This window comes from Cryobacterium mannosilyticum (assembly GCF_004402705.1).
Lineage (GTDB): Bacteria > Actinomycetota > Actinomycetes > Actinomycetales > Microbacteriaceae > Cryobacterium > Cryobacterium mannosilyticum.
The window spans coordinates 1-56,901 of the sequence record NZ_SOFM01000046.1; the positions used below are offsets into that span (position 1 = coordinate 1).

The window sequence follows — 56,901 nt, forward strand, 5'->3', positions numbered from 1 at the left end:
ACAGCGCCCGATCGCCCGCGCCGACACCAGCCCATCGACATCCGACATGGGACTGAGCGCTGGCCTCGATCGCCAGCCTCCAATAATCAACACGCTCTGTAACCTGCGCCCGCTTCTCAGCCATGCGCCGCGAGCGCTCAAACCTGCGCCGCGAGCGCTCAAACATGCGCCGCGAGCGCTCAAACATGCGCCGCGAGCGCTCAAACACGCGCCGAGATGCGCCGAGATGCGCCCAGTTCGCCCATTGTCGCCCCGGGACCCCGAGGCTACACTGGCCCGTAACCGCAGGGGATCAGACGACGTGAGCGCGTCCGTGCCTCGCGGGCACAGCGGAATCCCGGTGTGCACAACGCCGGGGAGGACGCCATGAATCGCGATGACCTCGTCGGCATCTGGATCCACTCCCACGAAGAAAGCCGCGACGGGGCTCAGGTCTATCGACCTGTGGCTTACCCTTTCCCGCCATCCCGCGGACGGACATCCTTCACTCTGCGCGCCGACGGCAGCGCCCTCACCGGCCAACCTGGTCCGGATGATCGGGGCACCATCGCCGACGGCAGCTGGCGACTTGATGGCACCGTCCTCGCCCTGCGTGGTCCCGAAGGGACTGCACGATATGAGGTGCTGGCTGCAGACGGGCAACATCTGGAGCTGCGACCGGCCTGACTCCTTGAAGTGAAGGAGGCCAGAAATGGCTGTCAAAGAAAAAGACCCAGGAATCACCGAAGAAGATCTGCCCGCGCGACGCTCGTGTGGCACCAGCGAGGTCAATGAGCGTCTGATGCGCACGGTCGACGGTTACGCCGAGGCTCGCGCGGAAATCGAGAATCGCACGTCCCGCGTGCTCGATGCGGGGGTGGCGCTCCGAACGGGGTGCACCCAGATCCCCGTCGTCGTGCATGTCGTTTACCGCAACGCCGCGGAAAACGTGTCGGCCGCGCAGATCGACAGTCAGATCGCCGTGCTCAACGCGGACTTCCGGGCGACGAATGCCGACAAGTCCTCCACGCCCCCGGTTTTCCAACCGCTGATCGGCGACGCGAGGGTGACGTTCAAGCTCGCGACCACCGATCCGTCGGGCAACCCGACCGACGGCATCACCCGCACCTCCACCACGACGACTCCCTTCAGCTCCGGGACCGACAATGTGAAGTCGGCCGCCACGGGCGGGGCGGACCCGTGGCCGTCGGACAAGTACCTCAACCTGTGGGTCTGCGGCAATCTGCGCAGCGGCTCGGGCCAGGCGCTGTTGGGCTATGCGCAGTTCCCCGGCGGTCCGGCCGCCACCGACGGGGTGGTCCTCGTGCACACCGGCTTCGGCAGCACGGGAACCGCCGCGTCGCCGTATGACCTGGGGCGGTCGGCCACCCACGAGATCGGCCACTGGCTCAACCTGCGGCACATCTGGGGTGACGACGGCACCGGATGCTCCGGCAGCGACTTCGTTGCCGACACCCCCAACCAGGCCGGGCCGAACTACGGGGCGCCGGCGTTCCCGCATCCGTCCTGCTCCAACGGCCCCAACGGCGACCTGTTCATGAACTACATGGACTACACCGACGACCGGGCGATGTTCATGTTCACTCAGGGGCAGGCCGACCGGATGCAGGCGGCTCTCGACGGTCCCCGATCGAGCATCGGGGTCAGCGGGCCGTGCATCGGCAAGCCGGTCAAGGAGTTCGTGAAGGACCTGCCGAAGGACCACCCGAAGGACATCATCAAGGAGAACCCGAAGGACTTCGCCAAGGATCTCCCGAAGGACTTCGTGAAGGACAAGCCCAAGGACCTCGTGAAGGACAACCCGAAGGACCTGATCAAGGACGGCCCGAAGGACTTCGTGAAGGACAAGCCCAAGGACCTCGTGAAGGACAACCCGAAGGAGTTCTCGAAGGACATCGTGAAGGACAAGCCGAAGGAGGGTGTCAAGGACCGGCCGAAGGAGTTCGCCAAGGACTTCGTGAAGGACCGTCCGAAAGACCTGATCAAGGACCGGCCGAAGGACCTCGTCAAAGACCGGCCGAAGGACCTGGGCAAGGACTTCATCGACGACATCCCCAAGCAGCTCCGCGACCCCGTCAAGGAGCTCGGCGGCGAAATCGGGCCGATCGATCCGGGTCCGCTGGGCAACCCGCCGTTCACCGGTCCGCTCACCGGTCCGTTCGGCGGCGGTGCGACGCCGTTCGTGATCGGCACCGGCCGCGACAACGTGCCGGACGAATCCCAGGTCGAGCAGGGTGACGCCATGAGCTCGCTGATGGGTGTCCTGCAGCAGCTCGGCGCCATCCTCGCCGACTACTCGAGTGCCGCAGAGGCCGGTGAGCTCACCGCCGCCGATGTGGCGCGCTGGCAGCAGCTCGCCGGTGTCTATGCCCAGATCATTGCACTCCTGGGCTGAGCACGACCGCTCCGTGGTCGCCGCCGGGGCACAGGCAGACTGTGCCCCGGCGGCGGGCAGGCGCGCGTCGTGATTCTCATCGTCAGCTTTCCCGACAATAAGCATGTCACCCGGGTGCTCGAGCACATCACCCGGCCGACCACCGTGTGCGACATCGCGGACTTCCCCGTGCGCACCCTCCTCAACGTCGAGTTCAGCGACGTGGTCGACGGCGCCGACCGTCTCTCGTTCACGCCGCCAGGCATGGCGGAGATCAACCTGGCCGAGATCGGCGCGGTCTGGTTCCGGCGCATCCGCCCGATCGGGCTCGACCCGGCGTTGACGGATGCGACGAGCCGGCTCTTCGCCTGGTCGGAGAGCACCGAGGCGCTCACCGGCCTGTGGCACGCGATGGAGTGCTTCTGGATGAACCCGCCCGCCGCCGACGAGGCCGGCCAGCGCAAGATCCGCCAGCTGCAGGTGGCCCGGCAGGTGGGCCTGTCCGTGCCGGAGACCCTGATCACGAACGATCCCGTGCGGGCGGCGGCCTTCATCGATCAGCGCGCGGAGGGCACGGTGATCCGCAAGGCCTTCCGCAACATCGCGGAGGCCCCGCGGTCGACGGCGGTGGTCACCGCGGAGGACCGGGCGCACATCGACGATGTGCGCTACGCGCCGGTCACCTTCCAGCAGTTCGTGCCCGCCGACCTCGACCTGCGGGTGATCGTCATCGAGCAGGAGATCTTCGCCGCCTCGATTCGCTCCGAGCCGGAGTACCGCACCGACTACCGGCTGGGCATCGGCTCCGCGGAGTTCAACCCATACCAACTGCCGCACGACGTCGCCTCGGCGCTGCTCGCCCTGCACGCCCGGCTCGGTCTCGCCTACGGCGCCTCGGATTTCCGGGTCACCCCGGACGGCGAGCACGTCTTCCTCGAGGTGAACCCGGGCGGCGAATACCTCTTCGCGAGCGACCGCACCGGCCAGCCGGTGCCGCAGGCCATCGCGGCGAGCCTCGAGCGTCACGATCGGGACCACGCCGGCTGACCCGCACCCCAACGCCCAGCCCCCGCCCAGCTCGAGCCCCCGGTGGTCGAGCCCCCGGTGGTCGAGCCCCCGGTGGTCGAGCTTGTCGAGACCAGGCCCCCCGGGCGCTCGACCAAGTCGGCGGTCGAGCTTGTCGAGACCAGGCCCCTCGGCGCTCGACCAAGTCGGTGGTCGAGCTTGTCGAGACCCCCGAGACCCCCGAGACCCCCGCGACCCCGGTGGTCGAGCTTGTCGAGACCCCCGAGACCCCCGAGACCGGCACTATCGCATCATCCCGCCCGGTTCTACCATGTACTCCGTGGATGCAAAGAAGCAGACCCCATGACCATGCTGGCGACGATCAGCAGCGGCCGCGTCGACGTCGATGAGCGCGCGGTGGCCGACCTCGCCGCGCACCTGCGCGGCGAGCTGATCCGACCCCGCGACGCGGCCTACGACCAGGCGCGCCGGGTGTGGAACGGCTCGATCAGCCGATTCTCCGGCCTGATCGCCCGGTGCGCCTCCCGCGACGATGTGAGTGCCGCGGTTCGCTTCGCCCGAGGCAATGACGTGCTGGTGGCGGTGCGCGGCGGCGGGCACAGCTTTCCCGGATACTCCGTCTGCGACGACGGACTGGTCATCGACCTGTCGCCGATGAACGGCATCCGGGTTGATCCCGACGCCCGCACGGCGAGCGTGCAGGCCGGGGCGCTGCTCGGCGATCTGGACCGCGCCACCCAGCAGCACGCCCTCGCGGTGCCCTCGGGGATCGTCACCCACACCGGCGTCGCCGGGCTGACCCTCGGCGGCGGCCTCGGCTGGCTGATGCGCAAGCACGGGCTGACCATCGACCAGCTGCTGTCGGTGGGCATGGTCACCGCCGACGGCGGGTTCGTGCGGGCGAGCGCCAGTGAGAACCCCGAGCTGTTCTGGGGAGTGCGCGGGGGTGGCGGCAACTTCGGGATCGTCACCGAGTTCGAGTTCCGGCTGAACCGGGTCGGCCCGATCCTTATGGCCGGGCCGGTCTTCTGGCCCGGGACCGAGTCGGTGAAGGTGCTGCGTTTCTACCGCGAGTGGATTGCCGAGGCGCCCGACGATCTGATGACCATGGTGGTGCACCGCCGCGCCCCTGATGTCGACTGGATGCCGTCCGACCTGCGCGGACAGCCCGTCGTCGCCGTCGTCAGCTGCTTCGCGGGGCCGGTGGAGGACGGCGAAGAAGTGATGAAGCCGCTGAAGGCGTTCGGCCACCCGGTGTTGGATCTGTGCCGGCCGAAGCCGTTCCTGGAACACCAGGCCATGTTCGACCCCAGCTATCCGCCCGGCCGGTGGTACTACATGCGGTCCTGCGATGTCGCCGAGCTCACCGACGAGGTCATCAACATCACGGCCGATCACGCGGCCAGGATCACGTCGCCGCTGACCGCATTCCCGATCTGGCAGGGCGGGGGAGCTGCGGCCCGCGTGCCCGAAGACGACACCGCGTTCCACGGGCGCGCCGCCGGCCACACGTTCAACATCAACGCCGCCACCGAGGGCCCCGACGGGTTCGACCGGGAACGCGACTGGGTGCGCAATTTCTGGTCGGACCTCGAGCCCTTCCACACCAGCGTCTACGTGAACTTTCTGATGGACGAGGGCGAAGAGCGGGTTCGGCAGGCGTACGGCGAGGCGAAGTACACCCGGCTCCGTGCCCTCAAACGCGCCTGGGATCCGGAGAACTTCTTCCGGCTGAACCAGAACATCGCGCCTCTGCCCGCTTAAGGGTGACCGCCGTGGGCGTGGCCACCACGGCGACCACGGCACGGATGCCTTGGGTTGCGTTAGCGACGGCGCCCGGCTCGTACTGGAGCCGCGTCGAGACCAGTGCCCCACGTCCGGTCGAGCCCCTCGGCCGTCGAGCCCGTCGGCCGTCGTGCCCGTCGGTGGTCGAGCCGATCGGTGGTCGAGCTTGTCGAGACCAGACCCCTGAGGCGACGAGGTCTGACCGGGCGGGCAACCCGATATGTCTGCGCTGTCCTCAGCGTGACCTCGGCCGCCCATTTGCCCTGAACTGGGGACAGATAACCAGGCCACAGGTGACTTTGCACCCCGGAGCCCCCATAGGCTGGCAACACGGCAACAGTTGGGGGACTGAAGAATGAGCCCGGATGGACTTGGTACGCTGCTGGCGGCATACGGCGGAATTCTTGTGATGACGGTCTTTCTTCCGTTTGTTGCTTCGTTTCTCCTAGACGGCGTGGTGCAGGTGCTTCGGAGCAATGGTCTGAAACTCTTCCTCGCCGCTCTCGCAATGACAGTGCTCGTCGCGCTCGGCGGATACCTTCTCTGGCAGTACGGGAGTACCAACCCGCCCCTGCCTTCGACGACGCTGGTGAGCATGGGAACTCTCGCACAGATGCTGCTGACGTTCTCGACCCTGCTGGCGGCAGTCGCTTTCGTCATCCGCACGACGAAGCTCCTCTGGAAGACACGGCGGGCGGCGGCATGAAGACGCTGGCAGGGCATCTGGTGCGTCGAGTCTCTGCCCAGCTCACGTGACCACCTCCGGAACGACCCACTACGGCGTGCTGGGCGTAGCGGCATCCGTCAGCGCGCACGAGCTCAAGCGTGCCTATCGACGGATGCAGCGCACCAGCCATCCGGACACCGGCGGTTCCGCAGAGCAGTTCCGCATTGTGCAGGACGCGTGGGCCGCGCTGGGCACCCCCGACAGGCGCGCGGCCTACGACCGTACGCTGAGCGCCGGTTCGGCTCACCACAGTGCGGCTGAGCCGCGGGTCGGACCGACGAGTCAGACGTCCCGCACACCGACTCGGCCATCGACAGCCGAGGAACGACCACGAGTGCGGCGTGCGGACAGCCATGGGCATCCCGGGGGAAGTTTCCGCTTGAAATACCGTGATCTGATGATCGCCTGGCTGGTCAACCCCACCCCTCCGTCGCCGCCTGTGCCTTGGGTCCCGGCGCGCAAGGCGCGCGGCAGGTTCTTCCGCCGGGGGCTGCGATTGGGCGCGCAGATGACGACATCGTTCGCTGCGGTCGGAGCGGGCCTCGTCCTTTTTCTTGCCTGGAGACAGGGACTTCTCGCGGAGGGCATCGCCGCAATCTGGATGCCGCTGCTCCTGGTAGCCGGATTCGGTGGCTTCGCCGGGGCGATTTGTTCCGTACCCGTTTCGCTACTACGGATGCGTCGGGATTCCTACCGCCGGGAACTCATCCGATATGCGAAGGAGAAGGCCGCGACGTTTGCCGCGGCCCAGGCAGATTTCCGCCGTGCGCAGAGGGCCTTCGAGATTGATCTCCGTGCCCGGCCGTCCAACACCGCACCACTCTTGGCGGCGCCATACTCGGAGGACGCCGTGCGAGTGGCGCCCCCGAGCATCCGTGTGTGGTTGGACCGGGCTCTGGCGCAGGAAGACACCGCCCGCGCGCTGGCTTTCGTCGGACCGCGCTTCTCGATCTGGCACGACGTGGAACTTGGAGCGGGGCACACACGGTTCGACCAATTGGTGGTCGGTCCGCAGGGCCTGATCGTGATCGAATCCATGACCGAGGCGGGGCCGGTGACCGTGGAGCACGATTCTCTGCGGCACGGCGGCCGCGCGGTTCCCGATGTACTCGACTCACTCCGGCCGCGCCTGGCGGCTGTGGACAAGACGTTGGGGATCGGTGGTGCCTCGGCGATGCTCCTCGTCTATGCGGATTCAGCACTTCTTCACTCCCGGCTCCAACAGCTGGGTGGTTGCGCGATGCCGACGTTCGTCGTCGGGGCCAGCCATCTGGCTGCGGCATTGGTAGGACTGCCCGGTGTGGACGAGGGTGCAACATGGCAGCTTGATCGATTGCGGGCGACCGTCGCGGAGCGCGTGCGTTTCGCCTAGGAGCCAGCGGAGCGAGCAGGGCCAGTGCAATGTTACGAGGATAGAAGGCGCAGTCATCGGCCCGCCGCCGCTAGCTAAGCTGGGCATACGGATCGACGGCCACGCAACGGGGAGACACACTTTGAAAAAGAGAATCAATGTGGTCGGTGCCGTCCTCACCCGGGGGAAGACGATTCTTGCGGCGCAGCGCAGTTCGAGCATGTCTCTGCCGGGCATGTGGGAGTTTCCAGGAGGCAAGATCGAGCCGAACGAGTCACCGGAACAGGCGTTGCTCCGAGAACTCGAAGAAGAGTTGCTCTGCTCCGCCGAGATCGGCGAACATGTCGCGACCACCGAGCACGAGTATGACTTCGGCATTGTCATTCTTACGACCTACTACTGCTCGCTAGTCGGCAAGGAACCTCGCCTGACAGAGCACGCGGAGCTTCGCTGGGTGGACGCCGCTGAACTTGACCAGCTGGATTGGGCTCCCGCCGATATTCCGGCAGTCGAACGGGTTATGAAAGACTTCCTCGTTTGAGTGACACCCGCGGTCAGCTCACACTCGACAACACTTTCGGTTTCCTGAATTCACACGTCATCGCTGATCAGGTCTTCCACCCCACTCTGATTTCAAATTCCGATGGCCAGACGATGCTCAAGGCGATCCTCGATGAGCTCAAGCGATCGCGCAATTTCGTATTTTCGGTAGCTTTCATCACACCGAATGCCATCGCGTTACTTAAGCAGGCGCTCCTCGACTACCGAGGAACCGGCACGATCATCACGTCTACCTACCTCGGATTCAACTCGCCGGCCGCGTTCCGTGAGCTCCTCAACCTCACGGGTGTGGATGTCTTCGTGCATCCAGACTCCACTGCTGGGTTCCATGCGAAAGGATACATTTTCGAGCAGGAGGAGAGCACAACGGCGATTGTCGGCAGCTCCAACCTGACCGCAAAAGCGCTGTTGAAGAACCACGAATGGAATCTGCGCTTTTCCGCGCTCCCCGATGGGGACATTGTTCACCAGCTGAAGTGCGCGTCCCAGGCACACATCGAAGCGTCGACGGCCCTGACAGGGAGATGGATCGACGACTATGAGCTGACTTGGACTTTGCAACCTCGGCCGCCCCTTCAAGGATTCGCTTCGGTTGAGTCGCTGGGTGATCTGCCGCCGAGGGGAATGATTCTCCCGAACTCTATGCAGGTCGAAGCACTGGCCGAGATACAGACCCTGCGCGACGGAGGCGAGAATCGCGCAGTTGTCGTGTCGGCGACAGGAACAGGAAAGACGATCCTTTCCGCCCTCGACGTTCGGGCATACGCGCCGAAGCGGATGCTCTTCGTCGTGCACCGCGAGCAGATTCTGGACCGCGCAATCGACGAGTTCAAGCTGGTGCTCAATGCTCCGGACAGCGACTTTGGCAAGTTCGTCGGGTCGAAGAGGGAGCTCGATCGACGCTACGTGTTCGCATCGATTCAATCGCTTTCTCGGCCGGAGAATCTTCGCGAGATCAGCCCAGATACTTTTGACTACGTTTTGATTGATGAAGTCCACCGGGCGGGTGCCGCGAGCTACCGCAAGCTGATCGATCACCTTGAGCCGGATTTCTTGCTCGGGATGACCGCGACCCCCGAGCGCACTGACGACTTCAACGTGTTCGAGCTTTTTGACTACAACGTGCCGTATGAAATCCGTCTGCAGAAGGCCCTTGAGGCAGACATGTTGGCGCCATTCCACTACTACGGCGTCACCGACTACGTGAAAAATGGAGAAGTCATTGATCAGGTCGCGGATCTGAGCCGGCTGGTCGCGACCGAGCGCGTAGACCACCTCATTGCTCAGATTGAAAAGTATGGCCACGCAGGTGCTCCGGTCAAAGGACTGATCTTCTGCAGCAAGAATGACGAAGCCGCAGAGCTATCTAAAATTCTCAACCAGCGTGCCGTCCACGGACGACTTCTTCGTACACGTTCCTTGAGCGGCGGCAATTCGGTCGAGGAACGCGAGCGGGCTGTACAGATGCTGGAAAGCGGCGAACTCGACTACATCGCGACCGTCGATATATTCAACGAAGGTATCGATATCCCCTCGGTCAATCAGGTCGTAATGCTTCGGCAGACGTTGTCGAGCATCGTGTTTACACAGCAGTTGGGTCGAGGGCTGCGAAAAGCTGCAGGCAAAGACCACCTCGTCGTGATCGACTTCATCGGTAACTACGCCAATAACTACTTGATCCCTATTGCGCTGTTCGGTGACAGCACCCTGAACAAAGATTCGATCCGCAAGAAGATCATCGATGCGCAGGAAGCTGGATCAATAGCGGGACTCTCGAGTGTGAACTTTGACGCGGTTTCGAGGCAGAAGATTTTTGCCTCCCTTGCGACAACAACTCTCGACAGCATGTCCAACCTCAAAAAATCCTTTGTTGATCTTAAGAACCGTTTGGGTCGATCGCCGGAGCTCATCGACTTCGCCCGCTTTGACACCGTCGACCCAACTGTCATTGCGACAAAACAGAAAAATTACTGGACATTTCTGAACAAGGTCGGAGCACTCGACGTCCAGGCGGGAGCGTTCGAGGGCGCGGTCCTGACGTTCCTCTCCGGAGAACTGCTCAACGGCAAGCGGCCGCATGAGCTACTCCTACTCGACGCGCTTCTCTCGCAATTGGGTGGCGTGACGGTTGAGCGATACCGGAATCTGCTCGCGGAGAGCGGGCTGGTCAGTGATGCGCCGACGCTCAATTCCGTCCAGGCCGTATTGGACCTCACCTTCTTCACCGAAGCAGAAGCAGCCAAGTACGGCGCGGAGCCGATCGTCTTGCTTCGAGACGGGGCCTACAACCTCGCCGAAAAGATCACAGCGGCATTGGCCGCAGACCCGATATTTAGAAAGCACGCCCGAGATGTAGTCGATACCGGGTTGTATCTTGCGCGCCACCGCTACAACTGGAGCGGGCAGCTTGAGGTCGGGCGACGATACTCTCGCAAGGATGTTTGCCGGCTGCTCAACTGGCAGTCGAATCAGCAGAGCACCATCTATGGCTACAAAGTAGACACCTTCTCAAACAGCTGCCCCATTTTCGTTACGTACCACAAGGGGTCAGAGGTCTCCGAGAGCACGAAGTACGAGGACGAGTTTCTTAACCCGTCAACCCTGACTTGGTACACCCGGAGCAGACGAACACTCGCGAGCGGGGAGGTGAAAGCAATCGTTGAGAATCGTCTCCCGTTGCATGTGTTCGCCAAGAAGGACGATGCAGAAGGCACTGACTTCTACTATCTCGGCACAGCAAGATCGCAGGACGCTCGCCAGACGAAAATGTCCGGAGAAAACGCGCATGACGTTGTCTCCATGACGCTTGGTCTGGCGAGTCCAATCGAGTCGAGTCTCTACGAGTACTTTGCGGCAAAGGCTCCCGTGATCTAGCGGTTCCGCCGGCGTTGCTTGCTCAGAATGTGTCTCCGATGTGCGGACCTTGCCCAGGGACGAACGCCCAGCGCGGATTGCCTTGGTGGGGAAACATTCCACCGCCGCCCGCGTTACTCCCTCACATGAAGACCATTGTGTACAGCCAGACCGGTGACCCGTCCGTGCTCCAGCTCGTCGATCGGCCGGTGACCGAACCTGGGGCCGGCGAGGTGCGGGTGCGGATCGTGGTCAGCGGGGTGAACCCCACCGATTGGAAGTCGCGCCGCGGCTCGGCACCGGGCCAGGCCTTGGCGTTCGACGACGTCGTGCCCGGCCAGGACGGCGCCGGCATCGTGGAGGCGCTCGGCACTGGCGTGACGCACGTCGCGGTGGGCGACCGGGTGTGGCTGGCGCTGGCCGCGTACCAGCGGGCGAGCAGTGGCTCGGCCCAGGAGCACGCCGTGCTGCCCGTGGAGCGCGTGTTCGCGTTGCCGGCGAATGCGAGCTTCGACCAGGGCGCGAGCCTCGGCGTGCCGGCGATCACGGCGTACCGCGCACTGACGGTGGCCGAAGACGGGCCGGACCGGTTGCATCCGGGTGCCCTGGCCGGGAGGGTCGTGCTCGTGGCCGGCGGTGCGGGTGCGGTCGGGCACGCGGCGATCCAGCTGGCCCGGTGGGCGGGGGCATCCGTCATCACGACCGTGAGCGGACCGGCGAAGGCGGCGCTCGCCACGGCCGCCGGCGCGCAGCACGTGCTCACCTACACCGACCCGGACATCGTCGACCAGATCCGGGCGATCGCGCCGGAGGGCGTCGACCAGATCGTCGAGGTCGCCCCCGCCCAGAACGCGCCGCTCGACCTGGCCGTCATCCGCAACCGCGGGTCAATCGCGGTCTACGCCAACAACGGCGGCGACGAGATGACGCTCGACGTGCGCCAGCACTTCAGCCTCAACGTGCGCTACCAGTTCGTGCTGCTTTACACCGTGGGCGCCGACGTCATCAGGGCGGCGGCCGAGGACATCAACGTCGCGCTCGCCGACGGCGCCCTGGCCGTGGGGGAGGAGGCCGGGCTGGCCCTGCACCGCTTCGACCTCGCGCACACCGCGGATGCCCACGCCCTGGTCGAGAGCGGCGCGGTCGGGAAGGTGCTGATCGACGTGTCGGCGGCCCGGTAGGAACGTGCGCGCCGGCCATCGCGCAGGATGGACGGCGTGTCTCACCGAGTGCGTGAACCTACCGACTCCCTGACCAGAGAGGCGGCGAGGGTGGCGTGCGCAGCCTCGATGACCGCGTCGAGGTGGATGCCGCGGCGGCGCATAACCTGGGGGCCGCCGCCCGACTCGCCGAACTCCTCGATGGACACGACGCGTCCGTCGAGACCCACCCAGCGGTACCAGGCGTCGCCGCGGCCCGCCTCGACGGCCACCCGGGCGCGCAGCGCGGCCGGCAGCACGGACTCGCGGTAGTCGGCGGTCTGCTCGGCGAACCACTCCAGGCAGGGCATGGAGACCACGCGGGCGGAGATGCCCTGCTCGGCGAGGTGGGCGGCGGCCTCGATCGCGAGGTGAACCTCACTGCCGGTGGCGAGGATCGCCAGGTCGCTGCCGTCGCCGTGCTGCCAGCGCACGTAGCCGCCAGCGGTCACGCCCACGGGGGTGGTGTCGGTGCTGTCCAGCACAGGCAGGTCCTGCCTGCTGAGGATGAGCGCGACCGGCCGGTCGGGGGAGGCGAGGATGCGGCGCCAGGCCGCGACGACCTCGACGGAGTCCGCGGGGCGCACCACGTCGAGCCCCGGAACGGTGCGGAGTGACGCGATCTGCTCAACCGGCTGGTGGGTGGGACCGTCTTCGCCGACGGCGACGGAGTCGTGGGTGTACACGTACACCGCGCCGAGGCCCATCAGCGCTCCGAGACGGATGCTCGGCCGCATGTAATCGCTGAACACCAGGTAGGTCGAGGCGAACGGGCGCCACGGGCCCTGCAGGGCGATGCCGTTGAGGATGGCGGCCATGGCGTGTTCGCGGATGCCAAACCGGATGAACTCGCCGCCGGGATTCGCGGCAGAGAAACGGTCGCCATCGACCTCCACGGTGGTGGAGCCGGCGAGGTCGGCCGAGCCACCCCACAAGGGAACTGAGCCCTGCAGGGCGCGGAGTACGGTGCCGTTGGTCTTGCGGGTGGCGATCAGGTCGCCGGTTTTGCCGACGTTCACGGCGCTGAGTGCAGAGCTGTCGAACTCACCACCGCGGAAGGCGTTCCACCGTGCGGCGGCTGCGGGGTCGTCGGCGCTCCAGGCGGCCAGGTCGGCCTCCCAGTCGCGGTGCAGCTGCTCGCCGCGGGTGAGCGCACCGCGGGTGTGAGCGAGGGTCTCGAAAGTGACGAGGTCCTCGAGGGGAGCGTCGGGGGCGAAGCCCAGCGTGGTCTTCACTCTTGCGAGTTCGTCGGCGCCGAAGCCGCCCGAGTGCGCGGCAGACGTGCCGCCGAACTTCGCGGAGGGGGCGCCGATGACGGTGCGGAGGGCCACGAGGGTGGGGCGGCCGGTACGTTCCGCCGCCGCGCGGAGGGTGGCCTCGATGGCGTCGAGGTCGTTGGGGGTGTCGATCTCGAGCACGCGCCAGCCGTAGGCCCGGTACCGGGCGCGCACATCTTCGGTGAAGGTGTCGGCGGTGCCGGAGTCGATGGTGATGCCGTTGTCGTCCCAGATGAGAACCAGGTTGTCGAGGCCGAGGGTGCCGGCCAGGCTCGAGGCCTCACCGGAGACGCCCTCCTGCAGGCATCCGTCGCCCGCCAGCACCCACGTGGTGTGGTCGAGTAGCGCGGATCCGGGGGTGAACACGGCGCTCTCGTGCCGGGCGGCCATGGCCATCCCGACAGCGGAGGCGACGCCCTGGCCGAGCGGTCCGGTGCTCATCTCGACGCCGACGGTGTGGTGCACCTCGGGGTGCCCCGGTGTCTTCGAGCCGAGGGTGCGGCTCTTGGCGAGGTCGTCGAGGGTGAGGCCGTAGCCGGTGAAGAACAGCTGGGTGTAGAGCAGAAGGCTGGCGTGACCAGCCGAAAGAATGAATCGGTCTCGGGCAGGCCAGTCGGGGTGGGCGGGGGAGTGGCGCAGAACTCGGGAGAACAACACGTGGGACAATGGCGCCAATGCCATGGCGGTGCCGCCGTGTCCATGTCCTTTGGCCTGAACGATGTGGGCGGCCAGGGCCTGGGCGCTCGCGACAGCGCGGGCGTCGAGCTCGGTGTGCGTCGTCGTTGACGTGGGATTCGTTGATTCGGTAGCCATGGGAGACACTTTGGTATACAAATGTACTTAAGTCAATAACGGATCCGGCGGGAGTGCAGTGCGCCCGCGGATGCGTCGAAGGGGGTAAGGATTCGATGGCGCACACTCTATCCACGGGCTCGGGCGTGGTACTCGGCTTGATCCGATCCGGCCTCGCCACCACCCGCAGCGACCTCATCGACCAGCTCGGCTGGTCGCGGATCACCCTGGCGCGGCGTCTGGACGAACTGCTGCTCGCGTCGATCGTGGTGAGTGTGGGGCAACTCGATTCCCGCGGCGGCCGCCCGCCCGAGGAGTTCGCGGTCAATCCGCACGCCGGCCTGCTGCTCGCCGTGGACATTGGCGGGTCACACACCCGCCTGGCCATCACCGACCTGGTCTCCACCATCCTCAGCGAGGATGAGGCCGACATCGGACTGAGCGAGGGCCCGGCCGAGATCTTCGAATGGGCCGGCCAGGTCTTCGACCACATGCTCGACCGGCTCGGCAAGACCCGGGCCGACGTGGTGGGCATCGGCGTGGGAGTGCCCGGCCCGGTCGATTTTGTGACCGGGCGACTCGCCACCCCGCAGGTGGACGCGCAGTGGGACGGCGTCTTGGTGAAGGACTACTTCGCCGGCCGCTTCAACAATGCCGTCTTCGCCGTGGACCGGGACGTGAACATCATGGCGCTCGCCGAGGCGCGGCGGGGCTGCAGCGAATACCGGGACATCACGGTGCTCAAGGCCGGCATCGGGGTCGGTCTGGCGTTTGTGCTCGACGGCTCGATCTACCACGGCTCCCGGGGAGGCGCGGGCGATCTCAGCCCGGTGCGTTCCGGCGGAGCCCGCACCGAACGGTTCGAGACGATCGCCAGCGGTGCGGTGATCCGCCGCGAACTGCAACGCCAGGGCTACCGCGTGCGCACCAGCAACGACATCGTCGGCCTTGCCAACCAGGGCGACCCGGAGGTGCTGCGGCTACTCAGAGAGACCGGCACCGCCATCGGGCAGAGCCTGGCGCACGTGGTGGGCCTGCTCAACCCGCAGGCCGTGGTGGTCGGCGGCAACCTCGCCCAGGCCGGCGAGCCCTTCCTCGGGGCCATCCGCGACGCTATCTTCGCCGGCGCCCGGGACTTCGCCCTGCAGGGGCTGGTGGTGGAGAAATCCCGGCTCGGCCACATCGCCGGCATCACGGGAGCCTCGCTCATCGCCCAGGACGCACTCTTCGAGGCCGACCGCATCAGCCGGCTTACCCGCGGCGGCCTGCCCGGTGTCTCCCTGCTCGTTCCGTCGATCTGATTCGAGCTCGGGGTGGTTCCCACGCTGCCCGCGCCCGCCATCCGCTGCCCCCGACGCCACGTCGAGACGCCCGGCAGTCAATCTCAAAAAACTTTGGTTCATTTGTAGACAAAAGGTCGCTTAGGCTTATACAGTCATCCCAGTTGCCCTCGCAGTCAGGGGGTGGCTCGAATCCAAACAAAGGAGTTCAGTCGTGGCTTTCAACCTCGCCGAATCACTGTCGTCCATCGTGACCCAGGCGAATGCAGCCGACTGGCGTGCCGCGATCCGTCTCGCCGGCGACGGTCTCGTGTCCGGTGGAGCAACCACGGATGCCTACACCGACGAGATGATCGCCGCTGTCGAGAAGCACGGCCCGTACATCGTCATCGCCCCGGGCATCGCCCTGGCGCACTCCCGGCCGTCGCCGGCGGTTCTCACGGGCGGACTCAGCTGGGTGGGCCTGGCCACCCCCGTCGAATTCGGCAACAAAGCCAACGACCCCGTCAACCTCGTGATCGGGCTCGCCGCCGTCGACCACGACGCTCACCTCACAGTGATGCGTGCGCTGGCCGGTGTTCTCTCCGACAGCTCGGCCATGGAGCGCCTCACGGCGGCCACCAGCCCGGACGACGTTCGCGCCGTGCTCGGCGGGCTCGCCGCGGTCGCCTGACGCGCGACACACGCATCCACCCCACTCTTCTGCCCTCTTATCTCACCCAATCGAAAGGCACCCCATGAAAATAATCGCCGTCTGTGGAATGGGCATCGGTACATCCGTGCTCTTGAAAATGAACGCCGAGAAGGTTCTCGCGAAGCTCGATATCGATGCGGATGTCGAGGCCGCCGATATGGGAGTGGCCCGCGGCGCCGCGCAGACGGCCGACATCGTGCTCACTTCCCAGGAGCTCGCCGAGGAACTCGGCGATGTGCCCGCCGAGGTCATCGTCATCAACAACTTCTTCGATCTCGAGGAGATCACCGAGAAGCTCACCGCCGCCGTCGAGTAGTCCCTTTCACCTTCCCTTCTCACAGAAAATGGAGCTCCCACAATGGAGTGGCTCGTCGTCGTACTGAATTTCATCGGACAGCAGATCCTCAATGTGCCGGCCTATCTGATCGGCATCATCACCGCCATCGGGCTGATGGCGCTCAAGCGCAACTCCGGACAGGTGATCGGCGGCGCGCTCAAGGCGGCCCTCGGCTTCCTGATCCTCGGAGCCGGCGCCAACGTCGTCGTGGGCTCCCTCGACCCGCTTGGCAGACTGATCCTCGCGGTCACCGGCGCCCAGGGCGTCATCCCCACGAACGAGGTCATCACCGCCATCGCGCAGGAGCAGTTCGGCGCCCAGAGCACCTACGTGCTTAGCCTCGGGTTCCTGGTGATGCTTGCACTGGCCCGCTTCACGCCGCTCAAGTACGTGTTCCTCACCGGGCACCACATGGTCTTCATGGCCACCATGCTCACCGTGGTGCTCTCCGTCGGCTTCGGCGACGGTGCCAGCTGGCTCGTGGTCGTCGTCGGCGCCCTGCTGCTCGGCGTGATCATGGTGGTCATGCCCGCATTCGTGCACCCCTGGACCAAGAAGATCACCGGCAACGACACCATCGCCATCGGCCACTTCGGCACCCTCGGTTACATCGCCGCCGGGGCGGCCGGCCAGGCCGTTGGCCGCCGCAGCAAGTCGACCGAAGAGATCAAGTTCCCGCAGGGACTCAAATTCCTGCGCGACTCGATGGTCGCCACCTCGCTGTCGATGGTGCTCATCTACCTGGTCTTCGCCGTCTGGGGCCTCATCGCCCTTCCGCTGAAGGAGGCGCTCGACATCTTCGGCTCCGCCGACGCCGGCGCGTTCATCATGGCGGCCTTCGCTCAGGCGCTGCAGTTCGGCGTGGGTGTCGCGGTCATCCTCTACGGTGTGCGCACGGTGCTCGGCGAGTTGGTGCCCGCGTTCCAGGGCATCGCCGAGAAGGTTGTTCCCGGTGCGCGTCCCGCGCTGGACATCCCGATCGTGTTCCCGTTCGGCGCCAATGCCGTGCTCATCGGCTTCCTGAGTTCCTTCGCCGGTGGCCTCCTCGCGCTGGGGGTGCTGGCGATCTGGCTGAACCCGGTGTTCGGGCTCGCGCTCATCCTCCCCGGTATGGTGCCGCACTTCTTCACCGGCGGTGGAGCCGGGGTCTACGGCAACGCCACCGGCGGCCGCCTGGGCGCGATTATCGGTGGATTCGTCAACGGTGTGATCATCACGATCCTGCCTGCCATCCTGCTGCTGGTCCTCGGCGATTTGGGCTTCGCGAACAGCACCTTCGGCGACGCCGACTTCGGTTGGTTCGGCACCCTCATCGGTGTCAGCGTCGGTGTCGGCGGCGGCCTCGGAGTCATTCTCGCAATCCTCATCGCGGTGGTGCTGGTCAGCGTCGCGATCGTCTACCAGATCCGCGTAGTGGACAAGGGCTGGGTGCCCGGGGCGAAGCGCGACGCCTGGATCGCAGAAGAGAAGGCGGCCGAGAAGGTCATCCTCGACGCCGAGAAGGCTAGGCGCAAGGCAGAGAAGGAAGCAGCGGCCCAGGCCGTCTAGCTTCGCCAGTTCCATGTTTCGCCAGAGGGCGGCTCCGCGGTGCGGGGTCGCCCTCTGTTCGTGTCTGCGTATGCTTGGCCACCGACGTGATTCGGGCGGCGGCCGAGGACATCACCGCTGCCCTCACCGACGGCGCCCTGGCCGTGGGGAGGAGGTCGGGCTGGCCCTGCACCGCTTCGACCTCGCGCACACCGCGGATGCCCACGTGCTGGTCGAGAGCGGCGCGGTCGGGAAGGTGCTGGTCGACCTGTCGGCGGGGTGAACGCCAGGACCCGGCGGGCGCCGGAGGTTAGTACGCGCCGGTCAGGACCGGTGTGGCGCCGCTGAGCAGTGCGGCGCTGCCGGAGACGCCGAGGCGACTCGCGCCGGCGGCGAGCATGGCGAGGGCGTCATCGTAGCTGCGCACGCCGCCCGACGCCTTCACCTGGGCTCGGTCGCCCACGGTCCTCTTCATCAGGCGTACGGCGTGCACGGTCGCCCCGCCGGCAGGGTGGAAGCCGGTGGAGGTCTTGACGAAGTCGGCGCCCGCGGCCACGGCGGCCTGGCAGACGGAGATGATCTCGGCGTCCGTCAGCGCCGCGGATTCGATGATGACTTTGAGCACCTTCGGGGCCGGGATGCTCGCGCGCACGGCGGCGATATCGGCCTGCACATCGCCGAAGCGGCCGGCCTCGGCCGCGCCGATGTCGATGACCATATCGATCTCGTCGGCGCCCTGCTCGATGGCGAGCGCGGCCTCGGCGGCCTTGATGACGCTGTGGTGCTTGCCGCTGGGGAAGCCGCAGACGACCGCGACCTTGAGGTCGGCGCCGGCGGGGATCGTGAGCGGCAGCATCGACGGCGAGACACAGACGGAGTAGGTGCCGAGCCGGATGGCCTCGGCGACAAGGGCCGCCACGTCTGCGGTGGTGGCCTCGGGCGTGAGCAGGGTGTGGTCGATCTGGCGAGCGACGCTAGCGGCGTCGGGGGCGATAGTGGGGGTGGAAATCATGGTTTGTCCTTAGTTGGTGACGGGTGCGGGTGCGGGTTCGCCTTGGCGCTCCAGGACCGCGACGAAGGCGCGGTAGAGCACCAGGCCGAGGGCAGCGACCGCCGCGAGAATCAACAACACAGTTCCGTAAGAGGAGGCCTGGTCGGTGCCGGCGATCCCCCCAAGCAGGTTGGGCTTCAGGTTCATCAGTGCTGCGGTGTAGGCAATGCCGATCGGCACGGCAATGTTGATGGTGAGGTTGTAGAAGCCGATGGCGATACCCGAGTTCTCGACCGGCACCCGCCTGATGGCAGTCGACACGAGGGGGCCGTACATCAACGCGAAGCCCATCCCGAACAAGATCATCGAGATCACGAAAATCCCGATCCACTTGTCCACCACCAAAGCCGGGATCAGCATCGAGGCGATGATCACGATCAACGCCGTGGTGACGGCCTGCTTGGATGTGAGGACCCGGGCGATTTTGCCGGTGGCCGAGCCGACTATCACGGCGGCGATATAGCCGGGGATCAGCAGCAGGGAGACCTCTCCGAGGTTGTAGCCGTAGATGTCGGATACCAGGAACGGGAAGAGGAAGGTGTAGCCCAGCTGGACCGAGTAGATGACGAACACAACGATGATCATCAGCGAGTATTGAGCGTTGGCGAAGAATGCCATGGTGATCACGGCATTTTCGTGGGTTCGGATGTGCCAGATGAACAGGATCAGCCCCGCGACGACTGGCATCAGATACCACACGTTGAAGTTCTGCATGAAGAGGATGATGCCGGTGGCGAACACCGCGATCAGGAAAAGCCCGAACACGTCCACGTGGCCCTCATGCGTTGCCGCAGCAGGAACCGTGCGGAGCACGACCGGGATGGTCAGCAGCGAAAGTAAGGTGACCAGGAAGAAGGCCGCCCAGCCGATGTAGGTGGCGATGAAGCCGCTGCCGACGGTGCCGATCAGTAGCGACAGCTGGAAGGCTGCGGTGCTGAAGCCCAGGTACTTCTTCTGCTCGTCGCCCCTGAAATGCTTGGTGACGTAGATCACGTAGAGGGTCTCGGCGGCTGCCAAGCCGGCGGTCTGGATCATCCGGCCGACCAGGATCAGCCAGAAGTTGGTCTGGAAGATGAAGCCGATGATCGAGCCGATCGTCATCACGAGGATCGCGAAAATGATGAGTTTCCGGATGCTGATTGAGTCGGCCAGCGCGGCGTAGACCACGGCACCGATCCCGATCAGGATGCCGGTCAGCGTGGCTTGCAGACTGACGGTGTTGACGGGCAGGTTGAGATTCTGCGCCAGCGCCGGCGACATGAACTTGAAGCCATTGTCCAGCACCAGCGAAAACACGAAGAGGAACAGCAGGATGGGGACGGCCCGGGTCGGTGTGAAGACCTGGGTTGGACGCTTGGCGTGAGTCGTGGTGCTCATCAGATCAGTTCCAGCGCGATCTCGATCATTCCTGTGAAGGCGGTCTGCCGTTCCTCGGGGGTGGTCTTGGCGTTGGTGACGAGGTGGTCGCTAACAGTGAAGATGCCGAGCGCATCGACGCCGCCGGCCGCGGCGTTGGCGAACAGACCTGCCGACTCCATCTCGGCGGCCAAAATGCCCATCTTCATCCATTTCCCCATGGCGTCGGGATCGGCGCCGTAGAACAGGTCGGACGAGAGCACATTGCCCACGTGGGTGCGTTGACCGCGCTCGTCGGCGATCCGTTTGGCGTGCTCGAGCAGCCTGTAGGACGACAGCGGCGCCCATGAACCGGGCAGGTTGAACTGGTTCAGGTAGTTGGAGTCGGTCGACGCGCCCTGGGCGATCACCACGTCGTAGAGCTCCATGTTCTCCTGCATAGCGCCGCAGCTGCCCACCCGGATCAGGTTCTTAACCCCAAAAAAGTGGATCAGCTCGTAGCTATAGAGCGAGATGGAGGGGATGCCCATACCCGTGCCCATCACGGACACGGGGCGCCCCCGGTAAGTGCCCGTAAAACCCAACATGTTACGAACCTCGTTGAAGCAGCGGATGTCGTCGAAGTATGTCTCGGCGATGAACTTCGCTCGCAGCGGGTCCCCCGGAAGGAGGATCGTCTCGGCGATGTCCACCCCCTTGGGATCGATATGCGGCGTGCTGCTCGTGGGGGGATACAGGCCCTTCATCGTTGACTGTGATCCGACCCTCATGGTGGTTGAACTCATGTTGACTCCTTCGTCTATGCAGTATGAGGTTATACCTCTCGGGTACCATGTCAAATGTGATACGTTCGGCGTGACAAGGAGGTCTCGTGACGACCCGTTTGGAACCGCACCCGTTCTTGCACCAGCAGCTCCACCTCACCGTCGGCCAGCCGATTCGAGTCGCCGTCTACACGCGGCTCGCGGATGGAATCCGCTCCGGCGCGTTTCGGCTCGGCGAGATGCTGCCGAGGGAAACGGAGCTTTCGGCCATGCTCGGCGTCAGTCGCACACCCGTACGCGAGGCGCTGATGCTCCTCGAAGAAGACGGGTTACTGGTCACCCGTCGCGGAGTTGGGCGATTCGTCACGGACTCTATCCCGCACGGCGGACTGGAGCAGCTGCAGCCATTTGAGATCGCCTTAGCCGAACCGAACACGACGTTGACTGTCCAGCCGGGGCGCTTCGAGTTGGAAGGGGTTACAGACTTCGTGTCCCACCGACTCTCGCTCGACCCGGCTGCCAACGCCTGGATCCGCGAGAGCGTCTTGCTGCAGGATGGCGTTCCCGTTGCCACTGTGCAAGAGCATCTCCCCGCTGGGCGCTACCTCAGTGATGTGAGCGCGCGAATCGCATCCGAGCTCTCGGAGATCGCCGCTGAACCACGAACACTCCTCGCATCCATGCAGGCCAACGGCCACGTCTTCACAAACGGCGTGTGCCAGATCGTCGCAACCGAGGCCGGCCCCACGCGAGCGAAACCGCTGAACATAGGGCCGTCAGCGGCGGTCCTCATCCTCACCCAGACAGCGGAGCACGGCGGAGTTCCGATTTACGCCGCGAAATGTGTCGTCGCGCCCGGTCACGGGTCACTCTCGGTCAGGCAACACAACCCGAACTAGTGGTGCTTCGGCGGGGGCAGGCCGCGGCGAGCCGGCGTGGACGCCTAATAGGCGCCGGTCAGGACCGGTGTGGCGCCGCTGAGCAGTGCGGCGCTGCCGGAGACGCCGAGGCGACTCGCGCCGGCGGCCAGCATGGCGAGGGCGTCATCGTAGCTGCGCACGCCGCCCGACGCCTTCACTTGGGCCCGGTCGCCCACGGTCTGCTTCATCAGGCGCACCGCGTGCACGGTCGCCCCGCCGGCGGGGTGGAAGCCGGTGGAGGTCTTGACGAAGTCGGCGCCCGCGGCCACGGCGGCCTGGCACACGGAGATGATCTCGGCGTCCGTCAGCGCCGCGGATTCGATGATGACCTTGAGCACCTTTGGGGCCGGGATGCTCGCGCGCACGGCGGCGATATCGGCCTGCACGTCGTCGAAGCGGCCGGCCTCGGCCGCACCGATGTCGATGACCATGTCGATCTCGTCGGCGCCCTGCTCGATGGCGAGCGCGGCCTCGGCGGCCTTGATGACGCTGTGGTGCTTGCCGCTGGGGAAGCCGCAGACGACCGCGACCTTGAGGTCGGCGTCGGCGGGGATGGTGAGCGGCAGCATCGACGGCGAGACACAGACGGAGTAGGTGCCGAGCCTGATGGCCTCGGCGATGAGTGCGGTCACGTCTGCGGCGGTGGCCTCGGGCGTGAGCAGGGTGTGGTCGATCTGGCGGGCGACGCTAGCGGCGTCGGGGGAGAGGGAGGTCATGAGGTGCGTCCTTGGTTGGTGATGAGTTCGAGGGTGCCCGGCGGCGTGGCGGCGAGGGCGATGTGCGCGGCGGCGTTGACGCATCGAGGTGGATGCCGCGGCGGCGCGGGGCCGACGGCGGACTCAGCAGATTCTTCACCGGGCGCCACGCGCCCGTCGAGTCCCTACCGACGATACCAAGCGTCGCTGTGGCTTACCTCCACGGCTCGGCGGGCACGGAGGGTGGCGGGCAGTCCCGGGTCGCGGCGCTCCAGCTTCGAATGCGGGCTCGACGCCGTGCGTGCGCTCGTCATCCGGCAGAAGGCGCAGCACCCCTGGGACTTCGTATTTCTCGGCGCGGAATATCGCCGACCCCTGCAAATGCGAGATTCCTTCGGATATCTGGAGCGCGTGAGATACTTGTATCTCAAGGAGGTTCACGTGGCCATTTCAGTACGACTGTCTCCCGAGGATGAACAACGTCTCGAGCAGCTCGCGGCGCGCACGGGGCGCTCGAAGACCTTCTACGTTCGCGAGGCGATCCACGAGCATCTCGATGACCTGGAAGAACGGTATTGGGCCGATCGGGTCATTCGTGAGTGGGAAGAAACCGGAAAGAAGAGCAAGCCTGCGGATAAGTTGTGGGCTGAACTCGGGATATGAGTCGCCGAGATTCACGACGACGTGCTGGTTTTGATCGCAGTCGGACTGGGGCACCGGTCCGAAATCTATCGGAAGGGTTAGGCAGAGAGTTTACGGCAGGTCGACGATCTGCTTGCCGAGCGGCAGGAGCGCGACCGGGATCAGCTTGAAGTTGGCGATCCCGAACGGGATGCCGATGATCGTGATGCAGAGCGCGATGCCCGAGACCAGGTGGGTCAGGGCGATCCACCAGCCCGCCAGCACCACCCAGACGAGGTTGCCGAGGAAGGAACCGACGCCCGCGTTCGGCGTGTTGACCACGGTCTTGCCGAACGGCCAGAGCGCGTAGACGCCGATCCGCGCCGCCGCGATTCCCCAGGGGATGGTGACGATGAGCACGAACATGATGAGCGCCGCCAGCATGTAGCCGAGGAACAGCCAGACGCCCGAGAGCAGGAGCCAGATGAGGTTGAGGAGGGTCTTCATGATGGGTTCATTCTCTCAGCACCCTCGCCGACTACGTGCGTGAGATCGCCGGGTCCGGTTTTCCCGGCATCCGTGGTGCATGTGCGTGCAAATGCAGGATGAGCGTGGCCTGGGGCCTGGCGATGGGGTTCGCGGGGGTAGTCATCCTGCAAACGGGCGCGGCAGGTCAGTGCGCGCGGAGCGGCTGAAGAGGCTGTCCGTCTTCCAGAGCACCTTCAGCGCCTGCCGATCGACGATGCATTGGCCACGAGTTGTGGGCAGCTCGCCGTCGTCGTCGCAAAGAGCGGTCGGCCACCGCCGGCAGCAGGCCGGCGCGCGCGCTCCAGTAATCGCGCAGGATAGAGGCATGGCCCACCGTCAACGAAAATCCGCTGATTCTGACCCCGCACGGGGCGGGGCCGACAGGACGTGCGCGTCGTGCGGGCGGCGAATCGAGTGGCGCACGAAGTGGGCCGGCAGCTGGGATTCGGTGAAGTACTGCTCGGCCGCGTGCCGCGGACAGGGCGTCAACGCGACCGATCTCCGGCTGGAAGAAACCATCGCACTGCTGCTCAGTGCGCGGGCGCAAGATGCGACCATCTGCCCGTCCGACGCGGCGCGAGCGATCGGCGGCGAGGCGTGGCGCGACCTCATGGAGCCTGCCCGACGAGCCGCCCGGCGCATGGTCGCCCGCGGCGAACTGCAGATCACGCAAGGCGGAACGGTGGTGGATCCGTCCACCGCGAAGGGTCCGATTCGGTTACGGCGGCCGCGGTAGCGCTCCCGTCAGTGGCGTCAGGCCGCCGGCGCCGCGGCATCCGTCACCGCGTCGAGCACTGCCCGCGCGGTCGTCGGGTCGCCGAGGATGCGGAAGTGCCCGCCGATGCTGAGCCGGATGTTGCGGGCGCCGGCGAGTTCACTGCCCTCGGGGATGTGCGGGTCGAACACCCCGTAGATGGAGGTGATGCGGTGGTTGACCCGGTGGTCCAGGCCGAGGCCGTGCAGGGCTACATTGGCGGGGGCGAAGGCACGGATGCTTGGCACGACCCAGTAGCGCGCATAGCGGGAACCGGCGAAGGGCGCGCTGATCGCGACCATTCCGGTCACCCGATGCTCGGGGTCATCGGTCGTCATGAGCCGCTTGCCGATCAGGCCGCCCTTGCTGTGCGCCACGATGATGACGCCGGTCAGGTTCTCCCGTTCGAGGTGGGCGGCCACGGTCGCGGCGGCCTCCGCCAGGGAACGCCGGTTGCGGCCGAGCGCCGGCACCACATGCACGGGATGCCCGTGGTCGTGCAGAGTCTGGATCAGCGGCCGCATGAACCGCCAGGATTCGTACACCCCGGGGATGATGACGATCGGGGCCCGGGCACCGGAGCGGAAGTCCGTCGGCCGGGCACGGGAGAGGAAAGCGCGGGTCTGCCCGGTCACCGCGTAGGCGTAGTCGAGCAACCACCACCTGGCCTCGCGCAGCCGGCGACTCAGCAGACGGGGGTTCAGCACACGGTGCCTCATGGGGCCGGCCGCGCGACCGGCGGATGCCGCCGGACGTGTTCCTCGATGCGGGCGGCGGTCTGCGCGGCGGCGCTGTGGTGCACCAGGTGCCGGTGCCCCGGGACTTCCAGGAGTTGCCCGTGTGGCGCGGCGGCCGCCAGCACAGCACACCAGTCGCTGCCCGAGACGGGATCGTCGGAACCGCGGACCACGAGGGTGGGGGAACGCACCTCACGGAGGGCCAGGTCGGTGCGGTAGTCGAGCATGGGGACGAGCTCGGTGGAGAACCAGCGCGGGCCGCACTCGAGGTAGTCCTGGAACACGATCAGATTCCCCGACGGCGACTCCTTCACCACATCCCGGGTCAGGCCCATCGCCTGTTGCACGGCGGTCGCCCGGCGGGGGTCGGTGACGGGGCCGATCAAAACCAGGTGGGAGACGGCATCCGGTCGCTGCCGGGCCAGCTCCGTGACGAATTGGGCACCCATCGAATGACCGACCACGACCACCCGCGGCACCTCGAGTTGATCGAGGAGCCGGCCGAGCAGGGCGCCGTATTCTTCGATCGCGACCGGCCGCCCGGGCTTGCGGGTGCCGCCGAATCCGGGGAGGTCGACCGAGAGCGTGTGGCCGGTGGCGGCCAGGCTCGTCTGCATCCGGCGGTAGTAGCGGTGCGACGCCCCGATGCCGTGCACCAGCAGATAGGTCGGCGCGTCCGGCCTCGGGGTCGGTGCAGTGCTCGTCAGGGAGTGCACCGTGAATTGGTGCCCGTCCACCTCGGTGCTGCGGCCGCGGGCGGTCACGGCGTCTTCGCGCCGGCGTTCGGCACTCGACCGGTCGGTGCGCGTCACGGGGGTTTCCTTCGGGTTCAGGTCGAGAATCCTAGCGCCCTGAGGGGGCGGCCGGTCTGAGAAGTCGCGGGCGGGGACATCCGTCACTGATAAGACGGCTCCCGGCTGGATTCGTCACGCCCGCGGCGCCGATCGGTGGTCTGGCCGGAAGGATGCCCAGGCCCCCGCAATCCCGCAGGATAGAAGGCATGGCCCACCGTCAACGAACACCCACCGATCCTGACGCCACCGGTGGCCGGGCGGTCAAGACGTGCTCCTCGTGCGGGCGGCGCATCGAGTGGCGCGCGAAGTGGGCGAACAACTGGGATTCGGTGAAGTACTGCTCGGCCGCCTGCCGCGCTCATGGAGTCAGCGCGACAGACCTCCGGCTTGAGGAGACAATCGTTACGCTGCTCAGTGCACGGGCCACGGATGCCACGATCTGCCCGTCCGACGCGGCGAAAGTGGTCGGCGGGGAGGGGTGGCGCGAACTGACGGAACCGGCCCGACGAGCCGCACGCCGCATGGTCGCCCGCGGTGAACTGCAGATCACCCAGGGCGGCGCCGTGGTCGATCCGTCGACGGCGAAGGGGCCGATTCGGTTGCGGCGGGTGCGGTAGCTTGGCTGCGACCACGCGGCGAATGCGGGCCTTGGCGCTCTGACCCGCGCGTGGCGGGCACAACTCCTTCAAATTCTGCCTGCCCATTTTTCCGCTCGCGTAATCACGCGGAACGTGCCGGGAGTGTCACCGATTTGCAGGAGTTATGCACGGAGGGTGGACGTTCGAGCTCAGCTCAGCGACACGACCACCGATATCCCCGCCATGCGGCATGATTAATCGGGGGCCTCGTTCCTGTGCCCAGTAGCCCCGAGCCGAAGGAGGTGTGACCCGTGTCCGCTCTGAGTCAGACCCACGCGCTCAAACACCTTGTCGACACGGATGCCACCTGGCGGCTCCTGCGGGCCGACAACGCCCCCGTGATCGCGGCCCTGCTCAGCGAGCATCTCGGGGCCGAAAGCCGGCGTCTGCCCACCGACGAGCTCTACGAGCGCCTCGACCACGACCTCGAGGCGCTGCGCGGCCACGGCTTCGAGCTGCCGCAGAGCGCCCAGGGCTACTGCGCCGAATGGCGCAAGGCCGGCTTTCTCACCCGCCGCCCCGCGGAGGAAGCGCGCGGCGAGACGTTCGAGCTGGCAGCGGGCGCGCTGGGCGCCATCCGTTTTCTGGAGCAGCTTGCCGCGCCCCGGCAGACGGTCACCGAGTCGCGGCTGGCGAGTATCGGGGTGCAGCTGGGCCAACTGGCCATCGAGACCGATCCCGATGCCACCCGGCGGCTCGAGCAGCTGCACGCGCAGCGGGACCGGATCGACGCCCAGATCGAGCGGATCCATTCGGGCGACCTCGACACCCTCGATGCGGCCCGCGCGCTCGAGCGGGTGCGGGATATTCTCGCCCAGGCCGAGGATATCCCGTCGGACTTCGCCCGGGTGCGCGCCGAATTCGAGACCCTCAACCGTGACCTGCGGGCGCGGATCGTCGAATCCGACGACACCCAGCGCACCGTGCTCGATGAGGTGTTCCGCGGCGTCGACCTGATCGGCGAGTCCGACGAGGGCCGCAGCTTCGCCGGGTTCTCCGCGCTCGTGCTCGACCCCGCCGTGGGCGCGACGTTCGACGACGACATCGAGCGGGTGCTGGCCCGTGACTTCGCGGGTGAGCTGACCTCGGCGCAGCGGCGCTACCTGCGCCGCTTCATCGGCACCCTCAAGGACCACAGCGGCGAGATCCACGAGGTCATCACCGCGTTCGCCCGCGGGCTGCGCCGCTACGTGCAGTCCCAGGACTACCAGCGCGACCGGGTGCTGCGCGGGCTGCTGCGCACGGCGCTGGCCGCCGGCGTGGAGGCATCCGGGCACACCAGGCCCTACCAGCCGACGACCCTGCACCTGGAACTCTCGGCGGTGGCGCTCGGCAGCGTCGGCGCCATCCGGCTGCACGACCCGGCCGACCTCGACGCCGGCGCACCGATTGAGGAGCACGTGGCCGGCGTCGCCGACCTCGAGGCACTCCGCGCCCTCGCCCGCGCCACCGAGATCGATTTCGCCGAGCTCATCGGCAACGTGAATGCGGTGCTGGCCGAGGCGCCGCAGTGCACCGTGCGGGAGGTGCTCGAACGGCATCCGGTCAGCCAGGGTGTGGCCAGTGTCGTGGGACTGCTCACCCTGGCCGCTAACCAGGGCACCGCGCCGGGCGGCATCGAGACGGTGCGCTGGCTGGGCTCCGACGACAGGGCCCGCGCCGCCGACATTCCGATCTACCGCTTCACGGGGAGACTACTGTGACCGACGACTTCAACACCGAGACCGGCACCGGGTCCGGCTCCGCGACCGGCATCGGCACGGATGCCGCGCCCGCCGCCGCCCTCTGGCCCGGCGACACCGGCCTCATCGGCGAGCAGGCGCGGCGGGCGCTGCTCGAGCTGATCAAGGGCCCTTACCTGTCGGGCGTGAAGGCCCCCGCGCTGTGGTCGGCGCTGCTGGCCGACGAGGTGGGCATCCGTTCTCGCCTGCACGAGCTGTTCCTCGAGCTGGTCGTCGACCGGGTCGGCGAGTTCGCGTTCGTGCGCAATGTGAGCACGACCGAGCTCAAGCTACCGAGCACCGTGCGCACCGCCGCGCTCACCTTCCTCGACACGGCGATGCTGCTCGTGCTGCGCCAGATGCTGCTCGCCGGGGAGGGCGACGGCCGGGTGATCGTGGGGCAGGAGGACGTCTTCGAGCAGCTGCGGGTCTACCGCACGGCGGATCGTGACGAGACCGACTTCAACAAACGGCTGAACTCCACCTGGCTGAAGATGAAGAACACGCTGCGGGTGATCCACCAGGCCGGCGCCGAGGACCGGGCCGAGATCTCGCCCGTGCTGCGACTGATCGTCGACGCCGAGCAGATCGCGGCGATCAGCGGCGAGTACCGGCGGATCGCCGAGGGCGGGACCGGTCCTGACCTGAATGTCGGTGGTGTCGACGATGCTGATGCCGACCTCACGGATGACGCAACACCCGACCAGGCCGAGGAGATGACCGCATGACGATGCTCGAGATGACGGGCCTCGACGACTCGCTCGAGCCCGGAGCGCAGCCGGCCGCGAACGGGCCGATTCACGTGGGCCAGTGGCGGCTGGCCCGGGTGGAGCTGCTCAACTGGGGCACCTTCGGCGGGCACCACCGCATCGACGTCGCCCGCACGGGGCACCTGTTCACCGGGGCGTCCGGCTCGGGCAAGTCCTCGCTGCTGGATGCGATCGGCACCGTGCTCACCCCCGACAAGTGGCTGCGCTTCAACGCCGCCGCCCAGGACTCCACCAGCCGCAACGACGACCGCACCCTGGTCAGCTACGTGCGCGGGGCGTGGAGCAAGGAGGCCGACGAAACCCTCGACCGCGCGGTGAGCACCTACCTGCGCAAGACCGCCACCTGGAGCGGCATTCTGCTCCGCTTCGAGAACGAACGGGATGCCCCGGTCACCCTGGCGCGCCTGTTCCACCTGCGCGGGTCCAGCGTCGACAAGGCCGACCTCAAGGACGCCTGCTTCATCGACCGGGTCGACGTGAGCCTGCTCGACTTTCGCGAGCACGTGGCATCCGGAATCGAGGCCCGGCGCATCAAGAGCGCCTGGCCGAACGCGGTCGTCACGACCACCGGGTCCCACGCGCCGTTCTACTCGCGCCTCCGCCGCCTGCTCGGCATCGGAAGCCTGAACGCCCTGCACCTGCTGCACAAGACCCAGTCGGCGAAGAACCTCGGCAGCCTCGACCAGCTGTTCCGCGACTTCATGCTCGATGAACCGGCCACCTTCGCCCGGGCCAAGAACGCCGTGGAGCAGTTCGGCGAACTCAACCAGGCCCACCAGCACGTCGTCGAGTTGCGCCGCCAGGCCGAGCACCTGAAAACGCTCGAGACATCCATCGCCGGCTACGAGAGCGCGGCGACCGCGGGAGCAGAGGCCGACCGGCTCAGCGACCTGATCGACCCGTTCCAGAACCGGCTGACCCTGCGCCTCGCCGAGGACGAACGCGGGCTGCTGCGCTCCGAGCAGGCACGCGCCGTCGACGACGCCCGCACCACGGATGCCTCCCTCGCCGAGGCCGCCGAACTGTTGCGCGCCGCCGAACGCCGGGCCCTGCAACTCGGTGGGTCCGATGCCGCCCAGATGCAGGAACGCGTGAACGACGCGGTGAAGGATGCCGCGGCCACCGCCACCCGCTGGAGCCGGTTCGCCGAAGAACTCGCCGGCGTCGGCGTCGACGGTGCCCCCACGAACGGTGAGGAGTTCGCCGAACTCGTCGAGTCCTCCCGCCGCGCCCTCGCCGAGACGGCGCCCGCCGCCGCCCACGAGCACGGCGACTACGAGCAGTACTCCGCGGCGAAGCGAGAGCTCGCCGCGATCGACGGCGAGCTCACCGAGATGCGCACCCGCAAGAGCAACCTGCCGGCGGCGCTGCTGCTCGCCCGCAAGCGCCTGGCCGAGGAACTCGGCGTCACCGAGTCGGCCCTGCCGTTCGCCGGCGAGCTGATTGAGGTGCTGCCCGAGTTCGCCGACTGGAGTGGCGCGATCGAACGGGTGCTGTTCCCGATCGCGAGCGCGCTGCTCGTGCGCGACGACCACCTCCCCGAGGTGCGGCGCCGGGTGGAGGCCCGCAACCTCGGCGCCCGGCTGGTCTTCGAGGCGGTGCCCGCCGTCGCCGACCAGCCCCGGGCCGCCCGCACTTCCCGGTCGCTGCTGCACCGCATCCGGGTCAGCGACGGACCGTTCCACGACTGGCTGCAGGCGCGCGTCGCCGCGGAGTTCGACTTCGCCTGCGTCGACAGCCCCGACGAACTCGACACCGTCGACCGGGGTGTGACCATCGGCGGGCAGGTGAAGAAGTCCGCCCGCCGCTACGAGAAGAACGACCGTCACCGCATCGACGACCGGTCCCAATGGATCCTCGGCGCCGACAACGAGGCCAAGGTCGACCTGCTCCTCACCCGGCGCCGCGACGCCGAACGGCGCAGGGACGAGGCCGGGGTGCGGCTCGCGCAGGCGGACGCCGCGAAGACGGCCGCCATCCGCCGCCGCACGGTGCTCGAACGGGTGGTCGGCCAGGAGTGGGCCGAACTGGACCGAGCGGCCGCCGACGAGCTCGTGCGCGCCCGGAACCGACAGCTCGAGGCCCTCACCACGGGCAACACCGAGTTGCAGGATGCCCTGGGCCTGGAGAAGCAGGCGCGCGAGAGCCGCCAGGGAGCCGACGCGCGTGCTCGCGAGGCCGCGCTGCGGGTGAGCCAGGTCAACGCCACCCTCGCCACGGTCGACGCGCTCATCGCCGATCTGCTTCTGCGGGCGCAGGACCAGCCCGGCGTGATGGGCGAATCCGATGTGGCCCGGCTGGAGACCCGGTACCGTTCGGTGCAACGCAAGATCGATCGCGGCAACATCGGCGAGGTCGGCCGCAAGGTGAGCGAGGTTCTGCACAAGGAATCGAGCGCCGCGCAGGCTCTGCTCCGGCGTGCGGAATCGGACTTCATCGCCGGTGCCAGCGCGTTCAAGGCGAAGTGGGCCGCGGCATCCGGCGACCTGACCATCTCCATCGACGACCGGGCCGGTTATCGTGCGCTGCTCTCGGGGATCCTCGAGCGGGGACTGCCCGAGCATGAGGGCAACTTCCTCAAGCTGCTGCGGGACAAGTCACGCGACCTGATCGGGCACCTGGCCTCGGACATCCGTGACGCCCCCAAGCTGATCGCCGACCGTATCGATCCGGTCAACGCGTCGCTGGGCCGGTCGCGCTTCGACGTGGAGCGTTACCTGCGCATCGAGGTGAAGACCCGGCGCACCCCCGAGGTGCTGCAGTTCATGGCCGACCTGAAGACCGTCGTCGACGGGGCCTGGGGCGAGGACACCCTGGCCGCCGCCGAGCAGCGCTTCGCCGTGCTGAACCGGCTGATGCAGCGGCTCGCGTCCAGCGAGAACGCCGACCTGGCCTGGAGCCGGCGCTGCCTCGACACCCGCCAGCACGTCACGTTCATGGCCCACGAGGTGGACCTGGCCGGGCGCACCGTGAATGTGCACGACTCGAGCGCGGGCCTCTCGGGCGGTCAGCGGCAGAAGCTGGTGATCTTCTGCCTCGCGGCGGCGCTGCGCTACCAGCTCGCCGCCGACGAAGACGAACTGCCGTCGTACGCCACGATCATCCTCGATGAGGCGTTCGACAAGGCCGACAGCCGCTACACCCGGATGGCGATGGACGTGTTCGTGGAGTTCGGCTTCCACATGATCCTGGCCACGCCTGAGAAGCTGTTGCAGACGATCGAACCGTATGTCGGCGGCATCACCTCGATCACGAATGCCTCCCGCAAGGACTCGCGCACCGCGGCCGTGATCTATCGCACCGAGGATGCCCCGCCGGGGCCCGCGCCCGACCGGGCTGAGCGCTGATGGCACCGGCGCGCGGGATGCTGACGGTCGCCGAGGCCAGGGCCCGCGCGCTCAAGAAGGTCACGGCCGACCAGCGCGACTGGGCGGCGCTCGGCGGTGAGGATGCCCTGCTCGAGATCGTGCTGCACCCGCCGACCGAGCGTTCCGCCCTCGCCGACCAGTCGGCGGCGATCGCCTGGGTGCGGGAATGGCAGGCGGTGGCCGGCGACGCTACGGCTCCGGCTGGGGTGGCTCCGGCTGGGTCGGTTGGGGTGCCTGCGCTGGTTGGGGCGGCTCCGGCTGTGCTGGCTCTGCCTGTGCTGGCTGTGCCTGTGCCGGCTCCGGCTGTGTCCGCTCCGGCCGTGTCGGCTCCGGCTGTGCCGGCTCCGGCCTTCTCGGTGACCTGGGGCGGTCGGCAGTGGCCGAGCCTCGGAGCGCAGTCCGTGCCCGAGCGGTGCGTGCTCCGGGGAGCGGATGCCATCGCCGCGTTCGCCGGGGCCGCTGCCGGCCAGGAGTGGAGAACCTTGCGCGACCGGGCGGCGGTGGTGCGCGGCGCGTTCGCCGGGCGGGCGGCATCCGTCGACGCGCTGGCGGCGGCGATCCGCACCCACGGGCGCACGCTTCAGCTGCTCGCGGAGGCGGACTTCAGCACCCTGGTGCTCGTCGTGGAGTGGCTCGCCGAGAACCCGGCCTCCGGCTGGCGCATTCGGCAGCTGCCGATTCGGGGGATCGACACCAAATGGCTCGAGCGGCACCGCGCGGTCGTCGAGAGCCTGCACGCGGCGGTCAGCGGGCGGCTCTCGCTGGGGCTGCTCGACGCGCCGACCATGGTGCGCGTGCGGTTCCTCGACCCGGCGCTGCGGCCCGGGGGGATCTGCGACGTGATCGCTCCGGTGGACGAGCTGGCGGCCCTGCCCGTCGCACCGAGCGTGGTCTTCGTGTTCGAGAACCTCGAAACGATGTTCGCGATGCCCGAGCTGCCCGGAGCCGTCGTCGTACACGGTGGCGGGTACGCGGCACCCCGCCTCGGCCGCATCCCCTGGATCCGGTCCGGGCGGATCATCTACTGGGGCGACCTCGACTCGGACGGCTTCGCCATTCTGCACGCGCTCCGCTCCCACTGCGCGGATGTCACCAGCGTGCTGATGGACGAAAAGACGCTGCTCGCCTACCGCGACCTCTGGGTGCCGGAGCCGAAGGCGGCCGCCGGAACCTATTCGACGCTGACGGCGGGGGAGCAGCGGGTGCTGGAGCGCATCCGTTCGGAGGGGAATGTGCGGCTGGAGCAGGAGCGGATCCCGTGGGAAGTCGCCCTGGAGCTGCTCGAGCGTGCCGTCGCGGAACGGCCGGCCGCCGCCAGGTAGCCCGGAGGAACAGGCGGCGGCTGCGATGTTGCCCGCGGACAGGGCGGTGTGCGTCCCCTCCGTTCAGCCCGCGCTGCAACCGCGGCCGCAACCGCAACCGCAACCGCAACCGCAGCCGCAACCGCAGCCGCAAACGCAAACGCAGCCGCAACCGCAGCCCGTGCCTGCAACGGCGGCCCGTGCCCGTGCCCGCAACCGCAGCCGCAGCCCGCGCCCGCGACGGCGGGTGCGGCCTGCGGAAACCGGCGCGGCCTGGGAGCGCCGGGGACGATTCAGCGGGGCTCGAGAACCTCGCGCCCGAGCGCCGGCAGGTCGAGCGCCGGCAGCCCGAGCGCCGGCAGGCCGAGCGCCGGCAGGTCGTGCGCCGGCAGGTCGTGCGCCGGCAGGGCGAGCGTCTCGGCGGCGATGACGGGGAATTCGTCGGCGGAGCCCGCGGCCCGCACGGCCGCGATGCCGCCGAGGATCAGCGCGCCGCCGAGGAGCTGGAGGGGCATGAGCTGTTCGCCGAGCAGGAGCCACGCGAACAGCGCCGCGAAGACGACCTCGAGCAGGGAGACGAAGGAGGCCAGCCGCGAGCCGAGCGCCTCGGCCGCGGTGATGCCGGCGACGTAGGCGATCGCGGTGCTGACCACCGCGACGATGACCAGCGGCACCCACCACGGCAGCTCGAAGCCCGCGAGCGGCAGGTCGCCGAGGGTCACGGTCAATGGAAGCAGACCGCTGACACCCAGCAGCCCGAGGATCAGGCCGCCCAGCACGAGACCGGAGGCCGCGAACGCGACCGGCGGGAGCCCGTCGCTGGGACGGGCCGCGACGACGAAGTAGATCGCGCAGCCGACCATGGCAAGAAACGCGAACGTCAGACCGGCCGGGTCGACGGCGCGAATGGCACCCGGGCCGATCACGAGCAGCAGCCCGCCGACGGCGAAGGCCGAGCCGACCAGCACCAGGGCGCGCGGGATGCGCCGGGTCGTCGCCCACACCACGCCGACCAGCAGCAGCGGCGCGAGCAGCTCGATCAGCAGCGCTGTGGCCACCGGAATGGTCTGGATCGCGGCGAAATAGAAGAGCTGGGTGACGGCGACGCCGACGATGGCCATCACGAGCACCCGCCAGCGTGCCCGCCACAGGGCGGACCAGCGGCCGCGCAGTGAGACGAGCGCGACCGGCAGCAGCACGAGCCCGCCGACGACCACGCGCGCGGTGACGGCCGCGGTCGGGGACCAACCCGACTCGAGCAGCGGTTTGATGAACGCGCCGGAGGTGCCGAACGTGACGGACCCCAGAACCGCCACTGCCAGGCCGCCCGATGTCGACGAGATCTTCACGATGTCTCCTCCCGGAGCGCTGCATGTTGCGGTCTACAATTGATGACAACCATAACAATATGCGATGGTTCGTTAGGAGTCAACATGCAGTTTGCCCATGACACAGAGGAGGCTCTGGAGTTCGCTGTTGAGCTCGGCAACACCGACCCGGCGGCCTCCCGCAGCGGCACCGACGAGCTCACGACCCTCGACCAACTGGCGGAGTTCCTCGCCCAGTATCCCTTTTCCGGGCGCATCGACGGGGACGAGCGCGAACGGCGAGACGTGCTGCGCGCCCGCGATCAGGTGCGGCTGGTGTGGGCCCTCGATCGTGACGACGCCGTTCTCCAGGTGAACTCAATGCTCGCGGCGGCGCACGCGCTGCCCTACCTCGCCCGGCACGACGGCGTCGACTGGCACCTGCACGCGACGACGCCCGACGCTCCGCTCGGCGAACGGATGCGCGTGGAGGCCGCGCTCGCCCTGACCGACGTGATCCGGATGGACGAGATGCAGCGGCTGAGGATCTGCGAGGCCGACGACTGCGAAGGCCTCATCCTCGACCTCTCCCGCAACGGGTCCAAGCGATTCTGCAGTGCGCGCTGCGGCAGCCGGATGAACATGATCGCGTTCCGCAAGCGGAAGGGCGCGCAGGCCTGACGCCCGCCCGCATTGCTGCGTGGGTAGAGACACGGCCCTGGGCCTCCCTATAGTCGAGAGCTACAATTCCGGCATGAGGACGCCGGACCGCATACTCGAAGCCCGCGCACGCGCCGGGCTCTCGCAGAGCCAGCTGGCGGTGCGCGCGGGAGTGCCGCAACCCAATCTCTCGGCCTATGAAACCGGCCGCGTGCAGCCGCGCCCGGAGACTCTGGCCCGCATCCTGGCCGCGACCGCCGAGCGACCATCGGCCGTGTTGCTGCGCGAGCGCGATCGCGTGCTCGAATTGGCCGGTCGTCGCCGCGCCGGCAACGTGGGCGTCTTCGGCAGCATCGCGCGGGGCACGGATGCCGTCGGCAGCGACATCGACCTCCTTGTCTCCTTCGCCCCCGAGGCCTCCATCCTCGATGCGGCCGGACTCGTCCTCGACCTCGAGCAACTCCTCGGCGTGCACGTCGACGTGATGAGCGACCGGGCCGAGGGCACCATTCGCGACCGGGCCATCGCCGAAGCCGTGCCGCTGTGAGCGACCGGAGCGGCGGGAGCGAGGCCGGATGACTCACGAATTCGACCGAACGGATGCCCTGCTCGCCGACATCCGTGACCTGGTGCGCCACGCGGGCCTCATCACGGCGCGCGGCCGCGCGGTGTTCTTCGACCGCGCGGACCGAACTCAACAACTCGCCGCCAAGGCCATCGTGATCGACCTGCAGACCGCCGTCGAACGACTGCCCGAGGACTACCGAGACCAGCACCCCGAGGTTGCCTGGGCCGAACTGCGCGCCATGCGCAATTACCTCGCCCAGGACTACGCGAACACCGACTACCAGATCGTCTGGAACGCCCTCGTCACCGATTTCCCGCGCCTGCTGGTGCAACTGGGGATCGCGTAGGGGCCGAATTCCCGCTCGTCTCGTCGGCACGGCCGCGACGCGACTCCCGCCGTCGCCGCGTGGCCGGTGTGGGCCCGGCGGCGAGGTCGGCCGCTCCAATTCGCCGGAATGCTTGCGTGGCCGGCCGTTTGCCCGGTAGGTTGAGACCCACGCCATTCGACGAGAGGAGCCGCACATGATTCGTTCAGATTACTCAGCATTTACCTGCATGACCGCCGGCCTCGTCGGCGTCACCACCGACTGATCGGCCGAGAGATTCCGCCGCCCGTCGGGCGGTGACGCCCTCGACGCCCGTGCCGAAACCGGTGCCCTCCGCACCGTCGGCGCGATCGCTGCTGCGATCGCTTCCCTGACATCGCACTGACGATGTCATCCCTGTGCCGCCTCAGGCGGCCCCGCCGGTGCACCGACGGATGCGAGCGCATCCGTCGTGCCTGCACCGTCACAGTGAGGCTCAACCACCATGCATACAACCCTGTCGACCAAGCCCGGTCGCCACGACCACCCGCCGCAACCGCGGCCCGAACAGGCGCCGGAGCGCCCGCAGCCCCGGCCGCGGCGCGTCGGCCCGATCGATCGCCTGGCCCTGCACATGGGCGTCGCCCTGATCAAGTGGGGGCGGCGCCCGGGCGCGGTGCGCACTCCCGCTCCTGTTGCTGTGGAGGCGGAGGAGTGGGAAGCCGCTCTCCGCATCCGCCAGGAGCGCGAGCGGGCCGAGGAGCGCCTGCGCGTGGACCTGCTCGGATACCGGATGACCGTGCCCTTCCGATGAGGGGCAGTGTCGTTCGGCTCCGACGTTCGGCGTCCACGGCGGCCACGCCGTCCACGGCGGCCTTTCCGGTCGCCGTGGACCCGTCCCGTCACAGCCGGCGGGGGCAGGCCGGCCGCCCCACGTGGCCAACTCAGGAGAATCCGGCGAGTCGCGGCATCCGCCCGCGGAATCACGCGGCAGTTTGCGGATGCGACGCAGATCTTCCTGAGTTAGCCACCGTGTTGGTCGGCGACCGTCTTGGTCAGCGACCGTGTTTTCCCCCTCGGCACGCGTCAGGGCGAGAGATCGTAGCAGCACCGCGCGACTTTTGTATTCTCGGAATGCGCCCGGCGCCCGGCCGGTTACCTCTCTGCACAGCCGTTTCTTGCAGTCGTTCGTCCGCGCGGCCGTTGCCGGGCCACTCTGCTGCGGCACCTCGTGACCGCACCCCTTGACCGCACCTCTTGACCGCACCTCTCGACGGGACCTTCGAATGACCGAAACCGCCACCGCCACCGCCACGACAGGCACCACCGCCACGGGCACGGATGCCGCCGCGCACGCGGCCGCCGCATCCGCCGCCGAGGCGGCCCTCGGCATCCGCAACCGGCTGGTCATCACCCTGCTGCTGATCTCGACCTTCATCGTGATCCTCAACGAGACGATCATGGGTGTGGCGCTGCCGCGGCTGATGAGCGACCTGAACATCACGGCCAGTGCCGCCCAGTGGCTGACCAGCGCGTTCATGCTCACGATGGCCGTCGTCATCCCGATCACCGGGTTCCTGCTGCAGCGCTTCAACACCCGGCCGGTGTTCATCGCGGCGATGACCCTCTTCAGCACGGGCACGCTGATCGCGGCGCTCGCGCCCGGCTTCGAGGTGCTGCTGGCCGCCCGGGTCGTGCAGGCCACCGGCACGGCGATCATGTTCCCGCTGCTGCTGACCACCGTGATGACGCTCGTGCCGCCGGCCCACCTCGGCCGGATGATGGGCAACATCTCCATCGTCATCTCGGTCGCCCCGGCGATCGGGCCGACCATCTCCGGCGCCATCCTCAGCGTGCTCGACTGGCGCTGGATGTTCATCCTCGTGCTGCCGATCGCGCTGACCTCGCTGATCGTGGGCGGGATCATGATGAAGAACGTGACAACCCCGCGCAAGACGCCGATCGACGTGCTCTCGGTGATCCTCTCCGCGCTCGGCTTCGGCGGGCTCGTCTACGGGCTGAGCAACCTCGGCGCTGCCGGCGGCATCGCCTCGGTCTCCGGCTGGCTGCCGCTGGCCGTCGGGGCGCTCGGCCTGGCCCTGTTCATCCTCCGCCAGCTCGCGCTGCAGAAACGCGACGGCGCTCTGCTCGACCTGCGCACCTTCCGCTCGCGCACCTTCACGTTCGCGATCGTGATGATGGCGATCAGCATGATGGCCCTGTTCGGCACCATCATCCTGCTGCCGATCTACATGCAGACGGTGCTCGGACTGCCCGCGCTCACCACCGGGCTGCTCCTCCTGCCCGGCGGCCTCGTGATGGGGCTGCTCGCGCCCACCGTGGGCCGGCTCTACGACCGGTCCGGGCCGACCCGCCTGCTCGTCACCGGGGCGGTCATCGTCAGCGCCGTGTTCTGGGCGATGACCCTGCTCCGCTCCGACACCTCGCAGTGGTGGGTGCTCGCCGCCCACGTCACGCTGAGCTTCGGCCTCGCCCTGCTCTTCACCCCGCTGTTCACCGCGGGCCTGGCCGCCGTGCGCCCCGAGCTCTACTCGCACGGCAGCGCCATGGTCGGCACCGTGCAGCAGCTGGCCGGGGCGGCCGGCACCGCGCTGTTCGTGACCGTGATGGCATCCGTCGCCGCGTCACGCCTGGCCGGCGGGGCAACGGATGTCGCCGCCACCTCCGCGGGAATCCACGCCGCGTTCCTCTGCGGCGCCGTGATCTCGCTCTTCGCGATCCCCGCGGCGTTCTTCATCCGCCGCGCGGCCGGCCACACCCCTCCGGTGTAACGTCGTCTAGTAACGAAACTGGGGGGATTTTCGGCATGACTTCTGCACTGCTCACACCGCTGGACACGCTCGATCGGCAGGCGCGGCCGGCGGCGGGGTCACGGCCTGACGCCGAGCCGCTCGTGCACATCAGCAACTTCCGGATGGACTTCGGCCGCAGCACGGTCATCCGTGACCTGTCCTTCGACATCAACCGGGGTGAGACCTTTGGTTTTCTCGGCTCGAACGGGTCGGGCAAGACCACCACGATCCGGGCGCTGCTGGGCATCTACCAGGCCACGGCCGGGGTGCTGCACATCAACGGGCGCCCCTTCGCGCCGGAGGACGGCGCCAGGCTCGGCTACCTGCCCGAGGAGCGCGGACTCTACAAGAAGGAGTCCGTGATCGACGTGATGGTCTACTTCGGCCGGCTCAAGGGCCTCCGCAAGGCGGCCGCCGTGGCCTGGTCGCACGAGTACCTGGAGCGGGTCGCGCTCGGCGACAAGGCGAAGGTGCGCCTGGACAAGCTCTCCGGCGGCCAGCAGCAGAAGGTGCAGCTGGGCGTCACGATCATGAACGACCCCGAACTCCTCATCCTGGACGAGCCCACCAAGGGCTTCGACCCGGTCAACCGCAAGCTGCTGATGGACATCATCGAGGACCAGAAGCGCGCCGGCGCGACCGTGCTCATGGTCACCCACCAGATGGAGGAGGTGGAGCGGCTCTGCGACCGGGTCGTGCTCCTCAAGAACGGTGAGGTGGAGGCCTACGGCACGGTCGAGGCCGTGCAGGACCAGTACGGCGGAACCGTGGTGCGGCTGCAGTACTCCGGCGAGATCCCGGCATCCGTTCACTACGTGGTCACCCGGCGGGAGAGCACCTACGCCGAACTCACCGTGACCGCCCCGGTCGACGAGGCGCTCATCCTGCGCGAGCTGATGGATGCCGGGGTCACCGTGCGCGGGTTCACCGCCGGGCGCCCCTCCCTCGACGACATCTTCGTCGCCGTCTACGGCGACCAGAACGCCGCCGGCGCCGACGAAACCGCGGGGGAGTAGACCATGGCCCGGCACAACCTCGGCACGGTCATCTCGTTCGAGGTCACCCGCACCTTCAAGAAGAAGCAGTTCTGGCTGACGACCCTGCTGGTGCCGGTGATCCTGGGCATCGTGATCGCCCTCATCGTCATCTCCAACACCACCACCTCGAGCAAGGTGGACTCCCAGAAGGATGCGACCCTCCGGTTCACCTACAGCGACGCCTCCGGTCGGATCGACCCGACCCTCGCGACCGCGTTCGGCGGCACCGTCGTCGCCGACGAGGCGCAGGCGATCGCCGACGTGAAGTCGGGCAGGTCGGCGGCCCACTTCGCCTATCCGGCCAAGCCGACGAAGCAGGCCACGATGGTCTACGGCGCCGACCTCGGCATCTTCGACAACGGCAAGTACTCCTCCGTCGCCACCCAGCTCATGGTCGCCAGCGCGCAGGCGGAGATCGGCGACCAGACCCTCACCGGCCTGGCCAGGGGCTCCTTCCAGGTCGATGCGATCACCTACAAGGACGGCGCGGTGTCCGGCGGGTTCCTCGGTGCCGTCGCGCCACTGCTCTTCCTGCTCATCTTCTACGTCGTGATCGTGATGCTGGGCAACCAGATGCTCACCAGCACGCTCGAGGAGAAGGAGAGCCGGGTGACCGAGATGATCCTGACCACCCTGAACCCGACGACCCTGATCACCGGCAAGATCGTCTCGCTGTTCATCATCGGGCTCGTGCAGATGGTCGTCTTCATCCTGCCGGTGCTGGTCGGCTACCTGTTCTTCCGGACCTCGCTCAGCCTGCCCGACTTTGACATCTCCCAGCTCATCGTGAACCCCGGCCAGATGGTCGTCGGCGCACTGCTGCTGATCGGCGGGTTCACCCTGTTCATGGGCACCCTGGTCGCGGCCGGGGCGATCATGCCCACCGCCAAGGAGGCCAGCCAGGTCTTCGGCATCATGATGGCGCTGGTGTTCGTGCCCCTGTATGCGGCGTCGCTGGTGGTCTCCGACCCGCACGCGCTGATCGTGCAGCTGTTCACCTTCTTCCCGTATTCGGCCCCGGTGACCGCGATGCTCCGCAACGGGCTGGGCTCGCTCGGCCCGGTCGAGTCCGGCATCGTCATCGCCGAGTTGTTCATCCTCGGCGGGATCGTGCTGCGCCTCGCCGTGCAGCTGTTCCGGTACGGCTCGGTCGAATACTCGAAGAAGGTCTCCCTGCGCACGGTGTTCGCCCGCTCGCGCGGGTGAGCGCGGCGGGCGCGTTCGCGGCGGTGCCGGCATCCGTCGCCCGGCTTCGCCTGCAACCCTTGTGACATACCTGATCTCGGGCCTGAATGTCGGCATGGCTTCGACATCCCGAACTGTCGGATACTCAGACAACGACAACGTGTGGTTTGTCTACGGCGTGCCGGAATGTGTGGAGCTGAGCGTCCACCGCACGCGGGACGAGGCGGTCGGCGCGGCGTTCGCGGACGTGACCCGCGATGGTGGCTGGCTGACGGTGCACTACAGCGACGGTTCCGTTGAATCCCAGCAGGAGTACCCGGCCGCGACGGCAGCGACGGATGCCGTGAGGCCCGCCGGACCGGATCAGCCCCGGCAGGGCGAGGGCGGTGCGTCGCCGTTCTCGCCGCGGTTCGCGCCGTCGACTGTGTCGCTGTCGCTCCCGCCGTCGCTCCCGCCGTCGTTCGCCGATGAGCGTGACGTCGAGGCGCATCCTCTCGATTCCCGGCTCGGGCAGGGGCTCGACCTGCTCGGCGTGGCGGGGCTTGTCGGCATCCCGCTCGTCTCAGGCGTGTATTCGCCGGAGATGCTCGCCGCGGCGCCGGGCGCGCCCTGGCTGTTGTATTCGGTGAGCTTCAGCTGGGCGCTGGGATTCGCCCTGCTGGTGGTCGCACTGTCCTTCGGCCTGCGGCAGGCCCGGCTGAGCGAGCTCGTCTCCGCCCTGCTCTGCTTCGGGCTCTCGGGCTACATCGCCGGCGAGATCGGTGTGGGCGGGCTCGGCAGAGCACTCGAGCAGGGCGGTTCGCTGGTCGAGTCCCTGGGCACGATGCTGACGAGCGCACTGCACGCCTATGGTCCGGGAGGCGCGGTGGCCACGGCGGCCGTCGGGGTGTTCTTCGGCTGGAGGCTCGCCCGGCACCTGCCCGGCAGCCTGGTGAACTGGCGGAGCGCCTGAGCCGAACCGGCTCGCGGACCGCCGCGTCGGCCGCCGCGGCGCCTATGCGGCGGCGTCGGGCACGCGCACGGTGAGGCTGCCCGGGTCGATCCAGGTCTTCAGGGCGACGGCCTTGCCGAACTCGTCACCATCGAGTTCGATCTCCTCCGGGCGGTGCAGGCGCAGGACCAGCTCGGTGCCGGTCGCATAGTTGAGGGCGTCGACATCCTTCGTCTGGAACCGTCGGCCCAGCCGCGTGCGGGCGAGCACACCGTTCTCCCAGATCACCTTGGACAGGATCTGCAGCCAGCCGAGAACACCCTCCGGCTTGAGCACGACGATGTCGAAGACTCCGTCGTCGACCGCGGCATCGGGCAGCAGCACGATTTTGGCCGGCAATGAACCGCAGTTGCCCACCATGATCGTGTGCGCGCGCATCGATTGCGTCGGTTTCTTGTCGAGGCTGTAGCGGAAGTGCAGGTCATTCTTGTCCTGGCCGACGGCGACCAGCGCCTTCACGTAGGCCAGCCAGCCGACCTTCGCCTTGAGCGCGTCGTCGGTGTTGGCGAGCATCTTCGCGTCGAGGCCGAGCCCGGCCATCACGAGATACGCGTGCCGGTCGACCGAGCGGTCGTGCCGTTCGATGTCGATCATGGCCACGTCGATCGCCCGGTCGGAGCCGGTGAACGCCGCGTGGATCGACTGCTCCGGGTCGTCGAGCACCAGCTTCAGGTTGCGGGCCAGCAGGTTGCCGGTGCCCGAGGGCAGCAGGGCGAGCGCGGAGTCGGTGCCGTGCACGATCTCGGCGACCGCGCGCACGGTGCCGTCGCCGCCGGCGACGATGACGACGGATGCCCCGGCCTCCAGCGCCCGTGCGGCCGGCCCCTGGCCGGGGTCATCGGCCGAGGTCTCGAACCACAGCGACTCCGGCCAGCCGGCGGCGGCCTCCTCGGCCGCGACGGCGCTCTTGAGCGCGGCCAGGTCGACCTTGATCGGGTTGTAGACGACCGCGGCCAGGCCCGGCCCGGTGGCCTTGGGGGTGCGGTCGGCCTGGTCGGACTGGGGCAGGTCGGTGCTCGTCACGGGGTGTCCTCCGGGTTCAGGTGCGCGGGGTCAGGTGCAGGAATTCTATCGTCGCGCAGATTCGGCGGTCACGGTGGTGCGACATCCGTCACTGATAGGACGGACCCGCGCCGGATTCGTCACGCCGGCGCGGTCGTCGAGCCGGCGCCGTCGTCGAGGCGGCGCGGTGGTCGAGCTCGAGACCCGGTTGATCCGATCGCCGGGAATTTCCTGGCCGGAGACGATGGTAGGGATGCCCGGGACGCCGGTCGCGGGTATACGTTCGAGGCATGGGGAAGTCCCTTCCGATTGACCGGGTGAGCGCCGACGACCTGATGTCGATGGCCACCGAGCGCGGAACCACGCCGACTCAGGTGGGGGCCGTGCTATTCCTCGACACGGGCGGCCGGTCTCGGTCCGCGACCGGACTCGACGCCGCGCGGGTCGTGGAGCAGCTTGCCCGGCGCCTCCCCGGCGTGCCGCGGCTCAGGCAACGGCTCGTGAGCCTGCCGGTCGGCTGCGGGCGGCCGATCTGGGTCGATGATCCGGGGTTCGACGTGTCCCGGCACGTGCGCGTTGTCGCTTGCCCGGCGCCCGGGGGAGAGCAGGCGGTGCTCGCCCTGGCCGCGGCGATGCTCGTCACGCCGTTGCCGCGGTCCCGTGCGCTCTGGGCCGCCACCCTCGTGACCGGGGTCGGGGAACACCAGGCGGCGCTGGTCATCGTCTTCCACCACGTGCTCGCCGACGGCGTGGCCGGCCTGGCCGTGCTGGCCGGGCTGGTCGACGGTGCGAGGTCAGGAGCCGGGGCGCCGGGGGCCGGGGGATCCGGGTTTCCGCGGCCGCAGGCATCCGTTCGCCGGCTGGCCGTCGATGCCTGGGCCCGGCGGCTGGGCTCGCTGCGACGGATGCCCGCGCTGCTGCACCGACTCGGCGACGCGACCGTGGAGCTGCGTTCGGTGCGCTGGACACGGCTGCGGCCGACCTCGCTGAACGCGCCGACGGGCCCGCGGCGCCGGTTCGCGACCGTCACGGTGCCGTTGGACGGGATCCGCGCCGCCGGTCGCGCCCAGGGCGCCACGGTCAACGATGTGGTGCTCACCGCGATCGGCGGCGCGCTGCACCGCCTGCTCGCGTCGCGGGGCGAGCGCGAAGACCGGTTCATCATCTCGGTGCCGTTCTCCGAGCGGGCCGGCGTCACGGCGGGGGAGCTCGGCAACCGGAGCGGGGTGATCCCGATCCGGGTGCCCGGAGCCGGCGACCAGGCGCGCCGGCTGCGATTCGTCGCCGAGGGCACCCGCCGTGCGAAGCGGTCGTCGCCCGGAGCGACGACGGCGCTGCTCGGCCCGTTCTTCCGGGTGCTCGCCCGGACCGGCCTGTTCCAATGGTTCGTCGACCGGCAGCGGCTGATCCACACCTTCGTGAGCAACCTGCGCGGGCCGGAGCAGCGGCTCTCGATCTTCGGCTGCCCGGTCAGCGCGATCGTGCCGCTGAGCGCCGCGACCGGCAACGTCACGGTCTCCTTCGCCGTGCTCTCCTATGCGGGCAGCCTCACGATCACGCTCATCGCCGACCCGGATGCCTGCCCCGACCTGGAGGCGCTGCGGGGGTTGCTCGCCGAGGAGCTGGCCGCGCTCGCCGCGTGATCGTCCGGGCGCGTGGCGCCAGCCGACGGTCTCCAGGAACCCTCGCGGGGCATCCGTGACCGTCGGCGTCGTACGCTGGGGGGACCGCACGTCCGACGAAGCCGAGGGGTACCGATGACCGAGCTCACTGCCGATCTCTACGACGAGCATGGCGAGGACCTCCAGTCCGTCGCCACTCAGTTCCAGTCGCTGGGCGGGCGGGCGCGCTTCAGCGGACCGATCCGCACCGTGTCGTGCTTCGAGGACAACGCCCTCGTGAAGTCGATCCTCGCCACGCCGGGAGACGGCGCGGTGCTCGTGGTCGACGGCGCCGGCTCGCTGCGCAGCGCCCTGATGGGCGACATGATCGCCGAAAGCGCTGTCACCAACGGCTGGGCGGGCGTCATCATCAACGGCGCCATCCGCGACCGGGTCGCGATCGGCGCCCTCGACCTCGGGGTGAAGGCGCTCGGCAGCAACCCGCGCAAGAGCGCCAAACGGGGCTTCGGCACCGCGGATGCCGTGGTCGAGATCGACGGAGTGAGCTTCATCCCCGGCCGCACGGTCTACTGCGACGAGGACGGCATCCTGGCCGAACGCTAGGCGCGCCCTCGTCCCGGGTGCGCCCGTCGCGCCCGGGGTTGAGTTGCGGACAAGACACCCTCCCCCACACCCTCCCGCGCGGCGAAGGTGCTTTCTCCGCAACTCGGCAGGCGTTCCGTGCGGCGCAAGACACCGCCCTAGACGAGGCCCATGATGTCGCGCGCCGCGGTGAGCAGCAGTGGCGCGAACGACTCCAGCTTCTGCTGCGTGACCAGGGGTGCGATCGTGGTGATGCCGATGCCGCCGAGCAGGTTGTTCCGGGTGTCGAAGACGGGCGTCGCCATGCAGCGGATGTGCTCCTCGTTCTCCTCGTCGTCGATCGAGTAGCCGCGGTTGCGCACGAGTTCGCCGTCGGCCAGCAGACTCTCGACGTCGGTGATCGTCTTGTCCGTGCGGCGCGGAAGGCCCGTCTTCGCGGCGTATTTGCGCACCTCGCTCTCGGGCAGGTAGGCCAGCACTGCCTTGCCGATGGCCGTTGAATGCAATGGGATCTGGGCCCCGATCCGCGACGCCATCCGGATCGGCTGCGCGGTGTCCTCGACCTTCTCGACATAGGTTGCCCAGTCACCGGTGCGCAGGGCGAAGTGAATGGTGCTCTGCACGTCCTCCTGAAGTCGCTTCAACCGGGTGCGTACCTGGTCTGAGTCATCCGTGCTGTTCTTGGCGAGCCGGAGCGCGAGCACACGCAGGGCACGTCCAGGGGAATACGTGCCGTCGGTGGTGCGACTGACATACCCCTCGTCGACCAGCTCGGAGAGGAGCCGGAAGACGCTGGTCTTGGTCAGGCCGGTCTCCTTGACCAGGTCGCTCAGCCGGTGGGCCTCGCCCGGACTGGAGACGGCCTCGAGTACTCGGAGTAGCTTGCGGGCCGCGCTGTCCTTGGTGGACGCGCCAGCGGGAATCGTCTGAATTGAGTTGGTCAGGGTCACTGACATCGATCCCTTCGTGAATTGGAACTGCGTTTATTGACCGTGAACTGGCTGTTCTGTCCGGTGGAACGCTTGAGGCTCATTCTATCGCGGAATCAGGTTCTTAACCTGCCTATGTAAGTGCTAGTGTTCTTTCAGACGGAAAGATGTTCTGCTGGACGGAACGTGCGTCAGGACCTGGTCTCATCGAGGAGGTAGAAATGAACACCCATACGAGTCATTTCGTATCGGACTGCGCCGTGGCATCGTGATGCCCGTCGCCGACCGGCTCGCCCCGGGCATCCGCCTGGTCGATGGCCGCGGCGGCCTGGCAGCGGTCGAGGTCACCGTTCCCGCGGCAACGGCGCTCATCTACCTGCACGGTGCCCACGTCGCCGGCTTCACCCCGGCCGGCCACCAGCCGGTGCTCTGGATGAGCGAGTTCGGCGTCTTCTCCGACGACGCACCCCTCCGCGGCGGCGTTCCGATCTGCTTCCCCTGGTTCGGCCCGAACAAAACGGATGCCGCAGCCCCCAACCACGGCTGGGCCCGCCTGGCCGGCTGGTCGCTCGTCGACACCAAACGCCTCGGCGACGCGGCAAGACTCACCTTCGAGCTCACCCAGAACAGTGCGGGCGTGCCGGCCGGGTTCCACCCGTTCACGGCCCACTACTTCGTCACGGTCGGCGCCCAGCTGGAACTCGAGCTCACCGTGCGCAACGACGGCGCGACGTTGTTGAGCTTCGAAGAGGCCTTCCACACCTACTTCGGCGTCGGCGACGTCACGACGAGCGTGCTGACCGGACTCGAGACCCTGCCCTACCTGGACCGCTCGACCACGCCGGCGTCCACCGGGAGCTCGCTGCTGCCCGTCACCTTCCACGGCCGGGAGATCGACCGGCTCTACCCGATGCCGCCCGAGCTCACGCTCGTCGACGCGGCGAACGACCGCAGCATCACCGCCGTCGCCTGGAACGCCGCGCAGACGGTGGTCTGGAATGCCGGCGAGCTGAAGGCATCCGCCATCGCCGACTACGGCGACGCCGAGTGGACCCGGACCGCCTGCGTCGAGACCTGCAATGTCGGCGACAACCTCGTCACCATCACGCCGGGCGTGACGCACCGGATGCAGGTTGCCATCACCGCGACGAAGTCGCCCGCGAACACCACGAACACCGATTCCACGACCGAACGGACCCCCATGCAGAAACTCTCGAACAGCGTCGTTCCCGCCCGGAGCGAACTGCCGACGAAGGTCCTCCAGTTCGGCGAGGGGAACTTCCTGCGGGCGTTCGTCGACTGGCAGATCCAGCAGATGAACGACCAGGGCCTCTTCAACGGCGGCGTGAAGATCGTGCAACCGCTCGCCGGCGGCCGCGTCGCCGACCTCGACGCCCAAGACGGGCTGTTCACCGTGCTCCTGGAGGGACTGCACGAGGGCGAGGAGGTCGAGAGTCACGAGGTGATCACCGTGGTCAACGGTACCGTCAACCCCTACCTCGACTACCAGGCCTACCTCGGCCTGGCCGCCGACGACGACATCGAGTTCATCGTCTCGAACACCACCGAGGCCGGCATCGCCTTCGACACCCGCGACCGCCTCGACGACGCCCCGCAACAGAGCTTCCCCGGCAAGCTGACCGCGCTCCTCTTCAGACGATTCACCCTCGGCAAGAAGGGATTCCACATCATCCCGTGCGAGCTGATCGAGCGGAACGGTCCCAAGCTCAAGGAAGCCGTGCAGGAGACCGCCGCCCTGTGGTCGCTCGGCGCCGGCTTCGACGCCTGGCTGAACGAGAGCAACACCTTCTACTCCACGCTCGTCGACCGGATCGTGCCCGGCCACCCGGCCGACCGCGCCGCGGCCCTCGCCGAGGAATTCGGCTACGAGGACAGCTCGCTCGTGAAGGCAGAGCCGTTCCTGCTCTGGGTGATTGAGGGCCCGAAGGCGCTCGAAGACATCCTGCCGCTTCACCGCGCCGGCCTGAACGTGACCGTCACTGACAACATGACGCCGTACCGCGAACGCAAGGTCTTCCTGCTCAACGGCCCGCACACGACCATGGCCGCGATCTTCCGGCTCGACGGCGTCGAGACGGTGCGCGACGTGATGACGGATGCCGAACTCGCCGCGTTCATCAACGCCGAGATGTACGAGGAGATCATCCCCGTGCTCGACCTCCCGCACGACGAACTGGCGGCCTATGCGGAATCCGTCAAGGAACGCTTCGAGAACCCGTTCATGCACCACGAACTGGCCTCGATCGCCCTCAACACCGCCTCAAAATTCCGGTCGCGCCTGCTGCCCATCCTGCTCAGCTTCCACACGAAGAACAACGCCCTCCCGCCCCGGATCACCCTCGCGCTCTCCGGCCTGCTGCTCACCTACAGCGGCGACCCCGCGGTCACGGTGCAGCCGGTCGACGGAGCCGAAACCCTCGAGATCTTCCACGCGGAGTACCTCGCCGCGGCCGGCGACCTCGAGGCCTACGTCGGCGCGATCCTCGCCACCGACACCCTGTGGGGAACCGACCTCACCGCTGTTGCGGGCCTCACCGCCCAGGTCGCGGCCGGCATCGAGAGCCTGCGAGGCCGCGGCGTGCGCGCCACCCTGGCCGACCTCAGCGTGACGGCATCGGCGCCGACCGCCGCCCACGCGTAATCGACAAGGGACCGAAACTGATGTTCTTGAACGACGACTTCCTGCTCACCACACCGATGGCGAAAGCACTCTTCCACAACCACGCGAAGAACATGCCGATCGTCGACTACCACTGCCACCTCAGCCCGCAGGAAATCCTGGACGACGGGAACTTCGCCACGATCACCGAGGCCTGGCTCGGCGGCGACAACTACGGCGACCACTACAAGTGGCGCCTGATGCGCACCAACGGGGTGCCCGAGCATCTGATCACCGGCGACGGCGCGGACTTCGACAAGTTCTACGCCTGGGCGGGCACCCTCGAGAAGGCCCTCGGCAACCCGCTCTACGTGTGGGCGCACCTGGAGCTCAAGCGCTTCTTCGGCATCGACACCGTGCTCACCCGCGACACCGCGCGTGAGGTCTACGACGCGGCCAACCTGCTGCTGGCCACGCCCGAGTTCTCCCGCCGGAGCCTGATCCGGAGCATGAACGTCAAGATCGTCGTCACCACGGATGACCCGGCGGACGACCTGCACGTGCACGAACTCCTGGGGAGCGAGACCGCGTTCCGCGTGCTGCCGGCCTTCCGCCCGGACAAGGCCCTCAACATCGACCAGGCCGGCTACCCGGCCTACCTCGAAACGCTCGGTGCGGCATCCGGTGTCACCATCGACGGCTTCGCGGATGTCGTCGAAGCGCTCAGCCGGCGCGTCGACTTCTTCCACACCAGGGGAAGCCGGCTCTCCGACCACGCCCTCGACATCGTCGTATACGCCGATGCGACCGATGCCGAGCTGGACGCGATTGTCACCGCGGCCCGTGCCGGCACGACGCTCGACGCGACGGAAATCGCCCAGTACCGTACCGCGCTGCTCAAGGCCCTGATGCGCATCTACAACGCGAAGGACTGGACGATGCAGTTCCACATCCACGCGATGCGCAACATCAACGACCCCGGATTCGCCCGGATGGGCGCCGACACCGGCTACGACGCGATCAACGACCGCAACATCGCTGAGCCGCTCGCTCGTTTGTTCAACGCGATGGAAACCGAGGACGCGGTTCCCCGCACCATCATCTTCTCGCTCAACCCCAACGACTGGCTGCCGCTCGTCACCCTGATGGCCTCGTACCAGAAGGACGTCGTGCAGAAACTGCAGCTCGGCAACGCCTGGTGGCACAACGACACCCGCAACGGGATGCGCACGCAACTATCGGTCTTCGCGGAGGAGAGCCTGCTCTCCAACTTCGTCGGCATGCTGACCGACTCGCGCAGCTTCCTCTCCTACCCGCGCCACGAATACTTCCGCCGGATCCTCTGCGAACTGCTCGGCGAGTGGGCGGCCCTCGGCGAGGTGCCCGACGACGAGGAGGTGCTCGGGCGGATGGTCGAGGACATCTCCTACAACAACGCCAACACCTACTTCGGGTTCTGAGCGACCACACCGCTTCAGACCCGCGTTCCGGCTCCATGAAAACGCACGACACGCATAAACAGCACGGCGACATCAGCACTGTTCGATCCCCATATCCAGCACGAAGGAGTGATTTCGCATCATGAGTATCAGCAAGGAAAAACGCGTCAGGACCATCCCGGGAGCCATGGGCGCGACCGGGCCCGAGGGAACCGCGGGCGTCACCGTCATCGACCGGATCTCCCGCAAGGAGAAGGTCGCCTACGGCTTCGGAGACTTCGGCAACGGCTTCATGTTCGACCTCGGCCAGAGCTACCTGACCAAGTTCTGGATCGACACGGCCGGCATCGCCCCCGCGGTGGTCGCCCTGATCTTCACGCTCAGCAAACTGTTCGACGCGTTCATGGACCCGATCGCGGCCGCGTTCATCGACAGCCGCCGATTCGGCAAGCGCGGAAAGTTCCGGCCGGTGATGATGGTCTCCTCCATCCTCCTGGCCGTGATGACCGTGGTCACCTTCACAATGCCCGACGTGGAGATGGGCTGGAAGATCGCCTTCGCCGCCACGACGTATGCGATCTGGGGCATCATTTATTCCTTCACCAACGACCCCTACGGCTCGCTGGCCTCGGTGATGACCCGCGACATCAAGGATCGCGCCGAACTCGCCACCACCCGCCAGGCCGGGTCGCTCGGGGCGCAGTGGATCACCGGATTCGCGTTCATCCCTATGATGATGATCTTCGGCGGCATGACCGCACGGAACTTCATGTTCGCCTCGATGGTGATGGCCATCATCGGTGTCGTCTCGTTCTACGTTTGCTACCGCGGCACCAAGGAACGCGTCTACGTCAACCGCTCGGTCGGTTTCGAGAAGAACGGCGTCAAGGACTACGCCCGCGCCGTCTTCACCAACAAGCCCCTGCTCGCCCTCGTGCTGATGACGCTCTTCACCATCTCCTCGATGAACGTCAACAACATGATGATGATCTTCTTCGCCCAGTACAACCTCGGCAACATCGCCCTCCAGGCCGTGCTCAATCTCGTCATGATCGGTGCCTCCATCGTCGGCATCATGTTCATCCCGAAGATGGTCGCCAAGTGGGGCAAGAAGAAGACGGCCATGCTCGGCTTCGTCGTCTCCATCGTCGCCAACGGCCTCAACTTCATCATCCCCACGAACCTGTGGACGTTCATGATCCTCGTCACCATCGGCTACGCGGCCCTCGCGATTCCGAACGGCGTCACCTGGGCCTTCGTCTCCGACACCATCGACTACGGAGAGTGGCACACCGGAGTTCGTAAGGAGACCATGACCTACGCGGCATTCAACTTCTCCCGCAAGATCGCCCAGTCCCTCGCCGCCCTCGTCGGAGCGGGCATGCTCGCCATCACCGGCTACGTCGCCAAGGCGACCAGCCAGTCGGATGCCACGCTCGCCGGCATCAAGAGCGTGATGACCCTCTACCCGGCCGTCGCCCTCACGATCGCGGCCGTCATCATCTATTTCCTCTACAGCCTGAGCGACAAGAAGTACCACGCCATCGCGATCGACCTGGAGGAAGGCCGCTGGGAGAACGGCGTCATCGGCGAAGAGGCCCCCGCGGCCCGCGCCTAGTCCCACCGTCCCCACCCGTCTCACCCCGTACGTCAACACGAGAGAAAGATCTCATGAGCCACATCAGCAGCATCGCGACGGGCACCTCCGTGCTCGTCATGGCGAAGGGTGACGACGTCGCCGTCGCCCTCCGGGACCTCGTTCCCGGGGAAACCATCGACCTCCCAGACGGCGTCCTGACCGTGGTCGCCGCCGTTCCGAGCGGTCACAAGATCGCCCTGGGCCACGTTGACGCCGGGGTGACCGTGCACAAGTACGGCCAGTCGATCGGCGTCGCAACGGCGCCGATCGAGCGCGGCGAGCACGTGCACAGCCACAACCTCGGCATGGACCTCGGCGCCCGGGTGCACGAGTTCGGCACTGTGCATACCGAGCTGCCGGTTCCCACCGAGCGCCGCACCTTCGACGGTTACCGCCGGGCGGATGGCCGAGCCGGAACCCGCAATTACATCGCGATCCTGACCACGGTGAACTGTTCCGGCACCACCGCGAAGCTGATCGCCGACCGGTTCCGGGGAGGGGTGCTCGACCGTTTTCCGCACGTCGACGGCGTCATCGCCCTCACCCACCAAAGCGGCTGCGGCCTCGTGCTTGAGAGCGAGGGCGCGCAGATGCTCGTCCGCACCCTCAACGGCTACGCCGCGCACCCGAACATCGCGGGCGTGCTCGTGCTCAGCCTCGGCTGCGAGATGACGCCGGCCGACGTCATCCTCTCCGGCGGCGACCTGCCGGCCGACACCCTGGTCGAGACCATGTCGATCCAGGAGACCGGCGGCATGCGCGCCACCGTCGCCGCCGGCGTGGAGAAGATCCTCGCCATGGCGGAGAAGCTCGACGAACGCCGCCGCGAACCGATCGACATCTCCGAACTCGTGCTCGGGCTCAACTGCGGCGGCTCCGACGGCTACTCCGGCATCACGGCGAACCCGGCCCTCGGCTGGGCGTCGGACGTGCTCGTGGCCAACGGCGGGACATCCGTTCTCGCCGAGACACCCGAGATCTACGGGGCGGAGCACCTGCTTACCGCCCGCGCCACCACCCGGGAGGTCGGCCTCAAGCTGATCGACCGGATCGACTGGTGGGAGAAGTACATCGTCACCGGCGGCGGCACCATGGACAACAACCCTTCACCGGGCAACAAGGCCGGCGGCATCACCACCATTCTGGAGAAGTCGCTCGGTGCCGTCGCCAAGGCCGGCCGCGCCGACCTCGCCGCGGTCTACGAGTACGCGGAACCGATGGCCGTGCGCGGCCTCGGCTTCATGGACACCCCCGGCTACGACCCGGTGTCTGTCACCGGCCTTGTAGCGGGCGGCGCCACCGTCGTCGTCTTCACCACCGGCCGAGGCTCCGTCTTCGGCTGCAAGCCCACCCCCAGCATCAAGGTGGGCACCAACACCGAGCTGTTCTTGCGCCAGGGCGACGACGTCGACATCAACGCCGGGCGGATCGCCGACGGCACCGCCAGCGTTGACGAGGTCGGCGCTGAGATCCTCGAGATGATCATCGCCGTCGCCTCCGGTACCCAGACCGCCAGCGAAGAGTTCGACGTCGGCCAGGAAGAATTCGTGCCGTGGCACATCGGAGCGGTGACATGATCGAGCACCGGATCGACCACGAAGCCACCCCGATCACCGCGAAACCTGACGTGCTCTGCTTCGGCGAGACGATGGGAGTCTTCACCCCCACCGCGTCGCTGCCCCTGGACCGTGCCGAGGGCTTCCAGCTCAACATCGGCGGTGCCGAATCCAACGTGGCGGCGCACCTCGCCGAGCTCGGCCACCTGGTGGCCTGGGCCGGCAACGTCGGCCGTGACCCGGTCGGCACCAAGGTCATTGCCACCCTCGACCGCGGCGGCGTGGACACCCGCTGGGTGAACCGCACCCTGTCCTCACCCACCGGGCTCTACCTCAAGGAACCCGACACCGGCTCCGGCGCCCACGTCTTCTACTATCGGTCCGGTTCCGCCGCGACCGAGCTGGGGGTGACGGATGCCGCGGGCTGGCCGATCAGGACCGCCCGCTGGATCCACACCAGCGGCATCACACCCGCACTGTCGCCGAGCTGCGCGGCCCTTGTCGAGCACGTGCTCGACACCGCGGCCGAGTGGGGCGCATCCGTCTCCTTCGACGTCAACTACCGCGCCGGACTGTGGCCGGTGAGTGAGGCGGCGCCCCGGCTTCTCGGACTCGCCTGCAAGGCCTCGGTCGTGCTCGTCGGGCTGGACGAGGCGGCCACCCTCTGGGGCTGCGTCACCTCCGTCGACGTGCACGAGCTTCTCCCCGACGTGCCGTACCTGGTCGTCAAGGACTCATCCATCGATGCCACGGAATTCGCCCGGCATTCCGATGGCACCGCAACCCAGACAACGGTGCCGGCCCATGAGGTCGAGGTGGTCGAGCCGGTCGGAGCGGGTGACGCGTTCGCGGCCGGCTACCTGTCCGCACTGATCAATGGCGCGGCATCCGCCGAGCGTCTCAACCGCGGCCACTCGCTCGCGTCCTGGGCGCTGGGCAGCCGGGAGGACTTCCGCCCGGGCCACGGCCCGCACGCCCCCAACAGATTCGCCCCCGACCTAAGGAAACAAATCGCATGATCCACTCAACCGTCGCCAGCGAATGGTTCGCCGAAGGCTTCTTCCGCGTTCCCGTCATCGCCGTCTTGCGCGGGCTGTCGGCCGACGAGTCGGTGCGCCTGTCTGAACGTGCCTGGGCTGCCGGCGTCGAGCACGTCGAGATCCCGATCCAGACCCCGGCCGCGGTTCCCGCGCTCCGGGCCGTGGCCGCCGCCGCGGCCGCGCACGGACTCCTCATCGGAGCCGGCACCGTGACCACCCTCGAACAGCTCGACGCCGCCGCCGGAGTGGGTGTCTCCTTCACGGTCTCGCCCGGCCTCGACCCGGAGATCGTCCTCGAGAGCGCCCGCCGGGGCATCGCGCATCTGCCGGCCGTCGCCACCGCGAGCGAGATCCTCCAGGCCAGGGCCCTCGGCCTCCACTGGGCGAAGATATTCCCGGCCTCCGTGCTCGGTCCGCAGTGGGCGAGGGCGATGAAAGGCCCCTACCCGGAGATGAACTTCGTCGCCACGGGCGGTCTGACCGCCGTCAACGCCCCGGAATTCCTCGCCAACGGCGTCAGCGTGGTCGGCCTCAGCAGCGCCTTCGCCGACGACATCCAGCTCGAGACCGTGCGCCGGATGATCGCCGCGAGCCGCGAGGTCGCCAGCACCCTGGCCTGACGGTTTCGTTTGCCGCTCCGTCGGCCGAGTTGCGGAGAAAGCGCCCTGGCACACTCTGGCGGGCTTTCGCGAGGGTGCTTTCTCCGTAACGCCGCCCGGGAAGAACCAGCGGGCTAAGCGAAGAACCCGATCAGCACCGGCGCAAGCGCGGCCGGGTCGACGTTGTGGTCCTGCCCGTCGAGGGTGAGCCGCCGGGCGCCGGGGATCGTCTCCGCAGCGACGGATGCCGCGGTGCCGGCCCACGGCGGGCTCTCGGCTCCGTCGATGAGCAGCGTCGGGGCCGCGACCCTGCCGATCCGGTCGGCGTGGACCAGCCCGTCCCCGACCAGGGCGAGGTCGTAGGGGAGCGTGTGTGCAATGGCAAGCATGCCCGGCCACCACGGCTGCCGGGTCAGGGCGGCCACGCCGTCGGGATCGGCGCCGATGCCGAGCAGGAACCGGGTCGCGGCCAGCTCGCGATCGCCGGCATCCATCGCGGCCCGCACCTCGTCGGCCCAGGCCAGGGAACCCGGCCCGTTCTCCTCGGCGGTGAACGGCGGCTCGTACGCGACCACCTTCGTGATCGGCAGCCCCGCGGCGGCGGCCTCAAGCGCGAGCACGGCACCGGAGGAGTGCCCATAGACCATGGCGGACCCGCCGGCCGCGGCGACCAGCGCCGCGAGGTCCTCGATCTCGCGGGCGATGGCATACGGCTGGGTGTCGGTGCTGTCGCCGCGGCCCCGGCGGTCATAGCTGTAGACCGTGAAATGCGGGGCGAGCAGCGGCACGAGCGCGCCGGGCGACATCCGCGTGTTGAAGGCACCGCCGGAGACGATCACGGCCGGCCCGGTTCCCGTCGTCTCGTAGGCGATCAGGGTGCCGTCGGCGGATTGCACGGTCTGGAACATGGGGGACTCCCTCGTCGGTGGCGCGTGGCGTTGCTTCGATTGTGGCGCATCCGCCCCGCATCCGCCCCACATCCGCCCGGCCTCGCCGCACTACCAGGTCAGCCGGAAGGACGCCGACCAGGTGACCGGCACCCTCAAGTGGAAGCAGTTGTGGCTGACGACCCTGCTCGTGCCGGTGGCGATCGGCATCGTGGTCGCCCTCATCGTCATCTCCAACACCACGACCGGGAGCCGGGTCGATGGCCACAGTGCTGACCGCGGCAGTGTGGCGGCGGTCGAACCAGCCGGGGTATTCTCGG

General features: G+C 67.7%; 51 protein-coding genes (1 of these 51 only partly in view). 39 read left to right on the forward strand and 12 right to left on the reverse strand.

Going from position 1 to position 56,901, the window contains the following annotated elements:
- Positions 1-366: 366 nt before the first annotated feature.
- The 9 genes from E3O32_RS15060 to E3O32_RS15100 all read left to right on the forward strand — a co-directional run bounded on the left by E3O32_RS15060 (position 367) and on the right by E3O32_RS15100 (position 11,858).
- Positions 367-666, forward strand: coding sequence for a hypothetical protein (locus E3O32_RS15060; protein WP_134510653.1), 300 nt, complete (start codon positions 367-369; stop codon positions 664-666).
- Between the two features lie 25 nt (positions 667-691).
- On the forward strand, positions 692-2,395 hold the full coding sequence (locus tag E3O32_RS17415; protein ID WP_134510654.1) for a zinc metalloprotease: 1,704 nt from the start codon (positions 692-694) through the stop codon (positions 2,393-2,395).
- A 69-nt stretch (positions 2,396-2,464) separates the two neighbouring features.
- On the forward strand, positions 2,465-3,421 hold the full coding sequence (locus E3O32_RS15070) for an MvdC/MvdD family ATP grasp protein (RefSeq protein ID WP_134510655.1): 957 nt from the start codon (positions 2,465-2,467) through the stop codon (positions 3,419-3,421).
- A gap of 321 nt (positions 3,422-3,742) precedes the next feature.
- Positions 3,743-5,164, forward strand: coding sequence for an FAD-binding oxidoreductase (locus E3O32_RS15075; RefSeq protein WP_198417582.1), 1,422 nt, complete (start codon positions 3,743-3,745; stop codon positions 5,162-5,164).
- Between the two features lie 376 nt (positions 5,165-5,540).
- The gene (locus tag E3O32_RS15080; RefSeq protein ID WP_134510656.1) at positions 5,541-5,891 is read left to right on the forward strand and encodes a hypothetical protein; all 351 of its coding nucleotides are present in this window, start codon (positions 5,541-5,543) and stop codon (positions 5,889-5,891) included.
- A 46-nt stretch (positions 5,892-5,937) separates the two neighbouring features.
- On the forward strand, positions 5,938-7,284 hold the full coding sequence (locus E3O32_RS15085; protein WP_134510657.1) for a J domain-containing protein: 1,347 nt from the start codon (positions 5,938-5,940) through the stop codon (positions 7,282-7,284).
- Positions 7,285-7,405: 121 nt separating this feature from the next.
- Entirely contained in the window at positions 7,406-7,804 is a 399-nt protein-coding gene (locus tag E3O32_RS15090) for a (deoxy)nucleoside triphosphate pyrophosphohydrolase (protein ID WP_134510658.1), read from the forward strand.
- Positions 7,801-10,698, forward strand: coding sequence for a DEAD/DEAH box helicase (locus E3O32_RS15095; protein ID WP_241975008.1), 2,898 nt, complete (start codon positions 7,801-7,803; stop codon positions 10,696-10,698). Before E3O32_RS15090 ends, E3O32_RS15095 begins: the two co-directional genes overlap by 4 nt.
- Before the next feature lie 125 nt (positions 10,699-10,823).
- Entirely contained in the window at positions 10,824-11,858 is a 1,035-nt protein-coding gene (locus E3O32_RS15100; RefSeq protein ID WP_134510659.1) for an NADPH:quinone reductase, read from the forward strand.
- 41 nt (positions 11,859-11,899) lie between these two features.
- Here E3O32_RS15100 and tkt read toward each other — a convergent pair whose 3' ends face one another.
- Positions 11,900-13,966, reverse strand: a complete 2,067-nt coding sequence (gene tkt / locus E3O32_RS15105) for a transketolase (protein ID WP_134510660.1) — start codon at positions 13,964-13,966, stop codon at positions 11,900-11,902.
- A 95-nt stretch (positions 13,967-14,061) separates the two neighbouring features.
- On the opposite strand from tkt, the gene E3O32_RS15110 reads away from it, so the two are divergent.
- The 5 genes from E3O32_RS15110 to E3O32_RS15130 all read left to right on the forward strand — a co-directional run bounded on the left by E3O32_RS15110 (position 14,062) and on the right by E3O32_RS15130 (position 18,066).
- On the forward strand, positions 14,062-15,246 hold the full coding sequence (locus tag E3O32_RS15110) for an ROK family protein (RefSeq protein WP_134510661.1): 1,185 nt from the start codon (positions 14,062-14,064) through the stop codon (positions 15,244-15,246).
- A gap of 193 nt (positions 15,247-15,439) precedes the next feature.
- The gene (locus tag E3O32_RS15115; protein ID WP_134510662.1) at positions 15,440-15,898 is read left to right on the forward strand and encodes a PTS sugar transporter subunit IIA; all 459 of its coding nucleotides are present in this window, start codon (positions 15,440-15,442) and stop codon (positions 15,896-15,898) included.
- Positions 15,899-15,962: 64 nt separating this feature from the next.
- Positions 15,963-16,235, forward strand: a complete 273-nt coding sequence (locus E3O32_RS15120; RefSeq protein WP_134510663.1) for a PTS sugar transporter subunit IIB — start codon at positions 15,963-15,965, stop codon at positions 16,233-16,235.
- A 42-nt stretch (positions 16,236-16,277) separates the two neighbouring features.
- A complete protein-coding gene (locus E3O32_RS15125; RefSeq protein WP_134510664.1) occupies positions 16,278-17,804 on the forward strand; it encodes a PTS ascorbate transporter subunit IIC in 1,527 nt (508 codons plus the stop codon).
- Between the two features lie 70 nt (positions 17,805-17,874).
- Positions 17,875-18,066: a hypothetical protein gene (locus E3O32_RS15130; RefSeq protein ID WP_174776526.1), complete on the forward strand. Its 192-nt coding sequence runs from the start codon at positions 17,875-17,877 to the stop codon at positions 18,064-18,066.
- A gap of 27 nt (positions 18,067-18,093) precedes the next feature.
- Here E3O32_RS15130 and deoC (E3O32_RS15135) read toward each other — a convergent pair whose 3' ends face one another.
- Genes deoC (E3O32_RS15135) through deoD form a run of 3 tightly spaced genes read right to left on the reverse strand, consistent with a single transcriptional unit; the run spans position 18,094 to position 20,975 of the window.
- The gene (gene deoC / locus E3O32_RS15135) at positions 18,094-18,795 is read right to left on the reverse strand and encodes a deoxyribose-phosphate aldolase (RefSeq protein WP_134510665.1); all 702 of its coding nucleotides are present in this window, start codon (positions 18,793-18,795) and stop codon (positions 18,094-18,096) included.
- A gap of 9 nt (positions 18,796-18,804) precedes the next feature.
- Entirely contained in the window at positions 18,805-20,211 is a 1,407-nt protein-coding gene (locus E3O32_RS15140; RefSeq protein WP_134510666.1) for an MFS transporter, read from the reverse strand.
- The gene (deoD, locus tag E3O32_RS15145; protein ID WP_370250377.1) at positions 20,211-20,975 is read right to left on the reverse strand and encodes a purine-nucleoside phosphorylase; all 765 of its coding nucleotides are present in this window, start codon (positions 20,973-20,975) and stop codon (positions 20,211-20,213) included. The genes E3O32_RS15140 and deoD overlap by 1 nt, the downstream gene beginning before the upstream one ends.
- 86 nt (positions 20,976-21,061) lie before the next feature.
- Here deoD and E3O32_RS15150 point away from each other — a divergent pair, with 86 nt between their 5' ends.
- Entirely contained in the window at positions 21,062-21,853 is a 792-nt protein-coding gene (locus E3O32_RS15150; RefSeq protein ID WP_134510667.1) for a GntR family transcriptional regulator, read from the forward strand.
- Positions 21,854-21,897: 44 nt separating this feature from the next.
- Here the strand turns inward: E3O32_RS15150 and deoC (E3O32_RS15155) are convergent, their stop codons facing one another.
- Positions 21,898-22,590: a deoxyribose-phosphate aldolase gene (gene deoC / locus E3O32_RS15155; protein WP_134510668.1), complete on the reverse strand. Its 693-nt coding sequence runs from the start codon at positions 22,588-22,590 to the stop codon at positions 21,898-21,900.
- Positions 22,591-22,812: 222 nt separating this feature from the next.
- Here deoC (E3O32_RS15155) and relB point away from each other — a divergent pair, with 222 nt between their 5' ends.
- A complete protein-coding gene (relB, locus tag E3O32_RS15160) occupies positions 22,813-23,232 on the forward strand; it encodes a type II toxin-antitoxin system RelB family antitoxin (RefSeq protein WP_241975010.1) in 420 nt (139 codons plus the stop codon).
- Positions 23,233-23,322: 90 nt separating this feature from the next.
- Here the strand turns inward: relB and E3O32_RS15165 are convergent, their stop codons facing one another.
- A complete protein-coding gene (locus E3O32_RS15165) occupies positions 23,323-23,697 on the reverse strand; it encodes a YccF domain-containing protein (RefSeq protein ID WP_134510669.1) in 375 nt (124 codons plus the stop codon).
- A gap of 346 nt (positions 23,698-24,043) precedes the next feature.
- Here E3O32_RS15165 and E3O32_RS15170 point away from each other — a divergent pair, with 346 nt between their 5' ends.
- On the forward strand, positions 24,044-24,454 hold the full coding sequence (locus E3O32_RS15170; RefSeq protein ID WP_134510670.1) for a DUF3253 domain-containing protein: 411 nt from the start codon (positions 24,044-24,046) through the stop codon (positions 24,452-24,454).
- Positions 24,455-24,471: 17 nt separating this feature from the next.
- Here E3O32_RS15170 and E3O32_RS15175 read toward each other — a convergent pair whose 3' ends face one another.
- Together E3O32_RS15175 and E3O32_RS15180 are read right to left on the reverse strand one after the other, a co-directional pair.
- Positions 24,472-25,179, reverse strand: a complete 708-nt coding sequence (locus E3O32_RS15175; RefSeq protein WP_241975012.1) for an esterase/lipase family protein — start codon at positions 25,177-25,179, stop codon at positions 24,472-24,474.
- Between the two features lie 8 nt (positions 25,180-25,187).
- On the reverse strand, positions 25,188-26,021 hold the full coding sequence (locus E3O32_RS15180) for an alpha/beta fold hydrolase (protein ID WP_134510671.1): 834 nt from the start codon (positions 26,019-26,021) through the stop codon (positions 25,188-25,190).
- A gap of 188 nt (positions 26,022-26,209) precedes the next feature.
- Between E3O32_RS15180 and E3O32_RS15185 the strand changes: the two genes are divergently transcribed.
- The 5 genes from E3O32_RS15185 (at position 26,210) to E3O32_RS15205 (ending at position 33,822) form a co-directional block, all read left to right on the forward strand.
- Positions 26,210-26,620 (forward strand): DUF2256 and DUF3253 domain-containing protein, encoded by a 411-nt coding sequence (locus E3O32_RS15185; RefSeq protein ID WP_134510672.1) that lies wholly within the window; start codon positions 26,210-26,212, stop codon positions 26,618-26,620.
- A gap of 272 nt (positions 26,621-26,892) precedes the next feature.
- Positions 26,893-28,344, forward strand: a complete 1,452-nt coding sequence (locus E3O32_RS15190; protein WP_134510673.1) for a DUF3375 domain-containing protein — start codon at positions 26,893-26,895, stop codon at positions 28,342-28,344.
- Entirely contained in the window at positions 28,341-29,090 is a 750-nt protein-coding gene (locus E3O32_RS15195) for a DUF4194 domain-containing protein (RefSeq protein WP_241975014.1), read from the forward strand. Before E3O32_RS15190 ends, E3O32_RS15195 begins: the two co-directional genes overlap by 4 nt.
- Entirely contained in the window at positions 29,087-32,479 is a 3,393-nt protein-coding gene (locus E3O32_RS15200; protein WP_134510674.1) for an ATP-binding protein, read from the forward strand. The genes E3O32_RS15195 and E3O32_RS15200 overlap by 4 nt, the downstream gene beginning before the upstream one ends.
- On the forward strand, positions 32,479-33,822 hold the full coding sequence (locus E3O32_RS15205; protein ID WP_134510675.1) for a Wadjet anti-phage system protein JetD domain-containing protein: 1,344 nt from the start codon (positions 32,479-32,481) through the stop codon (positions 33,820-33,822). The genes E3O32_RS15200 and E3O32_RS15205 overlap by 1 nt, the downstream gene beginning before the upstream one ends.
- 272 nt (positions 33,823-34,094) lie before the next feature.
- Here the strand turns inward: E3O32_RS15205 and E3O32_RS15210 are convergent, their stop codons facing one another.
- Positions 34,095-35,150, reverse strand: a complete 1,056-nt coding sequence (locus E3O32_RS15210; protein ID WP_134510676.1) for an EamA family transporter — start codon at positions 35,148-35,150, stop codon at positions 34,095-34,097.
- An 84-nt stretch (positions 35,151-35,234) separates the two neighbouring features.
- On the opposite strand from E3O32_RS15210, the gene E3O32_RS15215 reads away from it, so the two are divergent.
- The 8 genes from E3O32_RS15215 (at position 35,235) to E3O32_RS15250 (ending at position 42,627) form a co-directional block, all read left to right on the forward strand.
- Positions 35,235-35,789: a CGNR zinc finger domain-containing protein gene (locus E3O32_RS15215; protein WP_134510677.1), complete on the forward strand. Its 555-nt coding sequence runs from the start codon at positions 35,235-35,237 to the stop codon at positions 35,787-35,789.
- A gap of 73 nt (positions 35,790-35,862) precedes the next feature.
- Positions 35,863-36,315 (forward strand): helix-turn-helix domain-containing protein, encoded by a 453-nt coding sequence (locus E3O32_RS15220; protein ID WP_134510678.1) that lies wholly within the window; start codon positions 35,863-35,865, stop codon positions 36,313-36,315.
- A 28-nt stretch (positions 36,316-36,343) separates the two neighbouring features.
- Complete coding sequence (locus E3O32_RS15225; RefSeq protein ID WP_134510679.1) at positions 36,344-36,682, forward strand: HepT-like ribonuclease domain-containing protein; 339 nt, start codon at positions 36,344-36,346, stop codon at positions 36,680-36,682.
- Positions 36,683-37,145: 463 nt separating this feature from the next.
- The gene (locus tag E3O32_RS15230; protein ID WP_134510680.1) at positions 37,146-37,454 is read left to right on the forward strand and encodes a hypothetical protein; all 309 of its coding nucleotides are present in this window, start codon (positions 37,146-37,148) and stop codon (positions 37,452-37,454) included.
- 472 nt (positions 37,455-37,926) lie between these two features.
- Entirely contained in the window at positions 37,927-39,432 is a 1,506-nt protein-coding gene (locus tag E3O32_RS15235; protein WP_134510681.1) for a DHA2 family efflux MFS transporter permease subunit, read from the forward strand.
- A 143-nt stretch (positions 39,433-39,575) separates the two neighbouring features.
- Positions 39,576-40,469 (forward strand): ABC transporter ATP-binding protein, encoded by an 894-nt coding sequence (locus E3O32_RS15240; RefSeq protein ID WP_134510705.1) that lies wholly within the window; start codon positions 39,576-39,578, stop codon positions 40,467-40,469.
- A gap of 3 nt (positions 40,470-40,472) precedes the next feature.
- Positions 40,473-41,696, forward strand: a complete 1,224-nt coding sequence (locus E3O32_RS15245) for an ABC transporter permease (protein WP_134510682.1) — start codon at positions 40,473-40,475, stop codon at positions 41,694-41,696.
- A gap of 94 nt (positions 41,697-41,790) precedes the next feature.
- Complete coding sequence (locus E3O32_RS15250; RefSeq protein WP_134510683.1) at positions 41,791-42,627, forward strand: hypothetical protein; 837 nt, start codon at positions 41,791-41,793, stop codon at positions 42,625-42,627.
- Between the two features lie 42 nt (positions 42,628-42,669).
- Here the strand turns inward: E3O32_RS15250 and E3O32_RS15255 are convergent, their stop codons facing one another.
- Positions 42,670-43,689, reverse strand: a complete 1,020-nt coding sequence (locus E3O32_RS15255; protein ID WP_338145205.1) for a diacylglycerol/lipid kinase family protein — start codon at positions 43,687-43,689, stop codon at positions 42,670-42,672.
- A gap of 269 nt (positions 43,690-43,958) precedes the next feature.
- On the opposite strand from E3O32_RS15255, the gene E3O32_RS15260 reads away from it, so the two are divergent.
- Both E3O32_RS15260 and rraA read left to right on the forward strand, forming a co-directional pair.
- Positions 43,959-45,311, forward strand: a complete 1,353-nt coding sequence (locus E3O32_RS15260) for a wax ester/triacylglycerol synthase domain-containing protein (RefSeq protein ID WP_134510684.1) — start codon at positions 43,959-43,961, stop codon at positions 45,309-45,311.
- 114 nt (positions 45,312-45,425) lie between these two features.
- Positions 45,426-45,893, forward strand: coding sequence for a ribonuclease E activity regulator RraA (rraA, locus tag E3O32_RS15265; RefSeq protein WP_134510685.1), 468 nt, complete (start codon positions 45,426-45,428; stop codon positions 45,891-45,893).
- Between the two features lie 137 nt (positions 45,894-46,030).
- Here rraA and E3O32_RS15270 read toward each other — a convergent pair whose 3' ends face one another.
- Positions 46,031-46,828, reverse strand: a complete 798-nt coding sequence (locus tag E3O32_RS15270) for an IclR family transcriptional regulator (RefSeq protein WP_134510686.1) — start codon at positions 46,826-46,828, stop codon at positions 46,031-46,033.
- Positions 46,829-47,072: 244 nt separating this feature from the next.
- Here E3O32_RS15270 and E3O32_RS15275 point away from each other — a divergent pair, with 244 nt between their 5' ends.
- The 6 genes from E3O32_RS15275 (at position 47,073) to E3O32_RS15300 (ending at position 55,715) form a co-directional block, all read left to right on the forward strand.
- Positions 47,073-49,463 (forward strand): tagaturonate reductase, encoded by a 2,391-nt coding sequence (locus E3O32_RS15275; protein ID WP_134510687.1) that lies wholly within the window; start codon positions 47,073-47,075, stop codon positions 49,461-49,463.
- 20 nt (positions 49,464-49,483) lie between these two features.
- A complete protein-coding gene (gene uxaC, locus E3O32_RS15280) occupies positions 49,484-50,881 on the forward strand; it encodes a glucuronate isomerase (protein ID WP_134510688.1) in 1,398 nt (465 codons plus the stop codon).
- Between the two features lie 121 nt (positions 50,882-51,002).
- Positions 51,003-52,478 (forward strand): glycoside-pentoside-hexuronide (GPH):cation symporter, encoded by a 1,476-nt coding sequence (locus tag E3O32_RS15285; protein ID WP_198417583.1) that lies wholly within the window; start codon positions 51,003-51,005, stop codon positions 52,476-52,478.
- Positions 52,479-52,531: 53 nt separating this feature from the next.
- Positions 52,532-54,076 (forward strand): UxaA family hydrolase, encoded by a 1,545-nt coding sequence (locus tag E3O32_RS15290; RefSeq protein WP_134510689.1) that lies wholly within the window; start codon positions 52,532-52,534, stop codon positions 54,074-54,076.
- Positions 54,052-55,074 carry a sugar kinase gene (locus E3O32_RS15295; protein ID WP_241975016.1) on the forward strand — a complete coding sequence of 341 codons (1,023 nt, stop codon included), beginning with the start codon at positions 54,052-54,054 and terminating at the stop codon, positions 55,072-55,074. Before E3O32_RS15290 ends, E3O32_RS15295 begins: the two co-directional genes overlap by 25 nt.
- Positions 55,071-55,715, forward strand: coding sequence for a bifunctional 4-hydroxy-2-oxoglutarate aldolase/2-dehydro-3-deoxy-phosphogluconate aldolase (locus tag E3O32_RS15300; RefSeq protein WP_134510690.1), 645 nt, complete (start codon positions 55,071-55,073; stop codon positions 55,713-55,715). Before E3O32_RS15295 ends, E3O32_RS15300 begins: the two co-directional genes overlap by 4 nt.
- Before the next feature lie 113 nt (positions 55,716-55,828).
- On the opposite strand, the gene E3O32_RS15305 is transcribed toward E3O32_RS15300, so the two are convergent.
- Positions 55,829-56,602, reverse strand: coding sequence for an alpha/beta fold hydrolase (locus E3O32_RS15305; protein ID WP_134510691.1), 774 nt, complete (start codon positions 56,600-56,602; stop codon positions 55,829-55,831).
- Between E3O32_RS15305 and E3O32_RS15310 the strand changes: the two genes are divergently transcribed.
- Positions 56,601-56,901, forward strand: the 5' portion of a protein-coding gene (locus E3O32_RS15310) for a hypothetical protein (RefSeq protein WP_134510692.1). 71 nt of this gene lie beyond the right edge of the window; only the first 301 of its 372 coding nucleotides appear in the window; it begins with the start codon at positions 56,601-56,603; its stop codon lies beyond the right edge, outside the window. The two genes, E3O32_RS15305 and E3O32_RS15310, sit on opposite strands and share 2 nt — an antisense overlap.

What these genes read in the sequence shown, in the direction of transcription:
- E3O32_RS15060 (WP_134510653.1), top strand. Translation starts at nt 367, where the DNA reads ATGAATCGCGATGACCTCGTCGGCATCTGGATCCACTCCCACGAAGAA.
- E3O32_RS17415 (WP_134510654.1), top strand. Translation starts at nt 692, where the DNA reads ATGGCTGTCAAAGAAAAAGACCCAGGAATCACCGAAGAAGATCTGCCC.
- E3O32_RS15075 (WP_198417582.1), top strand. Translation starts at nt 3,743, where the DNA reads ATGACCATGCTGGCGACGATCAGCAGCGGCCGCGTCGACGTCGATGAG.
- E3O32_RS15080 (WP_134510656.1), top strand. Translation starts at nt 5,541, where the DNA reads ATGAGCCCGGATGGACTTGGTACGCTGCTGGCGGCATACGGCGGAATT.
- E3O32_RS15100 (WP_134510659.1), top strand. Translation starts at nt 10,824, where the DNA reads ATGAAGACCATTGTGTACAGCCAGACCGGTGACCCGTCCGTGCTCCAG.
- tkt (WP_134510660.1), bottom strand. Translation starts at nt 13,966, where the DNA reads ATGGCTACCGAATCAACGAATCCCACGTCAACGACGACGCACACCGAG.
- E3O32_RS15110 (WP_134510661.1), top strand. Translation starts at nt 14,062, where the DNA reads ATGGCGCACACTCTATCCACGGGCTCGGGCGTGGTACTCGGCTTGATC.
- E3O32_RS15120 (WP_134510663.1), top strand. Translation starts at nt 15,963, where the DNA reads ATGAAAATAATCGCCGTCTGTGGAATGGGCATCGGTACATCCGTGCTC.
- E3O32_RS15125 (WP_134510664.1), top strand. Translation starts at nt 16,278, where the DNA reads ATGGAGTGGCTCGTCGTCGTACTGAATTTCATCGGACAGCAGATCCTC.
- E3O32_RS15130 (WP_174776526.1), top strand. Translation starts at nt 17,875, where the DNA reads ATGCTTGGCCACCGACGTGATTCGGGCGGCGGCCGAGGACATCACCGC.
- deoC (WP_134510665.1), bottom strand. Translation starts at nt 18,795, where the DNA reads ATGATTTCCACCCCCACTATCGCCCCCGACGCCGCTAGCGTCGCTCGC.
- E3O32_RS15140 (WP_134510666.1), bottom strand. Translation starts at nt 20,211, where the DNA reads ATGAGCACCACGACTCACGCCAAGCGTCCAACCCAGGTCTTCACACCG.
- deoD (WP_370250377.1), bottom strand. Translation starts at nt 20,975, where the DNA reads ATGAGTTCAACCACCATGAGGGTCGGATCACAGTCAACGATGAAGGGC.
- deoC (WP_134510668.1), bottom strand. Translation starts at nt 22,590, where the DNA reads ATGACCTCCCTCTCCCCCGACGCCGCTAGCGTCGCCCGCCAGATCGAC.
- E3O32_RS15165 (WP_134510669.1), bottom strand. Translation starts at nt 23,697, where the DNA reads ATGAAGACCCTCCTCAACCTCATCTGGCTCCTGCTCTCGGGCGTCTGG.
- E3O32_RS15170 (WP_134510670.1), top strand. Translation starts at nt 24,044, where the DNA reads ATGGCCCACCGTCAACGAAAATCCGCTGATTCTGACCCCGCACGGGGC.
- E3O32_RS15185 (WP_134510672.1), top strand. Translation starts at nt 26,210, where the DNA reads ATGGCCCACCGTCAACGAACACCCACCGATCCTGACGCCACCGGTGGC.
- E3O32_RS15200 (WP_134510674.1), top strand. Translation starts at nt 29,087, where the DNA reads ATGACGATGCTCGAGATGACGGGCCTCGACGACTCGCTCGAGCCCGGA.
- E3O32_RS15205 (WP_134510675.1), top strand. Translation starts at nt 32,479, where the DNA reads ATGGCACCGGCGCGCGGGATGCTGACGGTCGCCGAGGCCAGGGCCCGC.
- E3O32_RS15215 (WP_134510677.1), top strand. Translation starts at nt 35,235, where the DNA reads ATGCAGTTTGCCCATGACACAGAGGAGGCTCTGGAGTTCGCTGTTGAG.
- E3O32_RS15220 (WP_134510678.1), top strand. Translation starts at nt 35,863, where the DNA reads ATGAGGACGCCGGACCGCATACTCGAAGCCCGCGCACGCGCCGGGCTC.
- E3O32_RS15225 (WP_134510679.1), top strand. Translation starts at nt 36,344, where the DNA reads ATGACTCACGAATTCGACCGAACGGATGCCCTGCTCGCCGACATCCGT.
- E3O32_RS15230 (WP_134510680.1), top strand. Translation starts at nt 37,146, where the DNA reads ATGCATACAACCCTGTCGACCAAGCCCGGTCGCCACGACCACCCGCCG.
- E3O32_RS15235 (WP_134510681.1), top strand. Translation starts at nt 37,927, where the DNA reads ATGACCGAAACCGCCACCGCCACCGCCACGACAGGCACCACCGCCACG.
- E3O32_RS15240 (WP_134510705.1), top strand. Translation starts at nt 39,576, where the DNA reads ATGGACTTCGGCCGCAGCACGGTCATCCGTGACCTGTCCTTCGACATC.
- E3O32_RS15245 (WP_134510682.1), top strand. Translation starts at nt 40,473, where the DNA reads ATGGCCCGGCACAACCTCGGCACGGTCATCTCGTTCGAGGTCACCCGC.
- E3O32_RS15250 (WP_134510683.1), top strand. Translation starts at nt 41,791, where the DNA reads ATGGCTTCGACATCCCGAACTGTCGGATACTCAGACAACGACAACGTG.
- E3O32_RS15260 (WP_134510684.1), top strand. Translation starts at nt 43,959, where the DNA reads ATGGGGAAGTCCCTTCCGATTGACCGGGTGAGCGCCGACGACCTGATG.
- rraA (WP_134510685.1), top strand. Translation starts at nt 45,426, where the DNA reads ATGACCGAGCTCACTGCCGATCTCTACGACGAGCATGGCGAGGACCTC.
- E3O32_RS15270 (WP_134510686.1), bottom strand. Translation starts at nt 46,828, where the DNA reads ATGTCAGTGACCCTGACCAACTCAATTCAGACGATTCCCGCTGGCGCG.
- E3O32_RS15275 (WP_134510687.1), top strand. Translation starts at nt 47,073, where the DNA reads ATGCCCGTCGCCGACCGGCTCGCCCCGGGCATCCGCCTGGTCGATGGC.
- uxaC (WP_134510688.1), top strand. Translation starts at nt 49,484, where the DNA reads ATGTTCTTGAACGACGACTTCCTGCTCACCACACCGATGGCGAAAGCA.
- E3O32_RS15285 (WP_198417583.1), top strand. Translation starts at nt 51,003, where the DNA reads ATGAGTATCAGCAAGGAAAAACGCGTCAGGACCATCCCGGGAGCCATG.
- E3O32_RS15290 (WP_134510689.1), top strand. Translation starts at nt 52,532, where the DNA reads ATGAGCCACATCAGCAGCATCGCGACGGGCACCTCCGTGCTCGTCATG.
- E3O32_RS15300 (WP_134510690.1), top strand. Translation starts at nt 55,071, where the DNA reads ATGATCCACTCAACCGTCGCCAGCGAATGGTTCGCCGAAGGCTTCTTC.
- E3O32_RS15305 (WP_134510691.1), bottom strand. Translation starts at nt 56,602, where the DNA reads ATGTTCCAGACCGTGCAATCCGCCGACGGCACCCTGATCGCCTACGAG.